The organism is Paraburkholderia sp. GAS334 (assembly GCF_050436625.1).
Taxonomy (GTDB): Bacteria; Pseudomonadota; Gammaproteobacteria; order Burkholderiales; family Burkholderiaceae; genus Paraburkholderia.
The window spans coordinates 1-56,819 of the sequence record NZ_JBNDMO010000018.1; the positions used below are offsets into that span (position 1 = coordinate 1).

The 56,819-nt window shown below is 60.1% G+C and carries 53 protein-coding genes and 7 pseudogenes; 29 read left to right on the top strand and 31 right to left on the bottom strand.

The features are described 5' to 3' along the window. Positions 1–241: 241 nt before the first annotated feature. The 4 genes and pseudogenes from P3T21_RS26520 to P3T21_RS26535 form a co-directional block, all read left to right on the top strand. A pseudogene (locus P3T21_RS26520) lies at positions 242–805 on the top strand (IS6 family transposase); the annotation flags it as partial. 220 nt (positions 806–1,025) lie between these two features. Then, positions 1,026–1,271 (top strand): hypothetical protein, encoded by a 246-nt coding sequence (locus P3T21_RS26525; protein WP_429258943.1) that lies wholly within the window; start codon positions 1,026–1,028, stop codon positions 1,269–1,271. A gap of 881 nt (positions 1,272–2,152) precedes the next feature. Further along, positions 2,153–2,608 carry an Hsp20/alpha crystallin family protein gene (locus P3T21_RS26530; RefSeq protein WP_429258944.1) on the top strand — a complete coding sequence of 152 codons (456 nt, stop codon included), beginning with the start codon at positions 2,153–2,155 and terminating at the stop codon, positions 2,606–2,608. Positions 2,609–2,620: 12 nt separating this feature from the next. After that, on the top strand, positions 2,621–3,016 hold the full coding sequence (locus P3T21_RS26535) for an Hsp20/alpha crystallin family protein (RefSeq protein WP_429258945.1): 396 nt from the start codon (positions 2,621–2,623) through the stop codon (positions 3,014–3,016). 134 nt (positions 3,017–3,150) lie between these two features. Here the strand turns inward: P3T21_RS26535 and P3T21_RS26540 are convergent, their stop codons facing one another. From P3T21_RS26540 to P3T21_RS26560, 5 genes and pseudogenes are all read right to left on the bottom strand, one after another. Continuing rightward, a complete protein-coding gene (locus P3T21_RS26540; RefSeq protein ID WP_429258946.1) occupies positions 3,151–3,303 on the bottom strand; it encodes a hypothetical protein in 153 nt (50 codons plus the stop codon). 100 nt (positions 3,304–3,403) lie between these two features. Further along, a pseudogene (locus P3T21_RS26545) lies at positions 3,404–4,390 on the bottom strand (PHA/PHB synthase family protein); the annotation flags it as partial. Between the two features lie 139 nt (positions 4,391–4,529). Next, positions 4,530–5,102: pseudogene (locus P3T21_RS26550) on the bottom strand (IS66 family transposase); the annotation flags it as partial. A gap of 451 nt (positions 5,103–5,553) precedes the next feature. Continuing rightward, complete coding sequence (locus P3T21_RS26555; RefSeq protein WP_429259069.1) at positions 5,554–5,736, bottom strand: hypothetical protein; 183 nt, start codon at positions 5,734–5,736, stop codon at positions 5,554–5,556. 3 nt (positions 5,737–5,739) lie between these two features. Continuing rightward, positions 5,740–5,796, bottom strand: a pseudogene (locus tag P3T21_RS26560) (SET domain-containing protein-lysine N-methyltransferase); the annotation flags it as partial. Positions 5,797–5,855: 59 nt separating this feature from the next. On the opposite strand from P3T21_RS26560, the gene P3T21_RS26565 reads away from it, so the two are divergent. Then, on the top strand, positions 5,856–6,005 hold the full coding sequence (locus P3T21_RS26565) for a hypothetical protein (RefSeq protein WP_429258947.1): 150 nt from the start codon (positions 5,856–5,858) through the stop codon (positions 6,003–6,005). A gap of 205 nt (positions 6,006–6,210) precedes the next feature. Here P3T21_RS26565 and P3T21_RS26570 read toward each other — a convergent pair whose 3' ends face one another. From P3T21_RS26570 to P3T21_RS26585, 4 genes are all read right to left on the bottom strand, one after another. Further along, positions 6,211–7,371: a PDDEXK nuclease domain-containing protein gene (locus P3T21_RS26570; RefSeq protein ID WP_429258948.1), complete on the bottom strand. Its 1,161-nt coding sequence runs from the start codon at positions 7,369–7,371 to the stop codon at positions 6,211–6,213. Positions 7,372–7,540: 169 nt separating this feature from the next. Then, the gene (locus tag P3T21_RS26575; RefSeq protein WP_429258949.1) at positions 7,541–8,413 is read right to left on the bottom strand and encodes a hypothetical protein; all 873 of its coding nucleotides are present in this window, start codon (positions 8,411–8,413) and stop codon (positions 7,541–7,543) included. An 11-nt stretch (positions 8,414–8,424) separates the two neighbouring features. Then, complete coding sequence (locus P3T21_RS26580) at positions 8,425–8,628, bottom strand: hypothetical protein (RefSeq protein ID WP_429258950.1); 204 nt, start codon at positions 8,626–8,628, stop codon at positions 8,425–8,427. A 4-nt stretch (positions 8,629–8,632) separates the two neighbouring features. Then, positions 8,633–9,190, bottom strand: a complete 558-nt coding sequence (locus P3T21_RS26585; RefSeq protein ID WP_429258951.1) for a hypothetical protein — start codon at positions 9,188–9,190, stop codon at positions 8,633–8,635. Between the two features lie 382 nt (positions 9,191–9,572). Here P3T21_RS26585 and P3T21_RS26590 point away from each other — a divergent pair, with 382 nt between their 5' ends. The 4 genes from P3T21_RS26590 to P3T21_RS26605 are packed head-to-tail and all read left to right on the top strand — an operon-like array spanning position 9,573 to position 11,822. Beyond that, positions 9,573–10,184 carry a dioxygenase gene (locus P3T21_RS26590; protein ID WP_429259062.1) on the top strand — a complete coding sequence of 204 codons (612 nt, stop codon included), beginning with the start codon at positions 9,573–9,575 and terminating at the stop codon, positions 10,182–10,184. After that, entirely contained in the window at positions 10,072–10,458 is a 387-nt protein-coding gene (locus P3T21_RS26595) for a hypothetical protein (protein WP_429258952.1), read from the top strand. The genes P3T21_RS26590 and P3T21_RS26595 overlap by 113 nt, the downstream gene beginning before the upstream one ends. A gap of 4 nt (positions 10,459–10,462) precedes the next feature. Then, a complete protein-coding gene (locus tag P3T21_RS26600; RefSeq protein WP_429258953.1) occupies positions 10,463–11,512 on the top strand; it encodes an HlyD family secretion protein in 1,050 nt (349 codons plus the stop codon). 49 nt (positions 11,513–11,561) lie between these two features. Then, positions 11,562–11,822, top strand: a complete 261-nt coding sequence (locus P3T21_RS26605) for a TetR family transcriptional regulator (protein WP_429258954.1) — start codon at positions 11,562–11,564, stop codon at positions 11,820–11,822. A gap of 610 nt (positions 11,823–12,432) precedes the next feature. On the opposite strand, the gene P3T21_RS26610 is transcribed toward P3T21_RS26605, so the two are convergent. Next, positions 12,433–12,795 (bottom strand): DNA-binding protein, encoded by a 363-nt coding sequence (locus P3T21_RS26610; protein ID WP_429258955.1) that lies wholly within the window; start codon positions 12,793–12,795, stop codon positions 12,433–12,435. A gap of 448 nt (positions 12,796–13,243) precedes the next feature. Here P3T21_RS26610 and P3T21_RS26615 point away from each other — a divergent pair, with 448 nt between their 5' ends. The 3 genes from P3T21_RS26615 to P3T21_RS26625 all read left to right on the top strand — a co-directional run bounded on the left by P3T21_RS26615 (position 13,244) and on the right by P3T21_RS26625 (position 22,859). Next, a complete protein-coding gene (locus tag P3T21_RS26615; protein ID WP_429258956.1) occupies positions 13,244–13,384 on the top strand; it encodes a hypothetical protein in 141 nt (46 codons plus the stop codon). Positions 13,385–13,838: 454 nt separating this feature from the next. Then, positions 13,839–22,445 carry a GH36-type glycosyl hydrolase domain-containing protein gene (locus P3T21_RS26620; protein ID WP_429258957.1) on the top strand — a complete coding sequence of 2,869 codons (8,607 nt, stop codon included), beginning with the start codon at positions 13,839–13,841 and terminating at the stop codon, positions 22,443–22,445. Between the two features lie 78 nt (positions 22,446–22,523). Then, a complete protein-coding gene (locus tag P3T21_RS26625; RefSeq protein ID WP_429258958.1) occupies positions 22,524–22,859 on the top strand; it encodes a hypothetical protein in 336 nt (111 codons plus the stop codon). A 449-nt stretch (positions 22,860–23,308) separates the two neighbouring features. Here the strand turns inward: P3T21_RS26625 and P3T21_RS26630 are convergent, their stop codons facing one another. After that, positions 23,309–23,908, bottom strand: coding sequence for an acetate uptake transporter (locus P3T21_RS26630; RefSeq protein WP_429258959.1), 600 nt, complete (start codon positions 23,906–23,908; stop codon positions 23,309–23,311). A gap of 57 nt (positions 23,909–23,965) precedes the next feature. Continuing rightward, positions 23,966–25,939, bottom strand: a complete 1,974-nt coding sequence (gene acs / locus P3T21_RS26635) for an acetate--CoA ligase (protein ID WP_429258960.1) — start codon at positions 25,937–25,939, stop codon at positions 23,966–23,968. 1,033 nt (positions 25,940–26,972) lie between these two features. Here acs and P3T21_RS26640 point away from each other — a divergent pair. From P3T21_RS26640 to P3T21_RS26670, 7 genes are all read left to right on the top strand, one after another. Next, positions 26,973–27,560, top strand: coding sequence for a BPSL1445 family SYLF domain-containing lipoprotein (locus P3T21_RS26640; RefSeq protein WP_429258961.1), 588 nt, complete (start codon positions 26,973–26,975; stop codon positions 27,558–27,560). Between the two features lie 61 nt (positions 27,561–27,621). Further along, a complete protein-coding gene (locus P3T21_RS26645) occupies positions 27,622–27,969 on the top strand; it encodes a hypothetical protein (protein ID WP_429258962.1) in 348 nt (115 codons plus the stop codon). A gap of 207 nt (positions 27,970–28,176) precedes the next feature. Next, positions 28,177–29,478: an NRAMP family divalent metal transporter gene (locus P3T21_RS26650; RefSeq protein ID WP_429259063.1), complete on the top strand. Its 1,302-nt coding sequence runs from the start codon at positions 28,177–28,179 to the stop codon at positions 29,476–29,478. Positions 29,479–29,804: 326 nt separating this feature from the next. Continuing rightward, a complete protein-coding gene (locus P3T21_RS26655; RefSeq protein ID WP_429258963.1) occupies positions 29,805–30,287 on the top strand; it encodes a Spy/CpxP family protein refolding chaperone in 483 nt (160 codons plus the stop codon). 16 nt (positions 30,288–30,303) lie between these two features. Then, the gene (locus P3T21_RS26660) at positions 30,304–30,840 is read left to right on the top strand and encodes a hypothetical protein (protein WP_429258964.1); all 537 of its coding nucleotides are present in this window, start codon (positions 30,304–30,306) and stop codon (positions 30,838–30,840) included. Positions 30,841–31,028: 188 nt separating this feature from the next. Beyond that, positions 31,029–31,349 carry an ATP-binding protein gene (locus P3T21_RS26665; RefSeq protein WP_429258965.1) on the top strand — a complete coding sequence of 107 codons (321 nt, stop codon included), beginning with the start codon at positions 31,029–31,031 and terminating at the stop codon, positions 31,347–31,349. Between the two features lie 312 nt (positions 31,350–31,661). Beyond that, a complete protein-coding gene (locus P3T21_RS26670; RefSeq protein WP_429258966.1) occupies positions 31,662–32,381 on the top strand; it encodes a Crp/Fnr family transcriptional regulator in 720 nt (239 codons plus the stop codon). 33 nt (positions 32,382–32,414) lie between these two features. On the opposite strand, the pseudogene P3T21_RS26675 reads toward P3T21_RS26670, so the two are convergent. The 4 genes and pseudogenes from P3T21_RS26675 to P3T21_RS26690 all read right to left on the bottom strand — a co-directional run. Further along, positions 32,415–32,708, bottom strand: a pseudogene (locus P3T21_RS26675) (alcohol dehydrogenase); the annotation flags it as partial. Between the two features lie 15 nt (positions 32,709–32,723). Further along, positions 32,724–33,557, bottom strand: a complete 834-nt coding sequence (locus P3T21_RS26680; RefSeq protein WP_429258967.1) for a PRC-barrel domain-containing protein — start codon at positions 33,555–33,557, stop codon at positions 32,724–32,726. 32 nt (positions 33,558–33,589) lie between these two features. Next, the gene (locus tag P3T21_RS26685; protein WP_429258968.1) at positions 33,590–33,736 is read right to left on the bottom strand and encodes a DUF3096 domain-containing protein; all 147 of its coding nucleotides are present in this window, start codon (positions 33,734–33,736) and stop codon (positions 33,590–33,592) included. A gap of 62 nt (positions 33,737–33,798) precedes the next feature. Continuing rightward, the gene (locus P3T21_RS26690) at positions 33,799–34,389 is read right to left on the bottom strand and encodes a BPSL1445 family SYLF domain-containing lipoprotein (protein WP_429258969.1); all 591 of its coding nucleotides are present in this window, start codon (positions 34,387–34,389) and stop codon (positions 33,799–33,801) included. A gap of 344 nt (positions 34,390–34,733) precedes the next feature. Between P3T21_RS26690 and P3T21_RS26695 the strand changes: the two genes are divergently transcribed. The 6 genes and pseudogenes from P3T21_RS26695 to P3T21_RS26720 all read left to right on the top strand — a co-directional run. After that, positions 34,734–34,889 carry a hypothetical protein gene (locus P3T21_RS26695; RefSeq protein WP_429258970.1) on the top strand — a complete coding sequence of 52 codons (156 nt, stop codon included), beginning with the start codon at positions 34,734–34,736 and terminating at the stop codon, positions 34,887–34,889. Positions 34,890–35,406: 517 nt separating this feature from the next. After that, complete coding sequence (locus P3T21_RS26700) at positions 35,407–35,679, top strand: hypothetical protein (RefSeq protein WP_429258971.1); 273 nt, start codon at positions 35,407–35,409, stop codon at positions 35,677–35,679. 42 nt (positions 35,680–35,721) lie between these two features. Further along, positions 35,722–36,765, top strand: a complete 1,044-nt coding sequence (locus tag P3T21_RS26705) for a rod shape-determining protein (protein WP_429258972.1) — start codon at positions 35,722–35,724, stop codon at positions 36,763–36,765. Between the two features lie 266 nt (positions 36,766–37,031). Then, positions 37,032–37,538, top strand: coding sequence for a hypothetical protein (locus tag P3T21_RS26710; RefSeq protein WP_429258973.1), 507 nt, complete (start codon positions 37,032–37,034; stop codon positions 37,536–37,538). Between the two features lie 9 nt (positions 37,539–37,547). Continuing rightward, complete coding sequence (locus P3T21_RS26715; protein ID WP_429258974.1) at positions 37,548–37,736, top strand: hypothetical protein; 189 nt, start codon at positions 37,548–37,550, stop codon at positions 37,734–37,736. A 953-nt stretch (positions 37,737–38,689) separates the two neighbouring features. Then, a pseudogene (locus P3T21_RS26720) lies at positions 38,690–38,890 on the top strand (glycosyltransferase); the annotation flags it as partial. A gap of 156 nt (positions 38,891–39,046) precedes the next feature. Here the strand turns inward: P3T21_RS26720 and P3T21_RS26725 are convergent. From P3T21_RS26725 to P3T21_RS26750, 6 genes are all read right to left on the bottom strand, one after another. Further along, the gene (locus P3T21_RS26725; RefSeq protein ID WP_429258975.1) at positions 39,047–39,766 is read right to left on the bottom strand and encodes a Crp/Fnr family transcriptional regulator; all 720 of its coding nucleotides are present in this window, start codon (positions 39,764–39,766) and stop codon (positions 39,047–39,049) included. Positions 39,767–40,451: 685 nt separating this feature from the next. Beyond that, positions 40,452–41,822: a DesA family fatty acid desaturase gene (locus tag P3T21_RS26730; protein WP_429258976.1), complete on the bottom strand. Its 1,371-nt coding sequence runs from the start codon at positions 41,820–41,822 to the stop codon at positions 40,452–40,454. 483 nt (positions 41,823–42,305) lie between these two features. Then, entirely contained in the window at positions 42,306–42,935 is a 630-nt protein-coding gene (locus P3T21_RS26735) for a BON domain-containing protein (protein ID WP_429258977.1), read from the bottom strand. Next, positions 42,862–43,974, bottom strand: a complete 1,113-nt coding sequence (locus tag P3T21_RS26740; protein WP_429258978.1) for a hypothetical protein — start codon at positions 43,972–43,974, stop codon at positions 42,862–42,864. The genes P3T21_RS26735 and P3T21_RS26740 overlap by 74 nt, the downstream gene beginning before the upstream one ends. A gap of 316 nt (positions 43,975–44,290) precedes the next feature. Then, positions 44,291–44,455 carry a glycine zipper 2TM domain-containing protein gene (locus P3T21_RS26745; protein ID WP_429259064.1) on the bottom strand — a complete coding sequence of 55 codons (165 nt, stop codon included), beginning with the start codon at positions 44,453–44,455 and terminating at the stop codon, positions 44,291–44,293. Between the two features lie 373 nt (positions 44,456–44,828). Continuing rightward, entirely contained in the window at positions 44,829–45,257 is a 429-nt protein-coding gene (locus tag P3T21_RS26750) for a carboxypeptidase-like regulatory domain-containing protein (protein ID WP_429258979.1), read from the bottom strand. Positions 45,258–45,888: 631 nt separating this feature from the next. On the opposite strand from P3T21_RS26750, the gene P3T21_RS26755 reads away from it, so the two are divergent. Then, positions 45,889–46,083, top strand: coding sequence for a hypothetical protein (locus P3T21_RS26755; protein WP_429258980.1), 195 nt, complete (start codon positions 45,889–45,891; stop codon positions 46,081–46,083). 217 nt (positions 46,084–46,300) lie between these two features. Here the strand turns inward: P3T21_RS26755 and P3T21_RS26760 are convergent, their stop codons facing one another. From P3T21_RS26760 to P3T21_RS26785, 6 genes are all read right to left on the bottom strand, one after another. Continuing rightward, a complete protein-coding gene (locus P3T21_RS26760; protein ID WP_429258981.1) occupies positions 46,301–46,483 on the bottom strand; it encodes a hypothetical protein in 183 nt (60 codons plus the stop codon). Positions 46,484–46,626: 143 nt separating this feature from the next. After that, positions 46,627–46,932, bottom strand: a complete 306-nt coding sequence (locus P3T21_RS26765; RefSeq protein WP_429258982.1) for a hypothetical protein — start codon at positions 46,930–46,932, stop codon at positions 46,627–46,629. A gap of 202 nt (positions 46,933–47,134) precedes the next feature. Beyond that, entirely contained in the window at positions 47,135–49,108 is a 1,974-nt protein-coding gene (locus P3T21_RS26770; protein ID WP_429258983.1) for an AI-2E family transporter, read from the bottom strand. 111 nt (positions 49,109–49,219) lie between these two features. After that, a complete protein-coding gene (locus P3T21_RS26775; protein WP_429258984.1) occupies positions 49,220–49,660 on the bottom strand; it encodes an ester cyclase in 441 nt (146 codons plus the stop codon). 67 nt (positions 49,661–49,727) lie between these two features. After that, positions 49,728–50,447, bottom strand: a complete 720-nt coding sequence (locus P3T21_RS26780) for a Crp/Fnr family transcriptional regulator (protein ID WP_429258985.1) — start codon at positions 50,445–50,447, stop codon at positions 49,728–49,730. 820 nt (positions 50,448–51,267) lie between these two features. Then, positions 51,268–51,654 carry a phage protein NinX family protein gene (locus P3T21_RS26785; RefSeq protein WP_429258986.1) on the bottom strand — a complete coding sequence of 129 codons (387 nt, stop codon included), beginning with the start codon at positions 51,652–51,654 and terminating at the stop codon, positions 51,268–51,270. A gap of 361 nt (positions 51,655–52,015) precedes the next feature. Between P3T21_RS26785 and P3T21_RS26790 the strand changes: the two genes are divergently transcribed. Both P3T21_RS26790 and P3T21_RS26795 read left to right on the top strand, forming a co-directional pair. Continuing rightward, positions 52,016–52,315: a hypothetical protein gene (locus P3T21_RS26790; RefSeq protein ID WP_429258987.1), complete on the top strand. Its 300-nt coding sequence runs from the start codon at positions 52,016–52,018 to the stop codon at positions 52,313–52,315. Between the two features lie 1,248 nt (positions 52,316–53,563). Next, positions 53,564–53,866, top strand: a complete 303-nt coding sequence (locus tag P3T21_RS26795) for a hypothetical protein (RefSeq protein ID WP_429258988.1) — start codon at positions 53,564–53,566, stop codon at positions 53,864–53,866. A 789-nt stretch (positions 53,867–54,655) separates the two neighbouring features. Here the strand turns inward: P3T21_RS26795 and P3T21_RS26800 are convergent. Both P3T21_RS26800 and P3T21_RS26805 read right to left on the bottom strand, forming a co-directional pair. Then, a complete protein-coding gene (locus tag P3T21_RS26800) occupies positions 54,656–54,814 on the bottom strand; it encodes a hypothetical protein (protein ID WP_429258989.1) in 159 nt (52 codons plus the stop codon). 73 nt (positions 54,815–54,887) lie between these two features. After that, entirely contained in the window at positions 54,888–55,133 is a 246-nt protein-coding gene (locus P3T21_RS26805) for a hypothetical protein (RefSeq protein ID WP_429258990.1), read from the bottom strand. A 531-nt stretch (positions 55,134–55,664) separates the two neighbouring features. On the opposite strand from P3T21_RS26805, the gene trhA reads away from it, so the two are divergent. Further along, the gene (trhA, locus tag P3T21_RS26810) at positions 55,665–56,309 is read left to right on the top strand and encodes a PAQR family membrane homeostasis protein TrhA (RefSeq protein WP_429258991.1); all 645 of its coding nucleotides are present in this window, start codon (positions 55,665–55,667) and stop codon (positions 56,307–56,309) included. A 216-nt stretch (positions 56,310–56,525) separates the two neighbouring features. Here the strand turns inward: trhA and P3T21_RS26815 are convergent. Further along, positions 56,526–56,786 (bottom strand): annotated as a pseudogene (locus tag P3T21_RS26815) (response regulator); the annotation flags it as partial. Positions 56,787–56,819: the final 33 nt, after the last annotated feature.

A 56,819-nucleotide genomic window follows, 5' to 3' on the forward strand; every position in this document is an offset into this window, starting at 1 on the left:
CGCGTCAGGTTCGCCATCGCGAACCAATCAGGGGCAGGCGCCGAGAATGAAGGAACGCAGGATCGGCACAAAGAAACAGCGCGAGATTACCGTTGAGGATCTGAACACCGCGATTGGCAAAGCGACGGCCAGCCTCCAGGACCCTGCACTCAAAACCTCGTCAAAGAGATAACAAAGGCACAAACCGCGACACTTCTACTTTGCTGCCACTACGACACTTCAGAATGGCCTCGACAAGAGGAAATTCGGTGCCGGGTTCGCGCATCGGATCAAGGCTTTCCGGCGAAAACCGGGCAATACATGGCATCTCGATGAGTTGTTCGTGACGCTGCGCGGTGAACCTTATGTGCTGTGGCGGGCCGTCGACGAGCACGGCGCCGAACTCGATATCCTGCTGCAGAAGCGGCGCGACACGGCCGCCGCCGAACGATTCTTCAGGCGCGTGCTTCGTTCGTGCCCGGTGCCGCGCAAGATCGTCACCGACCAGCTGCGCAGTTATCCAGCCGCGAAGTCCAGGATTCCCGGGCTGGCAAACGTCACGCACGTGTACGTCAAGGCTGCAGCTCGCGTGAACAATCGAGCCGAAAATAGCCATCAACCTACGCGTGAACGTGAGCGGCGCATGCGTGGTTTTCGCGATCCGGAACGAACCCAAGTATTCTTATCCAGCTTCGGTCCGATCAGGCAGCACTTTGCGCTCAAGCGACATTTGCTGCGCGCGTCGCTTTATCGCAAGCAACTCGGCGAACGCTTTGTCGCCTGGCATCAGTTCACCGAACTCACCCAAGGTCCGTCCGCTGTCTGAGAAGCTGTCGCGGTTTTGCGTTAGTGCGTCGTACCACCCTCAACGTGACAACGCCCGTCCCGGCGATGACCAGCGAAACGCACAACTCGGGCGACACCGATTCGTTCGTTGACGAGGACGGCATGTTTTCCTGTGCGAATACATGGGCCATCGAGTGGTGTGACGAAAACTGGACTGAAGTGAGCGCGGCCATTCCGTGCACATGGCGATGGAGAGCGACATGCCGCGCGAGCTTAAAACTGAGCAGGAGCTGCTTGAGATCGTGTCAAAAGCACTCGATGCCAATACAGACACGACCGGGTGGAGTCCAACGGGAATCCAGGAGCACGCTGAAGACTCGGAGGGATGCAACTGGAACATCAACTATCTGCATGGTGACAGCAAGGATGCAGATGTGAAGGAAATCGTCATGTCGGCGGCTGAGGAGATCATCAATGGGCTGCGCAAACAATACAACTTGCAGTAGCTTCATAGCGTGCCCCTCCGAGCCTCAGCAAACCTCCGAAGCGTCGAAATCGGTGAAGAAGATAGTCATGTCAGACGAACTCAGCCCCAAAGCAGCCCCGAATGCCTTCGAAGACACCTAAGGTCTGACTTAAGCGCTGGAAAAGCCCCTCGGCTTTCGCGGAGACAACACGAGAGCCGGGAACCACACAGGAGCCACGCCCCATTAGACAAGTCATCGGCCGTCTCGGCCCGCTGTTACAATTCTGTGCTGAACGTAGTTGCGTTTCCAGAGTCGAAATTTATAGGATTGCGAATTAGTTGCGCGACGACCAGCGGTCTTTGCAGTACACCGGAGTTCGTATCGAAGCAACAGCAAACCGAGAACAACCGCGAAGAGGCCAAGCATCGAGTCAGCGGCGCGCACAGCAAGTTGAGCATGGCAAAATGACGGCGCCGAGCATAAATTTTAAACGCCCAATGCGCCTCAAACCACGGGACAGCGCGTCTGATAAACGTCAGTCGCGAGACTGCTGAAAAGCAGTTAGCAAAAGCCGGCCAAGCGCCGGCTTTTTTTGTCTGGCATACGAGAAAAATGGTCGGCACCGAAGCGGAGCAGGCAGACTCCATTCGACCACCGAGCTCGGGGAAACGCTGATTTGTTCCTGATCCTGGAATTGAGTGCAAGGCGCTTTGCCCGCCTCAGTTCCGTTGTGGCGAGCGCGTTCAACAATCCGATCTCTTGTATTTTTTTTTTGCCCGCTCCCGTCTATAAATTATATAGGCCGGCCACACCCCTTCCCGCCCAACGTGAGGTTCGAGTGACTGCCCTTGGTCGCCTTTCGGCGAAGTTGCCGAAGGCCACACTCGCCTGCCAGGTGATAGATGAAAGGAGATCCAGCCATGAAGGGTTCATTCACGAGGTTATCTTCCGACGTATTTCCGGACTTCGAGCGGCTCCTCCAGGAGCAGATGGACGCCGTCGTACGAAACTTTGGCGTTGCGTCCGGCATCCGTGCCGGCGCTCGGGGTACATTTCCCCCAATCAACATCGGGAGTACGGTGGACGCCATCGAAGTGGTCGCATTTCTAGCAGGCGTCGACCCGCAGGCGCTGCAGGTATCCATCGACAAGGGCCTGCTTATCCTGAGCGGCGAAAGGCCGGCCGCCGTTGCGGACGCCGCCGAGCGGAAGATCGTCTACGCGGACGAACGGTTTTCCGGCAAGTTTCGCCGCGTCGTCAGCCTGCCTGACGATGCGGACCCGGCTCGCGTCGAGGCAAAATATGCGGACGGTTGTCTGCGCGTCACCGTGATGAAGCGCGAGTCGTCCAAGCCTCGCCTGATTCAGGTCCAGTAAAAGGAGACTGCCATGAGCGAAGAAACCCAGGTTGCCACGCGTGAACCGCAAAACGTGTCGGCCAGGAGCACGGCCGCGGCGTTGATCCCGCCCGTAGACATCGTCGAAGATGAGACGGGAATTACCATCATCGCCGACCTGCCGGGCGCCTCGAAGGACCGCCTCGCAATCAAGATGGAAGGTGAACACCTGCTGATTGAAGCAGAGGCTGCCGTCGCGGTGCCGGAAGGTCTGCAACTGCTTCACGCCGAAATTGGTGAGCCGCGCTACCGCCGAGCCTTTAGATTGAGTCGCGAACTGGATGGCTCGAAGATCGAAGCAAGCTTGAAAGACGGCGTTCTGACGCTACGCATTCCACGCATCGAACAGGCGCAGCCGCGACGCATCGAGGTGCAGGTAGCGCCATAACGACGAGGAGTACCGGGGCCGCCTTCCCAGCGCCCCGAAAACGCGGAGACAGGCCCCGTTTTTAACGGCAATTTGACGCATCGTTCTGGATCGGCCCCGTCATGCGCGGGGCCTTTCCATTTCTGAGCGCGCCATCAATGCTTGTGGTGCAGCCAACCCATGTGCGCATCAAGCCACTGAACCATCCCCTCTCCAGGGTGATCGCGCATGTAACGTCGCGCCAGCATGAACCCGACGACCAACAGGACCGCCAGGCCGACCACAAAGCTAATCATTGACTGAGTCATGGCAACCTCCTTGCTAGGTCGCGACCATGCTTACAGTGTAGGTGACGCATTGACTCAAATTATTTGTTACCGAGCCAAGGTCATTGCCTCATGTAATTTGCTACCGTGCGACACGAAGTCGCTCGCCGAAGTTGTCCCCACGGAAACGGAGGGGACCACCGGTGTCACCGGGTGAATCTATGGGCCTGACGTTTGGCCAGATCAGGTCGTTGGCGCGCAGCGTCTGGAATACGAATCCAAGCTCCGCTCCCGGATAGATGCCGCCCTTGCCGATGCTCCGCTCGCGCGCGCTGACACCCTGCTCATCAATGAATATGCCCAGTTCGCCGGGCTCGCTGAAATCGAGCATGGTGGTTAGCAAGGTCAGGCTGGCCACTGATGTATCGCTGCGTGCACGTAGCACTGCGAGCGCCGACGACAGGATCGTGCCGCCCACGCACCAGCCAAGCGCGTTCAGCTTATCTGCGCCACTGATTGCGAGCGCTACCTCGATGGCACGGATCGCGCCCTGACTCAGGTAGTCATCCCACGTAAAGTGACCACACCCGGCGTCGGGGTTGCGCCAGGACACCAAGAAGACCGTATTACCCTGTTCTGCGGCAAAGCGAACGAACGAATTTGCGGGCTGCAGGTCGAGGATGTAGAACTTGTTGATGCACGGCGGCACGATCAGCAGCGGTCGCTTCGCCACCTGATCGGTAAGCCGGGCGTACTGGATCAACTGGAACAGTTCGTTCTCAAATACGACAGCGCCTTCGGACTCCGCGACATTCCTGCCGATCTCGAATGCGGTCTGGTCGGTGATTGAAAGGGCACCCTTGTCCATGTCCTTGAGCAGGTTCTCGAAGCCGGCCCTCAAGCTTTGGCCGCCGGTTTCGAAGGCGAGTTGCATCACCTCCGGATTGGTCGCGGCGAAATTGGCCGGGCTCATCGAGTCGATGAACTGGCGCGTGTAGAAAGAAAGCCGCTGCCTGGTGGGTTCATCAAGATCAGCCGCCTCGACCATGTCACTGATCAGTCGGGAATTGAGCAGGTAACCCTGCTTTAACAAACTGTAGGCGAAGACGTCATGCCATGCAGTGGCCTTGAAACGCCGATCTCCCTTTTCGGATACACCCGTGGCGTTGTCCGGCCGGCCCGTAACGCTTCAGTGCGAAGTGGTGCCGGATCGTAAGCACTTGAACAGTACCGTCGTGGTTGACGTTGCCGCGCGAGAGGCTCGGCCGCTAGCGAATGGGATCGATGCGTGCGGCGATGGGCAGCAAAGGGGCAGCGTTCCAGGGAAACGGTTCGTCGATCCGATTCACCGAGTGATCTGCGATGCGCTCAATGACGTAGTGCAGGTAGGCTTCGGGATCAATGCCATTCGGGCGTGCAGAACCAATTAGGCTGTACATCGCGGCTGCACGTTCGCCGCCTGAGTCTGTTTCGGGCAAGTAAATGATCCCGTCGTCCGATTGCCACGACGCGCAACGCACGCTCGGCTATCAGGTTGTCAATCTCCGCCTGACCATCGCTGCAATAATAGGCCAGCGCAGGCCAGCGATTCAACGAATACTGGATCACCTTGGTGGTGTCCAATTTCACGGAGAGTGTGAGACGCGTCGCCTCGAACCACCGCTTCATGTCATCAAGCAGCGGCACAGCCTGCGCCTGCCGGATGCACCGTCGTTCTTCTGGGGGCCTGCCGCGAATGTGGTCCTCCATGCGATAGAGCGCGCAATGCGTTCCAGTGCTTCACTGGTGATCGATGACGGCCGCGCAGCATGCAGATCGTGCAGCTTTCGACGCGCATGTGCCTTATCTGGTGCTCCAGATAATGGCCATACGCGTAGGAATTATCCAGTACGACAACGTGCCAGCCGACGGCGTGATCGGCGAGGTAGCCTTTGTGCCAAACTCCCCCAGCACAGAGCGACTGCACTCCACGCCTTTTCATCTGGAACGGCTGGGAGGATTTGCAATCCGACTACGCTGATCATGCAGGGAGCCGCATGGGACCGCTCTTGTGCGCCCCTTTGCTGCTCACGTCGGCGCTAGCGTGCATATCGCGCTGCCATCGCTCATCGTCGAGATCGAGAGACAGTTGCTGTCCTATCGCGCACCGACCGCCTGTGCCACGGGTCGTTCGCCCCGGAAACGCTGGCCGCAACACATTTCGATGGAAAGCCATATCCCACTCATTCGAACCAGACTGTCGTAGGCCGGTTGAACCGGCTTTGCGTTCGGGGGCATCCGGTAGGCACAGGGTCAGGGCGTCGGGTAGCACACCCATCCGGCAGCACCTAGTATCGACTGGCGACAGGCCGTCGCGCTGCACAGGCAGGCGTACTGCCGGTGAACACGCTCGTCGAGCGGATCGTCAACCGCCAGCAGATACTCAATAAATAGTTCGTCGCCCACTTCGATGTCCCTGACGGCTTCGATGAACACGCCTCCAGCGTCCTCAACCGCCACGCAGTTGACCGCGCATACGTGGTTAATCCATCGCACACTGTTACCGCCGCGACTGCCGTCAATAAAGTATCCGTTGGAAAGTCCGAAAAAAACGTATGACTGTCAACATCGTGACGCTGATGACGACGCACCGCCTCGCGCCAGGTCGTGACCTCACCCTTGTATTCGAGAACCCGCTCGCCGCCTGCAATCCGCCGCAGCGCGAACACGCCTTTTCCCGTCAACTGGCGAACGCCAGACGATAACTCGCCACATATTCTTCGAACGAGCCATACGTGTGCAAAGTATATTCGTGAACCTTCCTGGCCAACTCGACCCGCACGACGAACTCCCGCCCAAATGTTGACGCAGCATCAGAGCTGCTGCGGGACCGGCGAGTTAACAGTGCCGTTCTCTCTCGTGCCTCGCGAATACGGTATGGCTCGTTGCGATGAGTGCGTCTGTGTTCTTTCAGGATAGCTGGTTGTCTGACTCGTCAGAACCCTCTTCGCGCCGATGCTGTGCTTCCCACACTCGTCGTGTTCTCGCAAGTTCCTCGGCGAGGAGCTTTTCGTCCGGCAGCATCATTTGGTATTCGGCCGCCAGCACTTTGTTAGGCAACCCCTCAAGGGCATAGCGTGCGACGGCGGCATTGGTACGGGCGCACAATATTAGCCCGACTGGTGGATTTTCGCCGGGCAGAGTCCAGTGCTCGCGGGCGTAATTACAGTACATATGCATCTGGCCCACGTCGGCATGGTTAAGTTCGGTGAGCGTCAGGTCGATGATAACGAGGCACCGCAGGCGGCGATGGAAAAACAGAAGGTCCACCCGAAACCAGCTCTCGCCAATGCGAAGCCGACGCTGGCGGCCTACAAACGTAAAATCGCCGCCAAGTTCAAGCAGGAAATCTTCGAGCCGGTGGACCAGCGCGTCTTCCAGTTGAGTTTCTGAATATTCGTCTTTCAGATCCAGAAACTCGAGGACATACGGATCTTTGATCGCCTCCTCCGCAGTCACAAGGTCACCTGGTTGAGCTTTGCCGGCCTTTTGCAGCATCGCCAGCTTGTTCTTCGATAGCATCGCCCGGGTATGGAACTGGCTGCCGATCTGTCGGTCCAGTTGGCGCACGCTCCATCCCCCGCGAAGCGCCTCGGCTTCATAGAACGCCCTCTCCTCGGCTGACCGGGTTCGCCGCATGAGATGAATGTAGTGAGTCCAGGAAAGCTGAAATACGTCGGCGAGTTGATCGAGATCGAAATTCCGAACCACTGCTTCGGAATTGCCCTGACGCAGCTCGCCGGTGAATTTCCGAATCAGCGATTCGGAAATCGCGGTGGGTGGCCAGGTCTGGTAGAACAGACGCATCAACTCGAGGTTGTCAACCCCAAAGCCCCGGCCGAACTGTTTTGTCAGGTCGGCTGACAGTCGCCCGAGCAGTGCCTGACCGTAGGCCGCGCGATCTTTTCCGCCCTGGTTGAACTCAACGATACGGCGGCCAATCTCCCAATAGGTCGCAGTCATCAACGCGTTGACGCTGCGTGCCGCGGCACGACGGCCGCGCTCCAGAAGCGCGACTATGTCGCTATGGATACTGCCGTACTCGGTACCACTTGATGCGATATCAGTCATTGTTCAGGCTCATGCACGGGTCCCAGGTTGCGTGTTGTACCATTATCAAATACCGGATCGCCGCTGTCCCTATCTCACGATGGGGCAGCTCGCGCTCGTCCAGTGAGGTAAAGCGGGTCGCGCTCTGGAGGTCAAAATCGGTACTGGTCTGCGCTCCACGACGCATCGCTCACCGGGTTCTCATATACGCCGCATATAGCCCGGCATGCAGATCGCGCAGCGCCTTGCGACGTTCGACCAGTTCATGCTGGTTACCCTGCCGTTCGAGGCTCAGGATCTGCAGCAACAACCGCGTCGCCCGCTCCGGCGCCGTCTGGCGCGACGGCTGCGCGTCACGCAGCAGCGGCGCCAGCCCTGGCTTTTCGATCAGCACCCACGCAGGGAACCACGCGAGGTCGGCTGTCTGGCCTGCACCCTCGAAATTCGCGTCGAACTTTCTGCGCAACGTGTCGATTGACGCGTCAGCGAGCCGGTGCAACAGACCGGCCAGGCGGCCAGGTGACAGCCAGGCGAGTTCGGTGAGCAATGGCAACGCAGACTCCAGGCCATCCGCGCGATGCCGCACCTCTGCCATCCACGTCAGCGGCGCCGGGATCCGGCGCCACGACTCGATCCGCTCGACGGCCCGTCTTGCCTCATCCCAGTCGCCCGAGCGCAGCCAGAGCGGCGCCGCGTGAAGGTCACTGACGTCAGCGCGAAACGGCAGGGCCACGGCCTGCTGCGCAACCGTCCGCCAGCATGACGCCACCCACGCCCGTCCGGGCGCGTCGCCCAGTAACCGCCGCGCCGCCGGTTCAACCTCATCGTTGAGGCGGCCACAGGCGGCAGCCAGCGCCGGATGATCAGCGAACGGCGTGGCGACATCGCTGTCGAGCACATCGATCAATGTCGCCAGCCCAGCCACGGTGTCGTCATCGGGGAATTCGCCTGCCAGTCTCTTCAAGGCCTGCCGGGCAGAGACTGCATCGCGCCGGTGGAGGGCATCCACCACATCGTTGCGGAGCATGACGTCGCGGCTGTCGGCGAAGATGTCGAGCTGCATGATGGTCAGCGTCAGAAGAGTTGATCGTTCAGACCGGCCAGATTAGCCCATTTCACCACGCTGCGGAACGACCGGCCATTGACGTCGACCGATTCAATCACCGCGCGTTGACCGCTCACTTCAGCGATCATGCGCACGATCCGCTCGCCATACCGCATCAGCGCGCCGATCGGTGGACAGACGGCCTTCTTCCTTTTCCGGGCGGTCGGGTTCATGCGCTTATCCCGGTTTCTTCGCCGATGCCGCCTTGCGGGTCGCACGAGGCTGCTTGCGGGCGGGTACCGTGACAGACCCACCCTTGCGACCTGAGCTGCGCGGGGCGACCGCCCCCGTCATCTGCTGTCGCAGCAACCCGAGCTCACGCGCATAGCCGTCGTTTGCGTCTCGCACGGCCACCAGGCTGCCCTCGAGGACACCAGCCTGGTGCCGCGCATCGGCAAGTTGCGCCTGCACGGCCTGCAGTTCGCTGCGGTGGCGTGCCTCGCCCTGTTCCGTGCGGCGCATCGCGGCGTCGAGTTCCTTCTGGAGTCGCGCGCTGGCAACCCGCTCACGCTCGATCTCGAGCAGCGCCCGCTTCTCGGTCGCCCGCAAACGCTCTTCCGCGAACTCCGCGCTGCCCCGCAGTTTGTCGAGCTCACCCGAGAAATCCGCCCTCACCTGCACCAGTGACCGGTCGCGCGCGCCGATCTCGTCCTGCTGTCGCGCGATTTCCGCCTCGAGCGCCTGACGCGTCGCTTCACCCGCGGCCTGCGCCTGTTCGAGCTCCTGAGTCCGCACCTGCGCCGCCAGCAGCGCGCTGGTGCGCTGCTCCAGCGCGGTTTCGGTCCGTGCGAGCTCGGCCTGCAGTGCCGTAACCGCGTCCTACCACCGGTGACACACAAAATGCCCGAAGAAGGTGTAGACAAGGCCGTCGAGCTGGTGCTTGCCAATCCGTATTGGAATCCGCGTCCCCTTGAAAGGAGCGGCCTGCGAGACCTGATCGGCCGCGCATATGCGGGTATGCCCCCCAATACACCCCCCATGTCCGATACGGCCTGCTGACCAAGGATGAACGATGAACACAATCCCCAAGCCTAGTTTTCCCCTTTTTCGCGAATAGGATTCAGCCGCAATCGTCAACGCGCGCATTGGCTCAGACGTCGATCCGCGCACTCGTCTCATTGCCGAGACAGTAGTCCGTCATCTACATGCGGCAGTTAAAGAGATCGAACCCACTCACGACGAATGGCTCGCTGCCATCAAGTTCCTTACCGATACCGGTCATTTGTGCACCGACTGGCGACAGGAGTTCATTCTCCTGTCGGATGTACTTGGCGTATCGATGCTGGTCGACGCCATCAATCACCGACGGCCTGGCCAGGCAACGGAAAATACCATTCTCGGGCCGTTTTTCGTCGAAGGAGTGGAGACATCGCCGCACGGAGTCAACATTTGCAAAGACGGCAAGGGAGAGCCGCTCGTGGTTCTTGCTTCGGTCCACGACACTGACGGAAACCCTATTGAGGGCGCGGTCATCGACGTATGGCAGACGAATGATGACGGTTTCTACGATGTTCAGCAGAAGGGTATTCAGCCGGAGGGTAGGCGCGCATGCAACTTCGGCATGGATGGCGCACGAGTTTCTAATCGTTCAGGCGTTGCAGGCAGTCGGTCAGCCAATGGCAGTCATCTCCGTGCTGTTCCTCGCAACGAGCGTCGTACAACCGATGGAAGGGCCGGTCGTCTCCGGCATCGTGAATGTGCTGCGGGCACTTGGCACGCTTTCGGGTGACGCAATTCTGGAGCGCCTGCTCACGGTTCGCGAACGGACGCACGGCAACATCATCCTGGATTCCGCGCTCAATGCCGGCACGCTTTCCCCGCATCCAGCCGTCAGTGCCATGGGTCAACTTCCCGAACTCGCAGAGCGTATCTCTCAGCAAGCGTTCGTACTGTCGATTGCCGACGGATATCTGGTACTCGGCGCAATCGCGCTTGTGCTCATTCCACTCGTGCTCAATCTGCAGTACATCAAGCCGCCCGTATTGAACATCACATCAAAGTAAAGCCATGTCTCTTCCACACCCACCAAAAATTGCCATCCTCATTGTGCTTGCCGGCGGTGCCGCTGCAGGTGCCTACCTCTCCTTTCAAGACGAAGGTAGTGCCACAAAGCAGACTACGACAGACGCCTATGTGACGACGGACTCGACGTTCGTCGCGCCAAAGATTGCAGGCAACATCTCACAGGTATTGGTCGACGATAACCAATTCGTGAAAAAGGGCGAACTGCTTGCGACCATCGACGACCGCGACTTCGTCGTAGCGGTCGCGAGTGCGAAAGCCGACGTCGAAAATGCCCAAGCCGACGTCCAGCGCCTGCAGGCGGGCATCGTCCAGCAAAACAGCGTAATCGCACAGGCGAACGCTGCGATTGCTGCCGACAATGCGTCGGTTACGTTCACTCAGGCCAACTTCAAACGATACGCTAACCTGTCTGCGGACGGCTCGGGCACGGTTCAGGAACAGCAGCAGGCAGACTCCCAATTGCGCATTGCACTTGCGAGCCGTGACCAGCATACAGCCGCACACGACGCAGCACAGCATCAAACCGTCGTGCTGCTCGCACAGGAGAAGCAGGCGGAAGCAAGTGTGAACAAGGCACAAGCAGCGCTGGACGCCGCGCAGTTGAACCTGTCGTACACGAAGATTACGGCGCCCATCGACGGCACAATCGGTCAGCGAACGGTGCGGGTCGGTGCATATGTGCATACTGGAGCACCATTGCTCGCCGTCGTACCTTTGCAGCAGGCGTACGTCGAGGCAAATTTCCGCGAGACGCAACTCGCTCGAATGCGTCCTGGGCAAGCCGTTAAAATAAAAGTCGACATGCTTTCGGGCACGACCCTGCGCGGTCACGTCAACAGCGTGGCGCCTGCTAGTGGCATCGCGTTCTCGCCGATTGCACCTGACAACGCGACTGGGAATTTTACGAAGGTCGTGCAACGTCTGCCCGTCAAAATCACGAGAGACCCTGGCCAGCCTCCCGCTCGCCGACTGCGCGTCGGCATGTCTGTCGTGCCGACCGTGGATGTCGCATCGACTCCCACGAACGAATAGCGCTAGCAACACACCCGGGATTCGGGAATCAGGAAAAGGAACGGCACAGATGCCACGTTTGACCAGAGAGGAGAGTCGTGCACTGACGCGGCAAAAGTTGTTTGCAGCAGCGGCCAAGGTGTTTGCTCGTGACGGATTCGGAGCCGCATCAATCGACCGCATCGTGGACGAAGCGGGCTTTACTAAGGGCGCGTTCTATTCCAACTTTGCATCGAAGGAAGACATTTTTCTGCAGCTGGTCGAGACCACCGCGGAAGACAGTGCGCACGATCTGGGAACGAAACTCCTTGGGATACAGCAGAGCCGTTGACCACCTCATTCATCGCAGCGCACCTGATAGCCAAGTGGCGGCCGTGCAGCGTGTCAACTTCGGGGAAGCCCAGTTCTGGCATGTCATGTCGAGGCCATTCTTAAATGTCGTAGTGGCAGCAAAGTAGAAGTGTCGTGGTTTGTGCCTGATGCTCGATATCCAGATGCCCCGTATGCACGGTTGGGCTGTGGCGAGAGAAATCCGGCGTATGAGGGTCATCCCCCGGCCGTTGCTGCTGGCGCTGACGGCACTTTTCCCCTCAAGCCGCTTGACCGATTGCCTCAGGGCATGAAGCCGCCATTCGGGATGTCACAGAAACTCCCTGTATCGAATGGCAGCTTTCGAAAAAATTGCACAGCGAGATCCACCCGATAGCGACACGTAGACGAAATTCTTGAGCGTTCGCTCCCGCCACGGGCACCGGATGATTACAGTGGACGGGCGCGGCCCGCTCCCGGTAAGCACCACCAGGTAGCTGCTGATGAGCAGCGAGACGGAGGCGGCGATCTCATTGCGAGTTCCCCTGAGTCCGGTCGACCTGGTCGCCAGGTTTAGACGGGGCGTTTGCACCCGATGGCGTCGTGCATGCGTGGCAACCCGCAGCCAGTTGTCATCGAGCACCGAAGAACATCGACATTCCCGCGTCGCCCGGCGAACAAACTCCTGGAGTGGCATCCTGTTGCCGGACAGCAAAGAAATCGACATCTACACCAAGCTGCTGGACATGTTTAAGCCAGTCCGGCATATCGCCCTCACCGTTCCATTCGTTGCCTTTGTGGTCTCGATAACGGGGCGTCAGCGGTTTATCCGCTTCGATCGCAGCGGCAAGATTCTCGGGGCTTATTCCATATTCGTCCATGCGCCGGCGAATCCAGACAATCAGGCGATCGCGGGCTTCCCCATCAAAACTGCGATGCGGATTTCGTAGAGCAGGTGGCGGGCTCACCACATGGCTTTGTATGCGTAAAAGCATGGTTATCTCAAACGTAATGCTATGGGGCCCCCGGCGAGGCAGCAGTTCAGGGGACAACCCGATTCATTGCGCCAGTCGTGTTGGCCGGTTGGAGCAGAAGGAAATATTCTGGAATGCAGAAAATCGGGTAAACAAACTACGTCCGTCGTGAACAAGAAACGGTACGACAACAGCATACGCCATATTCGTCGCGGCTGAGCCGGCGGTCGGCACTCTGTCCATGCATTCTTCGCCAACCTTCCTGACTGCTGCCAGCCAGGAATGGGCATGCTATCTCGACTGGGGTCGCCGCTGACGGGTTTGCGAGCACGCCGCGACCCGTTGGCTGGCATTCTCCGGAAGGCGCGCAACGGACATCTAAAAGAAAAATCGCGACAGATTTACCAGATGCGCCCAAACTGCGCGATATGCCTGTCGCTTTCGCGATCGGCAAATCAGGAGAAACATATTGGCAAAGAGCACGATGCGCGGTAATCGCGAGGCCAAAAAGCCGAAACAACCCAAAAAGGTGATCTCTCCTGCGGTGGGCGTGTCCCCGGCGATTGCGCCGAAGACCGCCGCGGCCAGCGCACCGGCCAAAAAGAAATAGCAGGCACCCGGGGCACGGATCCGTGTCCTCTCTGCTTCATCCTTTCCGGGTGCTCAGCCAGGAACTGCGTCTACAGGGCTGCGCAGGTGCCCTGTCTCTCAGTCATTGCCGCATCGGCCTGATCGAAGTTCATCCGACGTTTCAGCGCGCCGCTAAACGGCATTAACGGATTGTGCATGGGAGTGTACTGACGCATTCCCGCTACGCGCATCGTTCCGGCGAAAATTTTTCGATGCGCCGGCAATCCGCACCGTGGAATCAAGCCACAGCCCGGAAGCTTGCACCCACGCGACACGCGTGGTCCGGCCTCCCCGAAGGAAGATCCGATCATGTCCCAACTCAATGAGCAGTCCGCCGATACAACTGTGCCGAACGATAGGCGCGCCTCTAACACGACAAGCCACAGCGACCGGTCCACCCCATCGAACTCACCGACATCGCAGGAAGTGGCCCTGTGAAAGCGATCATTCGATATGTCGCGGGACATCGCTCGCCGTCGCCGCCATGGACTGACATCGCGCCGGTGCGCGAAGAACTGTTCGGCGTCGAACGGCTCGAGCAGCACGCGGAGAGCCTCGCTGCCGCGCAAACGGTAACGAAGACACCACCTGCCGTTTTATCGCTGCACACGAGACTGAACGATAATGCCGCAGTCCTGCTAGCGGCCTACCGTGCGAGCGCCAAAGAACTGGAGAACGGCCGGGGCGTGGTGCCTGCCGCGGAATGGCTGCTCGACAACTATCACCTCGTCGAGGAACAGATCCGTGAGATTCGCGACGACTTGCCCCCCGGCTACTACCGTCAGTTGCCCAAGCTTGCCGTCGGCCCGTTCGCCGGCTATCCGCGCGTATTTGGTCTTGCGTGGGCGTTCGTTGCGCATACCGACAGTCACTTCGACCCGCAGATCCTGCGGTGCTTCATCAGCGCGTATCAGCGGGTTCAGCCGCTGACGATCGGCGAATTGTGGGCCGTGGCGATCACGTTGCGCATCGTGCTTATCGAGAACCTGCGACGCCTGACTGACCAGATCACCGCAGGCCGCAGCGCACGCGCCGACGCCGATGCACTCACCGACCGTCTGCTCGAAGTGGGCAGGGCCCGCTCGGCGCTCGAAGCGGACATTTCCACGCGCTCCTCGGGCCTGTTGTCCGAGCTGTTCGCCGCACAGCTCGCGAAACGGCTGCGTGACCAGGATCCGCGCACCACGCCGGCACTTGGCTGGCTGGAAGAGCGGCTCAAGCTTCAGGGCGCATCCATCGACGAAGTCGTGCAACACGCGCAGCAGCGGCAGGGCGCGTCGAACGTCACCGTGCGCAATGTGATCACCAGCATGAGGCTGATTTCCGACATCGACTGGGCGGAACTGTTCGAGGGAGTGAGTCTTGTCGACGCCCGGTTGCGCGCGGACAGCAGCTTTGCCGCGATGGATTTTCCGACACGGAATCTTTATCGCAGCGCGATCGAGCAACTGGCGCGTGGCTCGTCCTACACCGAACTCGAAGTCGCCGGGCTGGCGCTGGAATCGGCGCAGGCGGCGGTGCTGGAGGCAGGCGATGCGGCGCATGCGGAACGCGCCGGCGACCCCGGCTATCACCTGATAGCCGAAGGCCGGCGCGCACTGGAGCAGGCGATCGAATTCCGTCCGCCGCCGCGTCTGCGGGTCACGCGGTTCAACGTCCGCCTCGGCATTGGCGGCTACGTCGGCACGATTCTGACGGTCGCCGCGACGTTACTGGCGCTCGTGTCGTGGGCAATGTGGACACTCGCACCGCGAGGTCTCGAACCAGTGGTACTCGCGCTGTTTGCCGTATGCGGATTTCTGCCCGTCACTGAGATCGCGACCGCGCTCGTCAATCGTGCGGTGACATGGAGTTTCGGCCCGATCACGTTGCCGGGTCTCGAACTGACTGCCGGTGTGCCGTCGTCGTTGCGCACACTGGTTGCGGTGCCGACGCTCCTGACGAGCGAAGCCGATCTGCGCGAGCAGGTCGAACGGCTTGAGGTGCATCACCTCGCGGGAGCCGGTGGCGACCTGTCCTTCGCGTTGCTGGCGGACGGGCTCGATGCGGATCAGGAAGTGCTGCCCGACAATGCGTATCTGCTTGCCGTGGCCGCCGACGCCATAGAAGCACTGAACCGCCGTTACGAGCCAGGCCCGAGCGGCAGCCGCTTCCTACTGCTACACCGCCGCCGCGTGTTCAACGCGAGCGAGAACAAATGGATGGGCTGGGAACGCAAGCGCGGCAAGCTGCACGAACTCAACCGTCTGCTGCGCGGCGCGACGGATACGACCTTCATGCCGATCGCAGGCCGCGCGCCGCAGGTGCCGTCCGACGTGCGCTACGTCATCACACTCGATGCCGATACGCGTCTGCCACGAGACGCCGCACTGCGGCTGATCGGCAAGATGGCGCATCCGTTGAACCGGCCCACGTTCAACGACGCCGATCAACGCATCGTCAACGGATACGCGATTCTGCAGCCGCGTGTCACACCGTCGCTGCCCGTCGGCCAGGAAGGGTCGCTGCATCAACACGTCTTTTCCGGCCCAGGCGGGATGGACCCGTACGCGGCGGCTGTGTCCGATGTCTATCAGGACCTGTTCGGCGAAGGATCGTATACCGGCAAGGGAATCTATGACGTCGATGCGTTTGAAGCGGCTCTGCATGGACGTGTGCCGGAAAACGCGCTGCTCAGTCACGATCTGTTCGAAGGGATTTTTGCGCGCGCCGGACTGGCGTCGGATGTCGAGGTGGTCGAGGAAGTGCCGTCGCGTTACGACGTGATTGGCAAGCGGCAGCATCGCTGGACGCGTGGCGACTGGCAATTGCTGCCGTGGATCGTCGGCTATCGCGGCCGGGACCGACACGCGATGCCGTCGATCGGCCGCTTCAAGATGCTCGACAATTTGCGCCGCTCGCTGCTCGCCCCCTTTATGGTCGCCGCGCTCGGCCTATGCTGGCTGATGCCGATCCGCGCCGGGATTGCAGGCGCGCTGCTGGTGCTAGGTGCGCTCGCGATTCCCGCTTTCCTGCCGACGTTGTTCGCGATCCTGCCGCGCCGCAGCGGCATCCATCTGCGCAATCATCTGGACGTGCTGGCCGCCGACGTGCGGCTCGCCGCCTTGCAGACAGTTCTGTCGGCCGCGTTCCTCGCTGACCAGGCGTGGCGTATGGGCGATGCGATCGTCCGGACGCTGATACGGCTGTTCGTGACGCATCGCCGGCTGCTCGAATGGACCACCGCTGCGCAGTCGAAGGGCAGCCCCCGTCTCGATCTGCGCGGCTTTTATCGGAAGATGACAGGCGGTGTCGCGCTCGGGCTTGTGCTGCCGGCTGGTGCGATCGCGTTCGCACCGCCGCACTGGCCGCTCGTGCTGCCGTTTGCGCTGTTATGGCTCGCCGCGCCGGCGCTGGCGCTGTGGTCGAGTCGGTCGCCGACCGTCGCGCGGCGTTTCGCGATGGCGGACCCGGACGCGCGCAGCCTTCGCCTCATCGCGCGACGCACGTGGCGTTTCTTCGAGACCTTCGTTACGCCGGCAGAGAATATGCTGCCGCCCGACAACTTCCAGGAAGATCCGAAGCCGGTCGTCGCACACCGCACCTCGCCGACCAACCTTGGGCTCTATCTGCTGTCGGCGATTGCTGCGCGGGATTTTGGCTGGGCGGGGACGACGGAAACTGTCGAACGGCTCGAAGCGGCGTTCGCTTCGATGCACAAGCTCACGCGTTTCAAGGGGCATTTCTATAACTGGTACGGGACGCTCGATCTCCAGGTGCTGGCACCGGCGTATGTTTCGTCGGTCGATAGCGGCAATCTGGCCGGTCATTTGATCGTGCTCGCCAACGCGTGCGAAGAGTGGCCGCATGAATTGCTCGCGCCGGCTGCGCGGCCCGGATTGATGGATAACCTGCAACTCGCGCGTGAAGCCATCGACACGCTGCCCGCCGCAGGCGGTGAACGTGGCAGGCAGCTGGTTGCGATCCTCGACGAGATCAGCAAGCAGTTGCACGGCCCGCAGACGTTCGAAGCGCTGTCGCCGTCGCTCACGCGGCTGACCGAAAAGGCCGCGAAGGCAACGCGTGAACTCGTGCCCGCCGGCGGCGACGATAGTTCTGCCGACCTGATGTTCTGGATCGACGCGTTGAGCAAAAGCGTGGTCGAACATGCCCGCGACCGGCAACAACTCGCCGAGGCACCGGATCTTCTGCAGGCACGCTTGAAGTCGCTCGCCGATGCGTCGCGGGCGATGGCGCTCGACATGGACTTCGCGTTCCTGCTCGATCCGGAACGCAAGCTGCTATCGATCGGCTATTCGCAATCCGATAACAGTCTCGACCTGAACTGCTACGACCTGCTGGCGTCCGAAGCGCGCCTCGCGAGCCTGTTCGCCATCGCGAAAGGCGATGTGACGACGCGCCACTGGTTCCGCCTCGGTCGCGCTGCGACGCCGGTCGGTAACGGCTCGGCGCTGATCTCGTGGTCGGGGTCGATGTTCGAATACCTGATGCCGTCGCTGGTGATGCGTGCACCGGTCGGCAGCCTGCTCGAACAGACGAGTCGTCTGGTGGTGGAACGGCAAGCCTCGTATGGGCGTTCGCTCGGCATTCCGTGGGGAATTTCGGAATCGGCGTACAACGCGCGCGACATCGAATTTACCTACCAGTATTCGAATTTCGGCGTGCCCGGTCTTGGCCTCAAGCGGGGGCTTTCAGAGAACCGCGTGATCGCGCCGTATGCGACGGGGCTAGCCGCGATGGTGGACCCGCAGGCCGCGCGAGAGAACTACGCACAACTCGCCGCGCTGGGCGCGCTGGGCCGCTATGGTTTCTACGAAGCACTCGATTTCACCCGCTCGCGGCTGCCGGATGACGAGGATGTGGCGATCGTGCGCAATTTCATGGCGCATCACCAGGGCATGACGATCGTGTCGATCGCGAACACGTTGCTCGACGCGCAGATGCGTGCGCGTTTCCATCGCGAACCCATGATCCAGGCGTGCGAACTGTTGTTGCAGGAGCGCATGCCGCGCAATGTCGCCGTGGCGCACCCCCGTGCCGAGGAAGTGAACACGTCAGCAGCCGTCGCCGGCGTTGTGCCACCGACCGTACGGCGCCTCGCCGCGTCGGCTGTGGCTGGCGCAGCTCCGGTGACACACCTGTTGTCGAACGGACGCTACGCGGTCATGCTGACTGCAACCGGCGGCGGTTACAGCCGTTGGCGCGATATTGCGGTGACGCGCTGGCGCGAAGACGCAACCCGCGACGACTGTGGCTCCTTTATCTTCCTGCGCGATGCGCAGAGCGGCCACGTGTGGTCGGCAGGCGCACAGCCGGTGGGCAGCGAAGCCGAGTACGAAGAGGTTGTGTTCGGCGAGGACCATGCGGAATTCATCCGCCGCGACGGCTCGTTGACAACGACGATGGATGTGCTGGTTTCCGGCGAAGCAGACAGCGAAGTGCGCCGCGTGTCGTTGGCGAACAGCGGACGCCGGGCGCGCGAGATTGAATTGACTTCCTATGCCGAAATCGTGCTCGCGACGCCCGCTGCCGACAACGCGCATCCGGCCTTCTCGCGGATGTTTGTCCAGACCGAGCACCTTGCGGAATTCGGCGCACTGGTGGCCACGCGCCGTCCGCGTTCGCACGACGAAAGCCAGATGTGGGCTGCGCATTTCGCGGTTGTCGACGGCGAGATCGTTGCCGATCCGCAATACGAATCGGATCGCGCGCGCTTTCTGGGGCGCGGGCGTAACGCTGGCACGGCGGCAGCGATCTTCGACGATCAGCCCCTGACCAACACCGCCGGGACCGTACTCGATCCGGTCTTTGCGCTCAGGTATCGCGTGCTGGTGCCACCGGGCAAGGTCGCGCGCGTGACGTTCTGGACAGTAGTCGCCGAGTCGCGAGCGTTGCTGCTCGATCTGGTCGACAAACACCATGACCGCAACGCGTTCGATCGCGCCAAAACGCTAGCCTGGACGCAGGCTCAGGTGCAGTTGCGCCATCTCGATGTCGAAGCCGAAGAGGCGGCGGATTTTCAGCGCCTCGCCGCGCCCGTCATTTACGCCGATGCGCGTTTCAGGGCGCCGTCGGACACGATCGTTCGCGGGGCTGGCCCTCAGTCGGGACTCTGGCCGCACGCGATCTCCGGCGACCTGCCGATCGTGCTGCTGCGTATCGATGACGTCGAGGATATCGCACAAGTCCGGCAATTATTGAGGGCACACGAGTACTGGCGGATGAAGCGGCTGGGCGTCGATCTCGTCATCATCAACGAACGGGCTTCGTCGTATATCCAGGAGTTGCAGGGCGCGATCGAAACAGCCGTGCGCAGCAGCCAGTTGCGGCCGCGTTTCGGCGAAGAGCTCGCGCAAGGGGCGGTCTCTACGCTGCGCGCCGATTTGATGAGCGTGGAGGCGCGTGCGCTGCTGCAATCGGTCGCGCGTGTCGCGTTGATCGCGCGTCGCGGTCCGATCGCCGACCAGCTCGCCCGGTTGCCGCAGTCGCAGGGCCAGCCGTTGGCGCTGCACCGGCAGAAGTCGCCGATGTCGTCGCCATGGCCCGCGGCGCCTCATCCGCCTCGCGCGCTTTCTTCGGTTCCGTCGAGGCTCGAGTTCTTCAACGGTCTGGGTGGCTTCGATAAAGACGGCCGGGAATATGTGACCGTGCTCGTGGCGGGTGCGACGACGCCCGCGCCTTGGATCAACGTGATCGCGAACCCCGGCTTCGGCTTTCAGGTCGCGGCGGAAGGCAGCGGCTACACGTGGGCCGAAAACAGCCGTGAGAATCAACTCACGCCGTGGTCGAACGATCCGGTCGAAGACCCCGCCGGCGAAGCCATCTATGTGCGCGACGAAGTCACTGGCGATGTATGGGGCGCCACCGCGCTGCCGGTCCGCGATGGCGGGACGTATATCGCGCGTCACGGGCATGGCTACAGCCGCTTCGAACACGAGGCGAATGGCATCGCGCTCGACTTGCTGCAATACGTGCCGCTCGCCGACCCGGTGAAGATCTCCCGGCTGACGTTGCGCAATCTGTCCGGTATGCCGCGCCGTCTGTCCGTGACGACGTGGATGGAATGGGTGCTTGGCACATCGCGCAGTGCGTCGGGACCCTTCATCGTGACGGAAATCGACTCCACTACCGGCGCGATGCTGGCGCGCAATCCGTGGAACATGGAGTTCGCGGGGCGCGTGGCGTTCGCCGACCTGGGTGGCCAGCAGACCGCGTGGACGGCGGATCGCACCGAATTTTTCGGCCGCAACGGTCGGACTGCGGCACCCGCCGCGCTGACCGGCAACGCGCCGCTGTCTGGCGCGACCGGCGCGGGCCTCGATCCATGCGCGGCGTTGCAGGGCATGATTGAGCTGGGCGTGGACGAGATCGTCGAGGTGGTGTCGTTCGTCGGGCAATGCGCGTCTGTCGAAGCGGTACGCGCGTTGATCGAGCACTATCGCAAAGCCGATCTCGACGCTGTCCTCGCCGAAGTGACGAGCCACTGGCAGAACGTGCTCGGTACTGTCCAGGTGAAGACCCCCGACCGCGCAATGGACCTGATGCTAAACGGCTGGCTGCTGTATCAGACTCTCGCGTGCCGTACCTGGGCGCGTTCGGCGTTCTATCAGGCGAGCGGTGCGTATGGGTTCCGTGACCAATTGCAGGACGGCATGGCGCTGACCCATGCGCAGCCGGACGAGACACGGCGGCATTTGCTGCGCGCCGCGGCGCGGCAGTTCGTCGAAGGCGATTTCCAGCATTGGTGGTTGCCCCAGTCGGGGCAAGGCGTGCGCACGCGGATTTCCGATGACCGAGTGTGGCTCGCGTTCGCGACGGCGACGTACATCGGCTGCGCGAGCGATTTCGCGATTCTCGACGAGATCGTGCCGTTCCTCGATGGACCGCCACTGCGGCCCGGCGAGCACGATGCGTTCTTCCAGCCGATGGTTGCAGATGAATCAGCGTCGCTGTTCGAACATTGCGCGCGCGGCCTGGATCAATGCATCGAACTGACCGGCGAGCATGGCTTACCCCTGATCGGTACGGGTGACTGGAACGACGGGATGAACCGCGTCGGCGCGGACGGCAAGGGAGAAAGCGTTTGGCTCGGCTGGCTGCTGTTGCGGACTATTGAGCTGTTCGCCCCCCTGGCTGAATCGCGCGATGTGGTTTCGGTTGGGCGCGCTGCGCGCTGGCGCGCTCATGCGGCGTCGGTGCGCGAGGCGCTGGAGCGCGATGCGTGGGACGGCGAATGGTATCGCCGCGCGACTTTTGACGACGGCACGTGGCTTGGCTCTTCGCGAAGCGACGAGTGCCAGATCGATTCGATCGCACAGTCGTGGGCTGTGCTATCAGGCGCGGCAGATCCAGCGCGCGCGGCGCTGGCGATGATGTCGCTGGAAAAGCACCTTATCCGTCGCGACGACGGGCTTGCTTTGCTGTTCACGCCGCCGTTCGATAAAACGTCGCACGATCCCGGCTATATCAAGGGCTATCCGCCGGGGCTGCGTGAAAACGGCGGGCAGTATAGCCACGCGGCGATGTGGGCGATCCTCGCGTTGACGAAAATGCGTGATGGCAACAGGGCCGCCGCGCTGTTTTCACTGCTTAATCCGGTCAATCATGCGCGCACACCGATGGAAGTCGACCGCTACAAGGTCGAACCCTATGTCGTTGCGGCCGATGTCTATTCCGTGGCGCCGCATACCGGGCGGGGTGGCTGGACCTGGTACACAGGATCCGCTGGATGGATGTACCGGGCAGGCGTCGAGGGCATTCTTGGAATTTGTCGGGAGGGGGATTTTCTGGTGGTCGATCCTTGTATTCCGGACAAGTGGCCGGGGTTTGAAGCAACAGTGACGATGCATTCGACGCGGTATGAGGTCCGCGTCGAATCCGCTGACGAGCGCGGTGTGATGCGTGCGGTGCTCGACGGCGCGAGTGTCGAATGTGGTGATGGACGGGTGCGCGTGCCGCTTGATGCGGGGTCGCATAAGCTTGTAATTTCGCTTTGCTTCGGCGTGAGGGAAGACGTGAACTCGGGCGCGCAGGTCGCGTGACGAATCACGCATCGGTCATCGAGAGTAAAACAGGAGACGGAAAATGGCAGTAGCTGGCAATTCCGATCGGAGCAAACGATGTTGGCATGGCACTACACCACGGGACGAAAAGCTCAGCAGATCACCTCAAGCGGGATGCTGATCCCAGGCGGCATCGGGGTCGAACCCACCGGGACGCCTGTGCTGTGGTTTTCGCGAAATCAGCATTGGGAGCAAACCGCTGGCGACGAGTGCCATGAGGCTGGGCAACCGCTGCGCCGCCTGACGATGCGTGAAACTTACATGGCGAGCGGCGGACTCGTGCGGTATGGATGCGATCTTAAACGCCTGTACGTCGGCGAAGTGCTGCGGCGAAAAGCACGGATGCCCCACGAGCTCTGGGCGGCCTTGTATGCCGCGGGGAAGCTGCAGTAGGCGTATCCCGCCGCGTGGTGCGGCTCGGTCGAGTCAATTCCGGTTGATGGCCTGGTCGTGCATGTCATGAGCGAATCCTTCAAATGGCAGCGCTTCGAGGCATGCTAGCGGATTGTCGGTCATTGAATGAATGGGTTTCTGGATAACGACCTGGACGTCTGCGATGCAATGAGGGATTGCTTGCGACGGGGACGTTTTGGCGGTCGACAGGACCCATCAGGCCGCAAGGCGTAGCGGCGCTCGGTGAGCGAATCAAGGTCCGGGGTGGCCAGTTTTCCCGTCGCTGGGCCTACCTTGTTGCGGAGATCGCCGGCCAGGCCGCTATCGATGTAATCCTCGGTCCCCTCGCATAGACGAAGACTGCGGGCGCGTTGTACCTCACCGTGCGGGTCTTGCATGTTCTGCATGTACTTCCTTCGACATGCCAACCGCCTTTACGGCTCGCATGATCAAAGAACAACAGCATGACGCCTGAAGACTCTTGGGTCACCGACCGGCAAGACGGCGCGCTGATAGACCTCGTTAAGCAGATCCGCCGCCGACAGATAGAACGCCAGCGCCGCCGTCACGAGACCCATGTAGCCTCCAGCGATACGCAAAACACCTCCGCCAGTCCATTCCCCTGCGGCGAGCAGGACGAACGTGATCCAGAGCGCCAGAAAAATGAACTGCAATGCGCGCGGCGAACGGAACGTCGCGAGCCACATATAGAATGTGAACACGCCCCAAAGGAACAGATACCAGCCGACAAACGCGGCGGGCACCTTGTCGTGCAGAAAGAGCACGAACAGAGCAAACGACCACCAGAACGCTCCGTAACTCAGGAACGCTGTCGCGCCGAATGTATTGCCGCGCGGCAGTTCCATCAGCCCGGCGATCGCCTGCGCGGTACCACCGTAGGCCAGTGCACAGGCGAGGACCATTCCCATCGAATCGCCGGAGAACCATCCGACGTTGATCATACTCAGCAGCCACGTTGTCAACGCAAAGCCTGCGAGACCCAACGGCGCCGGATTCGACAGTTTCAATTGAAGAGGCACATTGCTCATTTCCTGCTCCTGACATCTATAAAAAGCGCCGCAACGATCTCGCGATCGTCGGAACGATCAACCGAGTTGATCGAGAATGGCCGGATTTTCGAGCGTCGAAACGTCCTGCGTAATCTCTTCGCCTGCCGCAAGCGAGCGCAGAAGGCGACGCATGATCTTGCCCGAACGCGTCTTCGGCAGGTTCTCACCGAAGCGGATCTCCTTCGGCTTCGCGATGGGGCCAATTTCCTTGCCGACCCATGCCCTCAGTTCGTTTGCGATCTTCGCCGCTTCCTCGCCTTCAGGGCGCACGCCCTTCAGCACCACGAAAGCGATGACGACCTCGCCTGTTGTCTCGTCCGCTCGCCCCACTACTGCTGCCTCAGCGACCAGCGGATTGGCGACCAGTGCCGACTCAATCTCCATCGTTCCGAGGCGGTGTCCGGACACATTCAACACGTCGTCGATGCGACCCGTAATGGTGAAATAACCGGTCTCGCTGTCGCGAATCGCGCCGTCACCGGCGAGGTAAAGCTTGCCCCCGAGTTCTTCCGGGAAGTAGCCTTGTTTGAAGCGCTCCGGATCGCCCCACACTGTGCGCAGCATCGAAGGCCATGGGCGCTTTATTACCAGAATTCCGCCCTGCCCGTTTGGCACGTCCTGCCCCGTTTCATCGACGACCGCCGCCATGATGCCGGGCAGCGGCAACGTGCAGGAGCCTGGAACAAGCGGTGTCGCGCCTGGCATCGGTGCGATCATGTGGCCACCGGTTTCGGTCTGCCACCAGGTGTCGATCACCGGACAACGTCCACCACCGACGTGCTCGTAGTACCATAACCAGGCGGCCGGATTGATCGGCTCGCCGACCGTGCCGAGCACGCGCAGCGTCGACAGATCGAAACTGTCCGGATGCACTTTCGCATTGCCTTCTGCCAGCTTGATCAGGGAACGGATCGCCGTCGGCGCCGTGTAGAAGATCGTGACCTTGTGCCGGGCGATCATGTCCCAGAAGCGGCCGGCGTCCGGATACGTCGGCACGCCTTCGAACACGACCTGGGTCGCGCCCAGTGCGAGCGGACCGTATGCGATATAGCTGTGCCCCGTGATCCACCCGATGTCCGCCGTGCACCAGAACACGTCGGTGGATTTCCAGTCGAAGGTCCACTTCATCGTCTGCGCGGCCCATAGCAGAAAACCGCCCGTGCTGTGCTGCACGCCCTTCGGCGTGCCGGTCGAGCCCGACGTATAGAGGATGAAGAGCGGATGCTCCGCGCCAACCCCTTCGGGCGCACATTGACCGGATTCGGCCTGCATGAGTTCGTGCATCCACAGGTCGCGGCCTTCGTTCCATGCCACCTTGCCGCCGGTACGCCGGTAGACAATCACGCTCCTCACTGCTTCGCAGCCGCCCATTGTGAGCGCTTCGTCGGCGATGCTTTTCAGAGGCAACGCCTTGCCGCCGCGCATCTGTTCGTCGCAGGTGATGAGCGCTATTGCGCCGACATTGACCAGCCTCTCATTGAGCGACTTCGATGAGAAGCCGCCGAACACGACCGAATGCGTCGCGCCGATCCGCGCGCAGGCCTGCATCGCGACGATACCTTCTACCGACATCGGCATATAGATCACGACACGATCGCCTTTCTTCACGCCGCGCTTTTTCAATGCGTTGGCAAGGCGACACACGCGTTGCAGCAGATCCTCGTAGGTAACCTGAGTGACGGTGCCGTCGTCGGCTTCGAAAATCACCGCGATGCGCTGGCCGTGGCCCGCTTCGACGTGGCGGTCGAGGCAGTTGTATGACGCGTTCAGCTCGCCGTCTTCGAACCACGTGTAGAACGGTGCATTCGTTTCGTCCAGCACCGTGGAGAAAGGCTTGTTCCAGCTGAGCGTCTCGCGCGCCAGACGCCCCCAGAAGCCGTCGTAGTCACGCTGCGCTTCAGCGACGAGCGCCCGGTAGGCGTCCATGCCGGAGATCGCCGCGTGCGCCGACAAGGCCGGAGGGGGGAGGAACACTTGCGGGTCCTCGCGTATCGAATCGGTAACTAGCATTTTTCAATCCTCTGCGGGTTATGGCGTGGAGCCGCGACGATGTCGCCGCAATTCAGTTCGGGCATGGCGTACATGTCTGCGTGGGTGGGAAACGCGGATCGCACAGCGAAACCGGAATCACAAGGATCGAACTGTCTGGTGGCGCACTTGCATCGCAATGACGCTCGCCGCCATGCGCGTGGCGGAAAGCAATAGCGTGATCGGATCGAGGTCATGATGGCCACTCCTTGCTGGTTGAGCGGCCTGGACGGTCAATCGGAAAGAATCAGGTTGCACGGGGCTGTCTCAAGCGCCTAACGTGAAGACGCAGGGCGCCTGCGGATACGATGCTCGCACCTTTACAGGAAGTCGGTACGGTGCCGTACCGGGCCCGGCAATCATCGCCAGGCTGGGTTGCATCACCCCGTGCCGTCACTTATCTCTTGATATTCGTGACGCTATTCGTGGGTCGATAGCGCCACTTGGCTGCCGTCGGGTCGATTCCGGCTGCACCCTGCGTGCGCTTCCTGGCGCGTTCCTCGTCGGCATGGCCGTATTCCACCCGCCTATCCCGGGTGGGGTTATTAGCATCGGGCAGCAATGACATAAGTTCTCCGTATGTCGACTATATGACGGTTCGAAGTGATCGGGTCGTCGGCGCAATAGCGAGTCGCACAAACGCGCTCCCCGGACCGGATCGCTTCCAGTGACTACAGCCCGTAGCGCTCACGCAAGCTGCATCTCAGACAATGCCTGATCGGCCCGAGGATACGCTTCCCATACTCGATCTGGTGTCCCTATCGGTAAAAAAAGACCGGGAATCAGCGCCATACCGATCAGGATTCCACGCCTTGCCATGGCATCGCGTGCCCTCGCCGGAGTTGGAGACGACTTGCAGCAAACATCGCACCGGCCTCATACGGTGTGCAAAACAACATGGAAGCTAGAACAGATCGTACAGTCAATAAAGCCGTACGTCGGTACGCTGTCGTACCGCATTGCCACGCCCTCCGGCGTAGGGTCATAGACATCATTGGAAACCCAGGAGAGCATCATGCTTAGACGAACATTCATATGGACTACGCCAGGCTCGATCATGGCACTAGGCCTCGCGATCTCCGGTTGCACCACAACCGGTCAATCAAACGCCAGCGGTCAGCAGATAGACAAGCGCCACGCGATCGATGCAGGCGTCGACTCGACCCTTACGCGCCTTTATGGCGCGGCGAATGGCTCGCGTGAGCTGGTTGGCAAAGCTCATGGTGTGCTGATATTTCCGTCAGTCATCGATGCTGCCCTCGTGGTCGGCGGCCAGTATGGCGAAGGATCGTTGCGCGTGGGTGGCCATACGGTCGGGTACTACAGCACGGCAACGGGTTCGGTTGGCTGGCAGGCCGGCGCCCAATCGCGCGCTATCGTGTTCCTCTTCATGACCCAGGAGTCGCTCGACAAGTTCCGTAGCAGGGACGGCTGGTCGGCCGGCGGAGACGCGTCGGTGGCCGTGCTGAAACTCGGCGCGAACGGCGCCGTCGACACCACCACGGCCACGGGCCAGGTGGATGCGTTCGTTCTGGCAAATGGCGGGTTGATGGCGGGCGCGTCGCTTCAAGGCACCAAGGTCACACGGCTCACGACGCTCTAAGGCGCAAGGCAGACAGGACATCGCATGCGCGGTGTCCTCGTTTCCAGATTGCGGAGAAATCATGCTGCGAAGCGTAAGGAGCCTGCACGGATGCGTCATTCGTGCGTTTGACGGCGATATAGGCTCTGTCAACCAGGTCTACTTCGACGACGAAGCCTGGGCCATTCGTTACCCGATTGTCGATACGCACAACTGGTGGCCTGGCGGCAAGGAAGTGTTGATCGCGACCGACTGGATCCACACGGTCGACTGGTTCGCGTCCACCGTGTCAACGTCGCTTACCCGCGAGGTCATCCAGCATAGCCCGTTATACGACAAGTCGGTTCCAATCCATCGTAGCTACGAAGTGGCGCTGCACCAGTTTTACGGCAAACACGGGTACTGGTCGAACGCGCGTATTCGCCGATAAGCGCCGTCACACCTGACAGCGCGCGACGCAAACGCAGCTTCGACCATCGTGTGAGCCTTGTCGACGATACGGATTACCTGTGTTTCACCGGGGAACTTTCCGCCCTGTTGCCGCGCAATGGCAGCGCGATTGCCGGGCGCACGATCGAGCATCCGATTACCCTTTTTGTCCGGGACGTCCGAAACAGCAGCCACGGAGCAGCACAAAATGGATACCCTTCCGCAGGTCCAACCCCAAGCCAGCATCAAGCAGCCGGATCATCCAAAGATTCTGCAGATCATGGGGCCTGGCTTGATCACGGGAGCCTCCGACGACGACCCCAGCGGCATCGCGACCTATTCGCAGGTCGGTGCGCAGTTCGGGTACAGCCTCGCGTGGACCTTGCTGTTCAGCTATCCACTCATGGCAGCCATTCAGGAAATCAGCGCGCGCATCGGGCGCGTCACCGGCTATGGCATCGCCGGAAATCTACGCCGTCACTACACACCGTGGCTCTCGAGCGCGATCGTCGGCATGCTGCTGGTTGCGAATGTCATCAATCTTGGCGCGGATCTTGGTGCAATGGGGGCTGCGCTGAAACTGTTGATCCCCGGCCCCGCCCTGCTGTACGTGTGTCTCTTCGGTCTGATTTCTGCCGCTCTGGAGATCTTCACCCAATATTCGCGCTACGTGTCGGTCCTGAAATGGCTGTGCCTGTCGCTGTTCAGCTACGTCATCTGTGCGTTCGTGGTGAAGGTGCCGTGGGCCGAGGTGGGTCGGGCCGTGGTCTGGCCGCAGTTTTCACTCAAACCCGACTATCTGGTAGCGATCGTGGCTGTCATGGGGACGACCATCAGCCCGTACCTGTTCTTCTGGCAGGCTGAACAGGAAGTCGAAGACGAGAAGGAACGCCCTGGCGCACTGGCCCTCACCCGCGCTCCCGAACAGGCGCGCTCCGAGTTCAGCCGCATCCGTATCGATACGTATCTTGGCATGGCGATATCGAACGTCATCGCATTCTTTATTGTCGTCACCACCGCGACGACGCTGCACGCCCACGGCATCACTAACATTCAAACCTCGGCCGAGGCCGCTGAAGCCCTGCGCGCGGTCGCGGGCCAGTTCACTTTTGTCGTATTCGCCGCGGGCATTATCGGCACGGGGATGCTGACGCTTCCCGTCCTCGCCGGATCGGCCGCTTACGCCGTGGGCGAACTGTTTTCATGGCGTGTCGGACTCGCGCGCCGGCCGTTCCAGGCCAAGGCGTTTTATGCGGTCGTCGCCGCGGCAACGTTGATTGGTGTCGGCCTGAACTTCACCGCCATCGATCCCGTCAAGGCGCTTTACTGGAGCGCGGTGCTCAATGGGATTGTCGCCGTGCCGGTGATGGTCGCCATGATGTTTCTGTCGATGCGACCGGACATCATGGCCGGATTTACCTTGCCGCGGACGTTGAGGATACTGGGATGGATCGCGACGATCGTCATGGCAACCACGGTTTTCGCCATGGCAATTACATGGCTCGGATGAGCATCGCTTCGAAGGAGTGCAGGAGAGGGCCGGTTCAGGCAAGCCGCGTGGATCGCGCACACGCCGCTATCCGTTGTCCGGTAGATGCCATTGCGCCGCCCGGGAGCGGATAGTGTGGCGCGACGTGCGCACAGCCAACACCCTGCACGTAAAGGTATAAGGGATCGGTGCAGTGACCTCCCTGTTCAAGAGCCCTGAGCGTTTGCGTCCGGCACCGGACAGACGCCGACCGGAAACAGGCGCACACATGAACTGTTCGATCACCGCCCGCCCGCAACGAAAAGTATGCAGTGGCGAGCATTTACCAGGTTGCCTCGGAGACCACGATGAAATTCACCACCGTTACCGCCCAGCGAGCACGTTCGCCTGCTCTCATGGCAGCGTTCGTTCTCGCGGTAACTGCGTTCGCCAGTCCTGCAGGCGCTGCGACGACGGCGCAAAATCGAGCGCCCGCACATGTCATGACCGTCGCAGCCCATGAATCCGTGGATACACGCATCAGCAGCCTTCACAACAGGCTTCAGATCACGGCTGACCAGGAAGCACTCTGGCAAAAAGTCGCGCAGGTCATGCGCGACAACGCGACAACCATGGATGCGCTCAAAGACGCACGCAGGAGTCACGCAAACAGCATGAGCGCGATGGATGATCTCAAGGCCTACGGTCTGGCCGCCGATGCGCACGCTGACGGCATCCGAAAGCTGACGCCGGCGTTTCAGACGCTATACGACAGCATGTCCGACGTCCAGAAAAAGAACGCCGATCTGATTTTCCGGACCGATCGCCACCATGCGACGAAGAAGAGCTAAACGCGGGATCCCCGTAATGGGCAGCGACCTGATGCCGCCAGAAGCGTTGCCGGCATCGGATCGCAAACAGGAGTACATGATGAGAAGCACTGAACTGCGAACCGCCTGCAAAGGTTCGATTAAGGCCCGGATCGTAACCGCATCGGCCGTCACGCTGGCCATCGGCTGTCTGTCGATGGCGCCCGCGCTTGGCGAAGACTACAACCACCAGGAGAACCAGCAACATACGACAAATGGCGAGAACCACTATAACCAGGGAAATCGACAAGATCACAGGAATCAACACGAGCAACAGGCCCAACGTTATCAACGCGAGCAACAGACCCAACGTTATCAGCACGAGCAACAGGCCCAGCGTTATCAACACGAGCAACAGACCCAACGTTATCAACACGAGCAGCAGACCCAACACTATCAACACGATCAATACGATGCCCAGCGCTACGGTGACTATTATCGTGGTCAGGACTATGTCTACGCTCCGCCGCCCGTTGTATATGCCCCTGAGCCGTCGCCAGGCATCAGTCTGTTCATACCGCTTCAGTTTCGTTAGCAGGAAACATGAGACCGTAGAAGTCCACCCTGGGCGCACCAGCGGCCCTCGGGCCGCTCTCGCGAGGCAGGCATAAGCGGGAATCCGGCAACTGGCACGAAAGGAACCTTTCGACAATCACTCGCGCCCGTTACCGCAGCGCGGTTCGCCATTGCATGAGATTCACGCGCTGCAATCCGGGGATCAACATGTCAGTCCATCCAGCGTTCTTCCGGTTTTCCGTGAGCCAGCTTCCCGTTTATCCGGCAAATCCGTCAGACGAAATCGTGGCATGCCCGCCCCGGTCAGCTGTCGCGACTCCGCCTCACATTTTCGATCTCTTCGCCCAATCGAGCAGAACGATTGCCGCCAGTGCCGGTGGCCTGGGGATTGGACTCGCCGTCGTGAAGGCGATTGCCGCCGCCCATGGCGGAACCGCTTCGGCCAGCAGCGCCGGCGCCGGATCTGGCAGTCAATTTCTGGTCCGTCTGCCCACTATTGCGGTGCGGCAAGACGTTCGCTACGCGTGAAGTTCTGAACGCAGCCGGCGCCATGGCGCAGGCGCGTTGCCGCTCATTTGAAAGCGCAGCGGCCGTGCACAGAAGGCGTTTTCCGGAGCGGGTTACACAGGATCGTCATCTGTCTGCGCGTCCCGGCGGACTATAATCCACAGCAGACACGCCAGATCGGAATCAGGAGGGCGCCGCTGCGCGGGACCATGCAGCGGCGCCCTTTCGGTTCGACTGACGCGACTGCGCACCGCTTTTTTAAGCCTGATACTATGAAGAGCGATGCCGCGACACCGTTGCACAGTGTTCAGGCAGGACCTCCAGGAGCAGCACATGACAAACGGGCAGGATCCGAAAAAAAATCATCTGCTTGCGGTTGTGCAAGAGGCAGAGTGGCTGCGTCTTGGACCTCATCTGGTCCGGGTCGACATGCCTCTCGGGCAGGTCGTATATGAATCTGGCGACCGGCTCGATCACGTGTATTTCCCAACTACGTCGATCGTCTCACTGCTCTATGTCATGGAAGACGGCGCGTCCGCTGAAATCGCGATCGTCGGCAATGAAGGGCTGATCGGCATTGCACTCTTCATGGGCGGCGAAACCACGCCAAGTCGGGCAATCGTGCAAAGCGCGGGTGAAGCGTACCGGCTCGATGCCCGGATCCTGAAAGAGGAATTTCACCGAGCAGGCCCGGTTCAGCGCCTGTTGTTGCGCTATACCCAGGCACTCATCACGCAGATGGCCCAGACCGCCGTTTGCAACCGTCATCACTCCATTGACCAGCAACTCTGTCGCTGGCTGCTGCTGAGCATCGATCGCCTGCCGTCAAATGAACTAAAGATGACGCAGGAACTGATCGCCAACATGCTTGGCGTGCGTCGATCCGGGGTCACCGAAGCGGCATTGAAACTGCAGGACGCGGGGTTGATCCGCTACAGTCATGGTCATATCGAAGTGCTGGATCGCCCGGGGCTCGAAAAGCGTGTCTGCGAGTGCTACGGCGTGGTGAGACGGGAATTCGACCGTCTGTTGCCGGCCCTGAAGGCGCTGTAGGCAGCGCGGCATTCCGCGCCAGACGGCCCCCGACTAAAGCTCGATGATCACCTTGAGCGCCTGTGTTTCTGCTGCGTGCGCAAAGGTTTCGTAGGCATCCAGGATGTCGTCGAGCCTGAAGCGATGTGTAATCAGCAGCGCGGCGTCGAGCCGGTCAGCGCGCAAGCTTCTGAGCAGCATGGGTGTGCTGACCGTGTCGACCAGTCGTGTGGTGATGGTGATGTTTCGATCCCACGGACGCTCCAGATGCAGATCCACCTTCGTTCAGTGCACGCCAACGTTGGCAATCGTGCCGCCCGGGGCGACCAGCTCCGCACATGGTTCAAAGTAGCTTCGCGCGCTTTACGGACCAGGAACGTGTACCGGCGATTCAGGCCGCGATGCCGCTACGTTCTCCGACTTCTCTGCCCAGTACCCTTTCTTGCCATAAAACGCGTAGAGTTCCGTCTCGTAGTCCCGGACTACCGGGACTCTGCTGTCATAGGCCGGACTATCCTTGATGGCGTCGCAGGTAAGCTCTGTAGAGACGGTGGTTTCGTACCAGTCGATCAGGAAAATCCAGTCGGTTGAGATCAGCACTTCCTTTGCCGCTGGCCACCAGTTTCGCGTATCCACGACCAGATAGCGCATGGTCCAGGTCTCGTCGTCGAAAATGAATCCGGACACGTGACCGAAAACGCCATCAGCAGCCTCGATGTGATAGCCGTCCACGGCGTCAGTACTGCGCAGATGGCTATCCCCTGGGGGCTTGTCCGCGTACAGCGCAAGCTGCTCGCGCGTATCTGTTGAAACATCCGGCAGCAACCCGGGACCGAATGCGGGGTAGCTGCTCATCCCCCACACTCCCAGGCCACCCCAGTAGTTCGGGTACCCGTAGTAGCGAAGGTATTCCGCTTCATGCTGGCGTGACACAGGTTTGTGCGTGTCGATGGCCGGACTGTCGCTGACCTGCTGACGCGTCAGATCGACGTGCACGCTCGTCGCGCCCGGATCCGAGTGCCTGACTGAGTACGGTGAGATCAACACGCGCCGCTCACTGATCCAGTTTCCCGTCTTGACGACGAGATAGCGAATACCCCACGCTTCATCATCGAAGTAGACTTCCTCGATGCTGCCTATTTCGCCATCGCTGGCGGCGACGGTGCATCCCTTGAGACTCTCGATGGTTCGCAACATGGTTCAATACTCCTGCCGCTGGCAACACGGCATCAATGAAGATGGCCTCCGAACAGCCCCAGCAGCCCGATGACAATCAGATAGATTGCAACGATATAGTTCAACAGGCGCGGCACCACCAGAATCAGAATGCCAGCGATCAGTGAAACCAGTGGGCCTGCGCTCGTCAGATAGTGCATGATGTTTCTCGTCAAAACCAAAACGATAAGTGAGCGCGTTCGAGGCGCGGCGGCCCTGTCCGCTAGAGCGCGTTGAGCCGGGTCACCTTCGTGCCGTCAACTGTCGCTCCCGCCATCAAGCCACCGTTCGTCAGCACGAAAGCGTCAACCTGCCCCGTCGCGGTGCCCGTGTCGACATTGCCGTTCGCACCGATTTTCAGTACCGCCACCGATGCGTCGCCACCGGCTGACCAGCCCTCGCTATTGCGGAATCGATCGAGTGCGCTCTCAGTCATGAACAGAAAGACGATTGCCCTGGATTGCGCGCCGACCTGTAGCCCGACGGACGCCGTTACGGTGCTGTAGTACTCCACCGACCGTCCGCCGACGCGCAGCGCGCCTTCGCCATACTGTCCGCCCAGACCGAAGCCCGCATCGAGGACCGATGGGAAGATCAGCATGCCGCGAGATTTGCCGACCAGTTCGCGCGAGCCGGGAGCAATGTTGTAAAGGCGTGCGAGGGTTGAGTCGGCACCTGCATCGATGATGTGGCGCTTTTCCGTCTGACGGGCCATCGTATCTGGCGCATTGCCGGTCGTCGTGCAGCCGGATAGCGCAACGCCGATCGCGAGGATCGAGCCCGGCGCGCCCCACATGAACGTTCGTCGTTGCACCGCCGTCTCCCGTTTTTTTCCGATGTTTCCAACGCTACGCCCAATCCGGTCCCGATGCGGTACGACAGCGTACAGACAGGCGATCGCATTGTTCGTAATCTGGAGCCTGATGACCGGCAAAGTGATTTGCCGGGCTACTGGCTTCGCGGCTGTGCAGATGGAAGTCAATCAGGCCGGGGATTGCGGAGTGATTCGAGCGCGTTTGCACGAACGCTCAACCCGAGCAGCATGATCGGCGTGATCGTGATAGCCGTACTTGTCATGGTCCTGATGGGGAAGATGTAGAGCCCGTCTTTGGCCGCCAACGCAGCCAGTGGCCAGCGCAACAACTTGAAAGGAACGACATGATCTACGCGATGTGGGGTATTTCGACCGCGATGGCGTTGATGTTCACCATCGCGTTCTACAGGTATCGACAGAGTCTCGTGCGAAAGCAGGAGATCCGCTGGCTGGGTGAACATCACGTATTGGACAGGCTGCGTGAGCGGCTTGGACTGTAGCCACAGGCGCACTCTCCGGTGGGAAACGGGAGGTGCCTTAGGTTTTCGCGAAGTTTTTACAGGGAGGAAACTGTGTCGTGTCAAGCGTTCGAAAAGGACCTCGCTCACCTTGAGCGCATTGTCCCGCAACTCGTTGCGACAAGCCCCCTTGGCCTCGAGTATTGGCGCGATCGGATTATTTCCCTGAAATCAATGCAGGAGCTAAATCCCCACTGTATCAAGCGGGTAACGCGCCTGCTCAGACTGGTCGACCAGATCGAAGGCCGGTCGGAATCGCGTGCAAACGCCGTTCGAGGCGGCGTTTGAGTCGCGTACCTGCCCGAACAAACACGCGCAGCTGCGGGTCTGACTACCCGCTATATGTTCCGCCCGTCTGGTGTTCTCGTTGAAGACTTCAAAGACTTGTATGTTCGCCGGGATCGCGTATGGGCGGGTCGCTAGTAACCATCAACGGAGCTGTGTGGATACCAGCGTTTGTGTGCCTTGAACGGCGCCATCTTTCTCGGAGTACAAGATCATGACCATCCCCACCATCGAGTACAAGGGCTACGTATTGAGTGCCTATTCAACCCAGGTATTTCCGCCGCACCGCGATCCATACGCCAAAGGGCCGCGCCGCTTCTCATCAGTCGTCAGGATTGACGCGCCGCCCTCTTCTGGCGTCGAACCACAGCGCTATGCAACGCAGTATGTCGACGCTGATCCCACGCAATCCGTCGATGCACTCAACCTCGCGATGCAATTTGGCAAGGACATTATTGACGACAAGATCCACGTGAACGAACTTTGAGGCGCCTCCCAGAGCCTGACATCAAGCGAGACAGGATTTCGAATGCTCGGATTTCTGCGCAGCTACTTTTCCAACGGCCTGGCGATTGATCTCAGCACTTCGAACACACTGATCTACATGCGCGGCAAAGGCATCGTCCTGGACGAATCTTCGGTCGTGTCGATTCGTCAGGAAGGCGGCCCGAGCGGAAAAAAGACCATTCTGGCAGTTGGCAAGGAAGCCAAGGAGATGCTCGGCAAGGTGCCGGGCAACATTGAAGCCATCCGCCCGATGAAGGACGGTGTGATCGCCGACTTTAACATCACCCAGCAGATGATCAAGCAGTTCATCCGGATGGTGCACGCACCGCGTATATTTGCGCCGTCGCCGCGCATCATTATCTGCGTGCCGTGCGGGTCCACTCAGGTCGAAAGGCGTGCAATCAAGGAAGCCGCGCATAGCGCGGGCGCGTCGCAGGTCTACCTGATCGAAGAGCCCATGGCCGCCGCAACCGGCGCAGGCCTGCCCGTGTCCGAAGCGATTGGCTCGATGATCGTCGATATCGGCGGTGGGACCACCGAAGTGGGTGTCATTTCGCTCGGCGGCATCGTGTACAAAGGCTCCGTGCGCGTCGGCGGCGACAAGTTCGACGAAGCCATTGTCAACTATATCCGCCGCAACTATGGGATGCTGATCGGCGAACAAACCGCCGAATCCGTCAAGAAGGAAATCGGCTCTGCTTTCCCGGGCTCGGAAGTCAAGGAAATGGAAGTGAAAGGTCGCAATATGTCAGAAGGGATACCACGCAGCTTCACGGTCTCCAGCAATGAGATCCTGGAAGCCCTCACCGATCCGCTGAACCAGATCGTATCGGCGGTCAAGATCGCGCTCGAGCAAACGCCTCCAGAGCTCGGCGCCGATATCGCCGAGCGCGGCATCACGCTCGCGGGCGGCGGAGCACTGCTACGCGACCTTGATCGGCTGCTCGCCGAGGAGACCGGTCTGCCGGTGTTCGTTGCCGAAGACCCGCTGACCTGTGTCGTGCGCGGATCGGGCATGGCACTCGAACGCATGGACAAATTCGGTAGCGCCTTCGCCTACGAATGAGCGTGGCGGCGCTGTCGCGAGGTAAGGTCTCTGCGGTGGCCAGACCTGGTCAATTTATATTTCCACTTATCCAGCCTTCCTGGAGATGCTCTGGACCGGTGGTGCAGCGCGGAGCGCAGGTCGCGCAGTCGTTTTTGCCGATCTCCGGCGAGGGACCTTGCCGCGATGATGGGCGCTATCTGCGGTAATCGAAGACCGCTACCGTACAGACTTTTCCTGTAGTACGTGGGAACGTGTAGTGCGAAAGAATCTTTTTCACCGCTACCATGACAAACGCCGTTCTCAACACGCTGCTAACCGTGCTTACCGCCATCAGTGCTGGACTCGCTCCCGCACCGTCCTACGCCTACGCACTCGATCCGCAACTCGACTGTAAATCGAGTGCGCACGCTTTCATCGCCCCACTCCTGAACGACCAGTACATCGATCCGAGTCCGATGCGCGTCGAAGCGAACTCGGTCAACGCTTTTCGACCGACGCACAGCAGCACCCTGACGGCATTTGGCTTTCGCGTCTACGCGGTTCTTGGGTATGAACACGACGATGCGATCTTCAAAAGCGGCGGCGGCCAGGCCATCCCCGACTCGTCCTATGGCGCGATAGTAGTCGGCCCAGCGGAGTCGGTCGAAGCGCGCGTACGCGAGGCCGGCAGCGACGCGGTCGTCCACCAGGTAGTCCCCCTGTTGCTCACGGCCATTTTCTGCGAGGGGCCGCACCCCGCAACACAACCGGACAACGCGCAGGCGTCTGCGCTGAACGACAGAAAGAAGTAAAGGAAAGTCATGAAGAAGCGAAACCTCACATGGACGCTGATCGTCCTGTCTCTGATTTCCGGCCTGGGCGCGTGCATCCTGGTTCCTGTCGGCGGCTATGGCTATAGCGGCGACAACCACCAGCGTGGCGACTACCACCAGGGCGGCGAATATCACCAAAGCGGCAACTACGATCATGAAGGCCGCAACCATTACTAGACCACGCACCGAATGACCCCGCATTGCGCAGGCGCGGGGGAGGAAAGACAGTTCGTGGTCCGCTCACGGTGCATGGCCCGCTGATCGTTCGTGGCAACCTTGAAGTAAGCGGCCCGCTCACTGTCGATGGACCTGCCGGTGCCGTGGGGAGTATCGATGCCGGCGGCCCGATTGTCGAGCGTCACCAGGCGCCTTAGGTTGCACGGCGCGTCGACGCCAACCCAATGTCCGACAAATCCGCGCAGCCCCCGCGCGGATAGAAGGACGATTGTCCGATACCGTACCGGCTGCATCGACCGGATACGAGAAAGTAAGATTTATTAGCGCGCACGCAGGCGGCTCGACATGTCCCTTCCAGGGAGCATGTGCAGCGAGAGCCTCCGGTCCCGTGCGCCGTCATGATCAAAGTGGCAATCGCAGATGCCCATCCCGTCTTGCCCGACGGCGTGCGCACAGCGCTCGAAAGCACCAACGATTTCGAAGTCGTGGGCGAAGCCGGGGACGGCTCAAGTAGTACACGTGCACTTGCGCTCCCGACTGACGCGCGTGACACCTGGACAGCAAACGCTTCTTCCGAATGCATTGCTGGCAGGAACGGTCACAAAGAATCCAGTCACGTAGCCTGAGACCCCAGGACCGCTACCGTACAGACACCTCGGTGTCGTATGTGCGAATGTGAACTTACACCCTGTGCGTACCGATTGTTCATGGGCAGCTCTCGTGCGGCACGCATTCGCGGACGGCCGGTAACTGGCGCGACGATGCAAATCGTCGTTGTGACAGAACGTTGGAGTCACGAGACCTGCCGCTGGTTGGTCATGACCTGCGCGCTACGCGATGTCACCGTTTATCGGGGTGAATTCAAGGAGCGTGTCATGTACAACATCGTCTGGCTCGTAGGGGCCGTGGTTATCGTTCTGTTTGTGCTCGGCTACGTTGGATTGAGGTAAGCCGTGAGCCCACGGTGGAGAACGTCGTCATCGGGATCCCGTCATTTACAGATGATGGCCTGCGCCACCCCGGTGATTGCATTCAATCGTGGTTCTGTGCCTGAAGTGATCGACCACGGTGTGACCGGCTACATCTGCGAGGACGCCCAGGGCGCGGTGGCTGCATTGCGACGCCTGAATGAACTGTCGCGCACTGAAATCCGAACTTTCATATGAATACTTCCGGGAAGATTGCAGCGAACGTATCACTGTGGGCAGATTGTAGCCCTCACGAAAAGCGCCTCTCCGTGAAGCCGTCCCATCCAACTCCGCTTTGGCACGCTAATGCCGTTCAGGCAGGGGATAGCACCCATGCGATTTCTATAGCGCTTTCAAATCGGGCAACAACCGGTCGAATTCGCGCTTCACCACGCCGTAACACTCGCACACGCGCTGTTCGAGCCCCGGTCGATCCAGTACTTCGATATGACCGTGACTGTAGCGAATCAGCCCCGCATCCTGCAGTTTCAACGCCGCTTCGGTGACACCGGATCGGCGTACGCCCAGCATGTTGGCGATCAGCTCCTGGGTCATTCCCAGTTCGTTCGACAACAGGCGGTCGATGCTGAGCAGCAGCCATCGGCACAACTGCTGGTCGATCGAATGGTGCCGGTTGCAAACGGCGGTCTGTGCCATCTGTGTGATCAAGGCCTGTGTATAGCGCAGTAGCAGGCGTTGTACCGGACCCGCACGGTGGAATTCCTCTTTCAGGATGTGGGCATCCAGCCGGTAGGCCTTGCCTGCACTTTGCACGACCGCCCGGCTCGGCGTGCTTTCGCCGCCCATGAAGAGGGCAATGCCGATCAGCCCTTCATTACCGACGATCGCGATTTCGGCGGACGCACCGTCCTCCAGGACATACAGCAGCGACACGATGCAGGTCGTCGGGAAATAGATGTGATCAAGGCGGTCCCCCGATTCGTAGATGACGCGACCGAGCGGCATATCCACCAATACCAGATGCGGAGCCAGGCGCGCCCACTCCGCTGCAGGCAGCACCGAGAGCAGGTGATTTTCGTTTTGAGGATACTCGTACGACATTTGCCACTCTCTGCAGCCTGTCCAGAACCGCCCCGGTTTCGCCGACGATTTCCTGACGGGTGAAGATGGATAAAGGGATCAATGCCCCTAACGGCCCGGCGGGCGCGCGGCGGCGTCGCCGCCATACGCCAATCTTCGCCGGGCGCTGCGTCTACACCGTTAAATTATAGGTCGCGCGCGAATGACGGCCAGTGACGCAATCCCCCAATGACCTCCAACCGGGCGCCAGCGCTTCCTCGTTGACGAGCGGCGAAAGCAGCACAAGATGCGTCTCCGGCCTGCGGGACTCGACCGCACGCGACCGCTCATGTGCGGTCGCAAACACCACAGTGGTTCGTGACAATCGGCAGCCGGAGCGCAAACTCGCTGCCTGCACCCTGCCCGGCGCTCGTCGCCGAGGCGAGCCGAAATCGCGGATACACAGAGATTGAAGCCGTAGGGTCTCAGATGCAATGCGGTAAGTCCGCACGGTGACGGTCAGATCGGTAAAACAGCCGGATCGCGGGGATTGGGGCTGCGGCTGAGCTACAACTCTGTCCCGAATGCGTTGCCGCGGGAGCGGCCTTTCATTCCCGCCTCCTGACTCGATTCCTGACCGCTCACCGGCCCCCTCACGTGACAGACCACGTCATTGGTTTGTACACCGCCCCGCAACGGAAAGAGGCCGCGGGCGCCGAGCCGGATGTCACCCGTACTGGCGAAGTCGCAGCGAGAACTCTTCGAGCGCGTTGATGCCACTTTGCTCGGCACGACGACACCAGTCCTGCAACTGCAGGAGCAACTGTTCGCGGGACGCATTCGACCGTTTCCAGATCGCGGACAGTTCCTCGCGCAGTTCGACGTAGGTGCGCAGCTTCCGATCGTGCTCGTACATTTCCGTCAACGGCGGATGTCGCGGCTTGCCGTGAGTCACCGGCTCCTCGCGTAGCCAGTTCCTTACGCCGCGTATAAGAAGGAACTTCTCATGGCGGCTGAAGTGCTCCGTGCTTGCCAGTTCGTGCCGGTAGGCACGCTCGGCCGCCCGGGCGTAGCTCGCCATAATCTCGTAGCGGTTTCGCAGTACAGCTTGCAGCGTGTCGTCGTCGAGCTCCAACTTGCCTTTGACCAGACGCGGCGCCGTCGCCACTTTCCTGACCTTTGCCAGTCCCAGCGTAGACAGGATGCAAATGTACATCCAGCCGATATCGAGCTCGTACCATCTGTTCGATAGCTTTGCAGATGTTGCATAGGCGTGGTGGTTGTTGTGAAGTTCTTCGCCGCCGATCAGGATGCCAAGGGGAATAACGTTCGCGCTGTCATCTGGAGTACCGAATTTGCGGTAACCCACGAAATGGCCCAGACCGTTGACCACGCCCGCTGCCCAGAACGGTATCCATATCATCTGGACGGCCCACACCGACACGCCGACGACACCGAATAGAGCAACATCGATGACCATCAGCAAGCTTATTCCGAGGTTCGGGTACTTCGCGTAGATGTTCCGTTCGATCCAGTCGGCCGGCGTACCATAGCCAAATCTGCGCAGTGTTTCCTCGTTCCTTGTTTCGGCTCGGTAGAGTTCAGCACCTCCGAACAGCACCCTCCAGATTCCGCTGATCCGCGGGCTGTGCGGGTCCTCATTAGTCTCGCACTTCGCATGGTGCTTGCGGTGGACCGCTGCCCATTCACCCGTCACCATGCCCGTCGTCATCCACAGCCAGAACCGGAAGAAATGGCTGACAAGCGGATGCAGCTCAAGTGCCCTATGCGCCTGGCAACGGTGGAGGTACACCGTCACGCTGATGATCGTGACATGTGTCGATATCAGTGTGGCTAGCAAGATCTGCCACCAGAAAAGGGAAAGCAGACCGTCGGAGAGGAACGCGATTGAATTGCTGACCAAGTGGACCTTCTTTCTACGGGCAACGTAGCGGCTTGCAGTTGCCTCTACATTCCACGCGGGTAGTGAATGGAATGCGTCCGATCCTCTGCGCAGCGACGGACGCAGGCCAAACCCACAGGCCAAACCGATTGCCAGAAATGAAGCGACGCGAAATCGGTCACGGCTATTTCGCATCCGTCTAGACCGCCTCGCGCCCGAACGTCACTCACACGATGAACGCAACTGTGGAGAATATCGGTACGGTGTCGTACCGGGGGCGCGTTCCGTGGCGGCATCTGATGCGTCGTTTGCTCGAAGCGACGCGTTGGCCACCACCAGCAACGTCGCGCCCTGGTCGCAAAGCGTTGCATCAAGGTCTTCAAACTTCTTCAGCAACTTTGTTCGTAGTATGTGGTAACTGATAGCGAGACATAGGGAAATCGCGCTCACCAGCCTGTTTGGCTGGCGAGCGATAAGGACGCCGCCGCGAACCGGGTATTGCAGTCCGATATGTCGGCGCGGTGATCGAAAGCGTCTTTAAACACGCTGCATGCAAGGGCATCCGAAGTCGATACGGTGGCGTACGCGAGAGGAAGGCATGAGGGTGCGCGTTGCGACGCCGAGTCTTTAGTGCTCCCCCTTGTGTGCAGTCGCCCGCGGCAACCCATTCTCAACCGGCTATCCGCCTGCGACGGTGAGGGCGGACGTGTCAACGCTCTTCACGCCTTTCACTTTCTCAGCGATGTCCTTCACGTGATCGACGGCGTCCTGGTTTGACAGAGCCCCCTTCAGAACCACCACGCCGTGAATCGTCTCCACGCTCACATCGAAACCCTTGCTGACGCTGTCCGCAAGGATCCCGGACTTCACCTTGGTGGTGATCCAGCTATCAGATGCGACCCGCTCTGTCTTTGTGACCGCCTCGTGCGTCCGGGCCGATGCCTTGCTGCTCGCGGGTGTTTTCAGGTTGTTGTCGACGCTCTTGACGCCATCGACTGACTTTGTCGCCGCCTCAGCCACGGTCTTCGCGTTTGAGTTGCTTGCCGAGCCGTCGAGCGTGACCACGCCGTTGGTCGTGGTCACGCTGATGTCAGATTTTTTGAGGCTGTCATCACCCATCAGCCTGGCCTTCACCCTGGTCGTGATGACGGTATCGGTGAGCATCGCGCTTACGCTGTCGCTGTGGGGCTGCGGGATGGTTTCATCCCCCGAGGCTGCGCCAGCCGTCCCGATGCTAACCCCGGTAATCAGACCGACTGCAATCAACGTGTTGAGAACTGCGGTTCTGCAAAAATAGGTCCTGCTCATGATGCTTCTCCGATTTGCTTTCTGTACGACTTGATTCACGAAAGGTGACTCGCCAGTGTCCAAAAGAGCCGTTATCGTGAAGATGTCCAACTACTGGTGGTTCTGACTGCGGCCTTCGTCCTGGTTCTCGCCCCCTCTCTTGAGGCGCCGTTTGGGCGCGTTGCATCTGTGACGGCGGCTGCATCGATTGCGCCTGATGCATCGGCTGTGAGGGTGGTGCCTGCTGTGCGACATGCTCTGGCTGCCGTTTTTGTCGCTGCTGTAGCTGTTGTTGATCCGGCTGCGAATGCAGTTGCTGCCGCTGCTCCAGCTGTTGTTGATCCGGCTGCGGATGCGGTTGCTGCCGCTGCTCTAGCTGTTGTTGATTCGGCTGCGAACGCAGTTCCTGAGTCGACGATCGTTGCATAGGCGCTTGCTGCTGAGGCCCGGCGCGTGAGCTGCCCGGGTTGCCCTGCTGTCGATAATCCTGCCGCGTTACGGCATCACCTGGCTGATAGCGGTAGTTCGCGGATCGAATCGCATATTGTTGTTCTCCCGTACGTGGATAGCGGTCCCCTGAGTACTGTCGCTGGTAGTCTGGCGGCGGGGCTGCACGTGGGACGGCGCGCCGGTCCCAATGGTCCCATCCGGTTCGACGAGCCTCCCAGTCGCGGCCCCAGCGCTCACTCCAGTGTGGCGGAGCGTTGGCGCTCCAGTCACGAAAATACGCAGGAGGCTCGCGGTAGTAGCGCACAGGAATGCGCAGCACAAACGGTGGCACATCCATTGGCCCCACCGACTGCCACGGACCGTTGTACCAACTGCTCGAATACCAGTTGTCCTGCTGGTACACCCAGTACAGGCCGTCGTAGAAGAAGTAATTCGAATTCGCTTGAGGCGCGTAGTAAACGGGGTAGCCCGGCACTGGAACGAGTTCGGGATATGACTGCATGTTGGTACCGATGTTGACGCCCGGCACTCCGACATCGACGCTGATCTGGCCGTGGACTGAGATTGCCGGGCACAACAACATCGATAGCGCAATAATCAGGTAACGCATTTTTGCCCCCGATAAGGAGTACTTTATCAGCGCAAGCGCCGGGTACTGTGCATTGATCCCGGTCAACAGAATGCGCGCGGTTTCGGCGGACGGATGCCGATAGATGCAATGAGTCCCCGAAGTTGTAGCAGTGAGATCTCTTGAAGGGATCTACGCGCGCCGCTTTCGACGGGCGGTACATGTCAAGAATGCCCTCGCCGGGGCGAAGCCAGCACTCGACGTCATCCTGAACGGTCACCATCTTCTATTCACACCGTGGCGTCACCTCACCGGGAAGATATCCACGGATGATGCTGCTCCGTCCAGGCTCGCCCGGCTATTTACCGATCTGGTTGCCGACCACGCCACCTACGACCGCGCCGCCGACTGTGCCCACCGCGCTACCGCCTGTAAGCACAGCACCACCGACGGCGCCTATCCCGGCACCAGCAGCCGTGTCGACGCCTCGCTGGGACATGCCAGAGCAACCCAGGCCTCCCATTGCGACAAGGAGCGTTAGCGTACCTATTGAAAATAAGCGAGTGCAGTTCATTTTGATACCACCTATATACGTAAGTGACGCAATCCGACGCGTCTGCCATCAAGGGCCACCGATACAGGTTTCACTCGCCCGCCAGTAGACACTCTCTTGATACACGAATTGCCGGTTCCCGTCGGTCCGGCAGCGTACACGTCCGGCCGCTCCCATCTTTGAGATGCCCGATGGTGGAGGAAGCCGCTAAAAATAAATCGCAGGCGCGTGCGGATACGATTTAGTCGAATCCCAATGCAATCAATCTCTACGGGCGAAATCGTTTTAATATCGACGAACCGGCGGCGGCATCTGCTTGAGCTAACCATTCACGTCGCGGCAACTACATCGCCCAGACAAATGTCAGGCGCGCGTGAGCGTCATTTGTAATATTCATCGTACGATGTTCGGCTTGCCCCTTATAGCTAACGCTGACCGTGTAATGTCCACTGGGGAGAGAAACCAGCATGAATGGGCCATCCGAACTCGTCTCCAGAACCGTGTTCCCTTTGCCATCCGTGATCGTGACGGGGACATCCGAGAGATATTGATTCTGATTGCTCGTCTTGCCGACGAACGTCAACACCATGGGGTAGTTGTGCATGACGTCTTTGATCGCTCGTGCCTGGTCGCTCCCGATCCCCCCCGTTAGATAGGTCACGTCCCCGGCATGCTGTATCGCCGGAAGGTCCATCTCCGCCGCAATCGCGAGATTCACGCCGAAAGCCGCACCTAGAATCAATACCCATTGCAAGACGTTGCGCTTTTTCATGTCAGACTCCAATGAACACATCCATCCCACGGTGCATCGGCCTGCTCATGCCTCGGGTAGTGTGATCATCGCGACATCAGATTGAATGCGCACATTGCGCTGTGCTTCAACTTTTAACGAGTATGGTGTTCACGATTGCCGGCATTGCCTTGATGCATCGCATCCGCAGAGCCCAAATCAGCTCTCTTTGAATTTCGCCGTAATGGCAGCAGCGGCCATTGCAGACGATCGAAGATTACCGTTCTGTGTGCGGCGTGTCATGGGAAGTCCACGACACTCACATAGACAGTGCGCGCAATACGAACAGTAGTCGGTACGGTGGCGTACTGGTTCCGGAGCGACATTGCCAACCTGCGCCGACGCAGCCTCAAAATGGAAAATACACAGGTATCTACGTCAATGAGTAACCGCGGGTTTTTGACAAACTGGCTGACACGCTTTGATATGGATTGGTTGATTCGCCCGTTCAGGCAACTGTGCAAACCAGTAACATATTCGTCGAAACAGCTTCCACAGTATGCCTTTGTGAGATCTGCTCAAGCCACTCTCAAAGGGGGAGTCGAGTAGACGCTACCGTACAGACGAAAGAACTTCGTCCGGATCAAGATGATCTCAATAACAGGAGGCCATCATGTACATCCAACTTTCACCCGAGGCCATCCAGATTCTCAAATCGCTTGACCGAATTCCAGATCCACAAGCGCAGACACTGCGCCCGGTGGCGGTGGAGCTATTGACGCTCGGGCTTGCATACGAGTCGCACAGCTATGGTGACATCAATATGACCGCTGCGGGCCGGCTCTGGCTGAACCAGCATGCGGTGTAGCTCGCAATTGCGCGCCGAACCCATTGCGCTACCTGCAGTGGATGCTCAGCCGCCTGGCGAACCTGTCCCGGGTTCAGCCAATGGCGTAGTTGCAGTCGGGCCTCCGAGACAGTGGAGGCCCACGCGCGTCATGCCGGCAGCGAAGCGACCGCTCATCGGGTTATCCTCCCTGGGCTTGCTGCCATCCTTGCAACGCGCAATAAGTGAGCGGTTGCCGTTATCCGGCCTTGACTCGCAAGTGCTTCCCGTGTGATTTCTTTTGATCGGATTCGGAGCGGATTTTCGTCACGCCACCGATCGAGGGCGGGTCGCTAGCAGGAAAAGTGTCCTCGACAGCTTCGTCAACGTTGAGTTCGGTCTTGTCGCCGTTTGGATGTTGCTCTCGACTCTGGGTGCGCATAGTCGCCTCCGGTAGTGAGTACGTGGGACGATGACGTCCCGGATTGATGAGCATGGCGCGATTCAATGGCAGAACCGGGCAATGCGGTGGGCGGGCGCGGCACATGCTCAGCTGCGAGTACCGGCGCACGCACATGCAAACGCCTAACGTTTGCGCGTGGCACGGAGTTTGGGAGTCTGCGTGTTGGCATTCGCATTATTCTGTGTGCGTTGCTGATACGCATCGCCACCGCGCCGGTCGGTATCGGTCAGGCCGCGCGACAGGTCCTTATGCGCCTGCCGTCCAACATCGCGCGTACCTTCTTCATGTTGTGATTCCACAGACTGGTCGGTCTCGTGCGGCAGCGGTGCAACGTCCTCGTAGTCGCCATCCACCGGGGTGGCGGCGATGCACCGGCTTACTGCATCACTGGGGGCGGCGTTGGCGGACCTCTGTTCGGCAGGTTTCATCACAGGCTCCTTTCCGCAACGAAGATCCGGATCGTCTGATCCAGATATCGTGTACGGCTAGCGGGCGACATCATCGAAGCCGGGACGTTTTCATCCCGGCAGTGAATCGCAGTCGCGTCTTCGCATAGCGACCGTCCAGACATGACGGGACCCTGGTGAACAGGTTCTCACGTACACAATACGTATGTCTGTACGGTACCGGTCAACACTCTTCATTCAAAGCCTCGGAACACGCGTCCTCCGTGGCCGGATTGTCGAGGCACGCGTCAACCATCTCCCGAACCGAAGTGGCATAGCAGTCAGCGCCGATCGCGCTCTGGAGATCTTCGCTCCACTGATCCGTATCGCCTGTCGGCCAGAGCCCCACGACGATGGCTGCTTCCGGCAAGCGCTGGCGCACCCGTCGCAGAAGATAGCGCAGGTGCGACGGGATGCCATCAATGTTCAGATAAAAGATACACACCGTCGTCGCGGCGGCGACATCCAGGCTGCCGATCCGGGCGCGTGACGCCTCATCATGGGAGATCACGCGGCAATCGAGCGCATGCTTTCCGAGCAGTTGGACGAGAATGCTCGACGCCAACTCGTCGAGCGGTCCCCTTCCCGCTATGCAAAGGACCTGATTCGCCGCGCGCCGCGCCAAGAGGGTTTCCACACCCGGAGATAGAACAAACGGAGCCGGTTGCGGCAATACCTTTTGTTCGGCGCCGGCGAACGCCAACGCGCCCCAGTTGCCGCCCGATTCTGCCGCAGTGGGGTCAACGTCCTCAAAGCCCTCCAGACCTTCGACCAGGTCGCTCACTGTGGTCCCGATTCGCGCCAGTTGCGTGGCGGTTACGCCGCCTCGCAATACATCAATGGCTGCAAGCTGCAATGCCTTGAGGGCGACTTCATCGTAGTAAGAGGAGAGCGAGCGGTCGCGTAGCAGTACCTCGGCTTGCTCGAGCGCTTCATCCGGATCGCCGGCCAGCGCCCGCTGGTAAAAGTTTTCGACCGGAGTAAGCGCAGGCTGGTCACCCAGCAATACGTCAAGAAATTCGAGGCGCGCAACGTGGCGGCCGAGGACAAGGAGACAGAGCGTCAGCGGCGTGGAGAGGATGAGTCCGATTGGCCCCCATATCCAGCTCCAGAAAATCGCGGATACGACAACCGAGAACGGTGAAAGGCCGGTACTGTGGCCATATAACATCGGTTCGACGACCTGACCGACCAGAAGTTCGACGGTCGCGAAAAGGATCACTGACCAGATCGCCATCGACCACTCCGGACTGACTGCCGCAGCGAGTGTGGTAGCCAGAAGAGCGGAAATCCATATTCCAACGTAGGGGACGAGTCGCAACAGAGCAGCCAGAATGCCCCACAGCATCGGGCTGGGTACCCCAATGAAGAACAGGCCCGTCCCGATAGCGACGCCCACGCCCGCGTTTACGCCGAGTTGCGAAACAAAATACCGGCTGAGGCGCCGCGCGGCTTCGTCCATCGCGGTGGTGGTCCGATGCAGATCTCTCGAACCAAACAATCGAATTGCCCGGTCCCGAAGATCGTCACGCTGCAGCAGAATGACAATGGTCACGATGAATACGACGAACGTCGTCGCGAGTGGGCTAATGACAGGAGACACCACCCGCCGCGCCAGCTGAAACGGTGTCAGCACTGGCTCTCGCACTTCGACTGGAATTGCTGCGGACGGTTGAGCGTCGGAGTGGCCAGAAGTGCTCCCGCGAGTCGCTTTCGGCTCTTCACCGGTGGCTCCCCGGAACGCGTGGCCGGCTGCTTCCGCCAGACGATTCAGTGTTCCGATCGTCATGCCATGCACGACGTCGACCTTCTTTTCGATGGTCGCCTGATAGCGAGGGATGCCGGCTGCGAGATCCGTCATCTGGGTAGCGATTACGCCTCCCAGCAGGACGATCACCGAGAGCGACATCATTACCGCAACGAGAACCGAAGCCACGTGGCCGAGTCTGAAGCGACCCAGAAAATCGGCCAGAGGGGCAACCAGGAAGCTGAGCAGAATGGCAAGCGTGATCGGTATAAGGACCTCTCGCCCAAAATAGAGGGCTACGACGATCGTCACGCCGACGGCGAGCGTAATCAAACCCTGCAGGCTGGGAGTCTCAGGGGGCTCGACATGCGCCGCAGATCTCGCGGGGCGCCGTTCCATGGATTCGGACATCGTGGACTCGTGGTCTCAATACCGTCGGTTCTCGTGGGTGGTGTCGGATCAGTGGAGAGGCCGAGCCGTGCGTTAAGCATCCGTACCCGCCCCCGTCGCCATTGCGCCGTCTCAGGACAGCCTTGGAGGCAATTCCCCTAGCTGGCGAAAAACACTTAACCAGTCCTCCAGGTGCCACGTTTTCGCGATCCGCCCATCGCGGAACTCGTGGAACGAGTGAATCGCGAAATGGAGCGGCTTTGACGTCGCAGCAATGCCCATGAGCGGCCCGGACTGCGTGCCAGTGACCTCCGCGCGCACTGCTACCTTGGGGTCGTGGATCAGGACATCCAGAATCTTGATCTCCATGTCAGGCAGCGCCGACGACAGATCCGCAAACACTGGAATCATCTTGTCCGGACCCGGCAACTGTCCAGGAGACTCCGGGATGTACTGCCAGTCAGGCGTCACAACCTTGCGAAGAAGGGAAATATCCTTATGCGCGAAAGCCCGGTACAACAGGTCAACGGTTTCCCGCATCGCAGCGTGTGCGGCGTTGTTCGTCGTTTCCATAATGCCCCCTTTTCCGACGGCGTCGGATAGAAAAGACTGCACTCACTCTATTGCAAGTCCGTTCTCTCTATGGCGCAGCCAGATCGGGGAGCAATCGGTCGAGTTCGCGTTTCACAACCCGATAGCACTCGCACGCACGGTTTTCCAGACTCCGCCTGTCCAGCACCTCGATATAACTGTCGCCGCACCGGATCACACCGGCGTCCTCCAGTTGCCCGAGGGCTTTCCTGGTGCTGGCTCGTCGGAGGCAAAGCGCGTTGGCCAGCAGTTCCGGCGATACCTTTGGCTCGTTCGAGGGCAGGCGGTCAATACCGAGCAGCAACCACCGGCACAGTCGCTGGTCTGTCGAGTGGTACTGGTTGCAAACAACCGTCTGGGCGATCTGCGCGAACAGCGCCAGCGTGTAGCGTAGCAACAGCCACTGCATCACGCCTGCCTGACGAAACTCTTCCTTCAGGATCGGTGCGCTCAGTCGGTATGCCTCGCCCGGGGTTTGCACGACCGCTGTATTCGTCGTTGTTTCGTCACCCATAAAAAGCTCGGTGCCAACCAGGCCATCGTTGCCAACGACCGCTATTTCTGCTGATTTGCCGTCCGGCATCGTCTGCCGTAGTGAAACTATTGATGTCGTCGGAAAATAAACGTGGTCGAGGTGTTCCCCAGCCTCGTACACGACAAATCCCGGCGTCATCTCGACCGGAACCAGCTGCGTTTTCAGACGCGCCAACTCCGTTTCGGGAAGAAGGCCCAGTAGCCGATTCTCCGTGGGATGAAGATCATTTTCCATTTGCCACTCCTCTTCAACCTGTCAACCGCAGCGGACACCTGATTCATCGAAAGTGACACCTGAATTACGGGTGTACGAGGATGTTGAAAAGCCTCTCACGTCCGGCAGGGGGTGTCTGTACGGTATCGGTCCGACGTCAGTCCGTTAGATAAACGAGCCGCTATCCGATGAACATCTGTGAGCTTGCTGGACAGGGGCTTCGAAGCGTGGTCTGCTCGCGTCAGGATCCAGAGCGCCAAAGAAGTGTTCGTCGTTTTCATCGGCAATCGTGGCGAGTTAGGGTAGAACCCGTCTTCCCTGTGGCGTCAGAGAAAGGAACTGGACGCGGTTGTCCTCCTCACTCGTCCAGGCGAAAGCAGTCGCCCATACGTCCGACTGCCGGCAGAGCCGATTGGCAGTTCATGGCCGAACCCGGTCCGATGGCGAACTTCCGTAATCGACATACTTCTGCTGGTGGACGCCTCATTGTGTGAAGGTTCGCTTTCTCAGTAATGGTGCCGTTGGCTATCGCGGCGCTGTTCGTTTTCGCCTACTTCGTTGACCGCCGACACGGGCACTTTAGGCGGCCTCAGTTCCCGCCAAGGGGCTCGACGCAATCTTTGGCGTGCCCGTTTGCCTGGCCGGCTTTTCATCATCACCTCCGGTCGCCCGAACGCAGAAAAATCGTGCTACACGAAGGACGGCGTGACAATCGTGCGCGGGCCGACGGGGTATGCCAGCTCTCTCGATCGCAACATGCCGATCGAGATCCGGCAGCGGTTGTTCAGTGACGGGTACGCAAGCACCAAGGCGGCTCTGGAGAAGATTGTGGCGGGGCAGACTATTCCGGCTTAGTCCCGGTCGTCGCCTCGTCAGGCACTTCCTCGCCGAACTTGTCTGCAACGCAGGCACGCATGGCGGCGATCAGCGGCGTTTTTCCATAGAAGCAAAAACCAGCCGGTGTGGATGCTGCGTAACCGCCGTGGTGCAGTGTGCCGACATTTGTGTTGACGCGGGGTAGGCAGTAGTCTTCACGCTCGATGATCGGGCCGCCAACGGCCCAATCGCTCGCAGGAGAGAACGCTGTGTCTAAGGCGCCCGCTGGGTCACCATCGCAAGCAGGCTCTTCCACCCAACATAGCCCATCGTCGATATGCGGATGAAGTAGATCTTCCGCTCGTGCTACCCAGTAGTCCAATAGGACTCCCTCCAGCTCAGCAACCTTCATGGTCCCTCCTAGCCTGCCTTCCGGCGGCGCGTCAATTCCCCGTTAGCCCGTCATCGTCGATCTGCAGCTTCCTGGTCTGCGGAATCCCTCGTTTCAGCCAATATAGGCACTTCAAAACCGGCACTTCAAACTCGTCGTCTTCAGCGTTTACCCTACAGTCGCACTCGCCGCACAGCCAGTATGCCTGCCAATCGGCGGTAGCCGGACGGAACTCGTCGCGCTCGAGCGGATGTGGCGCGGTAGCGGTAGGTTGAGTGTGTCTGTTGCCGCCCCTTTCGTCTGGCGGTGCCCCAATAACCTCACCGTAGCCCCGTTTCCACATCCCGCTCATCGAACCGGACGTGCGCTACTAACGCATCAAATGGGCTCGATCACAACGTCGCATATCGGTGACGCCCGCGGCGATCCAGATGCGCGTGCCTGCCGGGAGGGAAATCACGAGCGCAGACTACCCAGCACGATTCGCAACATGTCGGCATCGACCGAGCCGTACGGTGTATTGATTGCGGACATAGAAGTACCTGTCTCTGGCATTCGTGGTGCGGTGCCGATCATTCACAACAGCGCGCAGGCGTTTCTGGATGCCCGGGACGGTCGTCGTCAATCCCTCCGCTCCTGCATTTTGCGAAACGTTGGCATCCACTTTTTCCAGCCGGTCTGAACCTGGGGACGAAGGCTCGCCCTGATTGGTCGTCGCTTTAGTGACGCGCGTCGCCGCGAGGCAGAGCCGGTCTTAGCCAGAAAGCGCGCCAGAAGGGTTCGTTTTCGTGCTGCCTTGCTGTACAAAAATGTCGCTCATCGAAGCGTTGATGGCGGCCTGAACGCACGTCTCGAGAGCCGCTGTCGGCTCTGAAAACAATCATGCTGCCAGTGCAACAAAGCTGTTTGTACGGTGGGTAGTGGGCGCGTTCATCGGCCAGATTTAAGCGCCACCTCAATCCCTCCACCGCATAGACAACGGCGGCATATTGCCCGTGGCGCGAGATGGCGCACAAATCTCTCGCGGCGTCACTCCTTCGCGGAGGCACCGGAGATCCGCTTAACGTGCGGTGCGGTGAGCCTATCGAAGCAGTTCAGAATTACGATGATGAGAAGCAGGGCTAATACGACAAGCTGCCCAACCAGGAAAACCGGCACGGCAAATATGGCCCACAGCACCAACCTGAGCATCTCGCCTCCCTGGACTATGCGATAGGTCGCCGGAAGCTGGCGGCGACCTTAGCGGCTCGTTCCGAGGGCTTGCTGTCAACCCTCGAAAGCATCATATCGCGACCCGTCAACTCTGTTTGTACGATAGTGGACGCAGTCCGCCGACGGGCTGAGAGACGCGTCAACTGCAGCGCTGCCCCCTGAGAGCGACCAATGACGGCCGCCAAGCCGTTGCAAAGCGGGAGGGTTGAGCGCGAAGTGTTGTCGGGTCAGGCGAAGGCTCGAAGAAACGCCAAAGAATGGATGGCGAGCCCCCTTCTTTTTATTCTGCGAAGCAAAACCGTTGACGCTGACCGGCCGTGCTGCTTGACGTTGTCTAGTAAGCTGTCGTAAATGCGGTTCGTACGGTGTAGTTCCCGCACGGCGCTTATGTAGTCCGTCCCGATGGCGGGCTTTTGTTCGGCGCAGTTCTGCTTCGGGAGGATTCGCGCGTTCATTCAAACGTCTGCCAACAAAAACGGAGACGTCTCCAATATCGAATGGATTCAACCACCGGGGCTTGCTTGCGGAATGCCATCAAGCAGCAGTGAATCAGGAAGGCGTCCCTGCCCAAAGCCCGTCCGGGTGGCGGGGATTCCCAATGCCGCATGGGCCTGCCGGTTTCCGGGCGGAGTTATCTTGCCTGGCGCACACATCAATGCAACATTTCGCCAGAAAATGTACTACAAATACACATGCGCGAAGACCAGAAAGGACGGTTATGTATGAGGATCATTACCAGAGAATTGATTTCCTGCATGGGGTGTTGCTCGCCCGTGGTCAGGGTGGTCAGCTGACCTCGGCATTCACCGTGGTCAACGAGGTCGAGGCGAGTCTGAAGGCGGACGGGCTGCTTGGACCGCTCGAGTGCCTGCGTGTGAATGCCGCGAGAGGCGCGCTGCATCGGCGCTCGCTGCGCGCGGCCCTGGTCTCGGCGCGTGGCGCGCTTGACGCGGCGCAATACCCACCGTCGAAATACGATGCCGAACTGGCCGCCGCCCGCGCGAAGGCCACCTACTGCTGACAGCCTTTCCGGAAAGCAACCTGGAATTTCACCTCAATGACCCGCTTGCCCAATTCGTAAGCCAGCAGATCGCTGCACGATCAGGAAAGGAACATCACCCATCTGGCCTGCGGTCGTCCACAATTTCTGCGGGCAACCAATGTCTGGCCGAAACCGGCAGCGTCAGACCTCCTACGGCCCGCTAGTGGCGCCGCAGGTCTGATCATCAGGTCCAAGCGGACCCGATAACGGTAAACATCAATTTAACGGACAACAAAACCGCATTAGTCTGTAATCGGCTGCGGCGCTCTCAGGCGCAGTGGCCGCCCCCGGCTTCTGCTGGTCCTTGCGACCGGCTGAAGCCGCTCAGCCAGAGCTTCCTCCGCCCTGGCTTTTATGCGCGTGCAGATCTAGCCGTCACCGCGTGGCGGAGATGTTGGTGCGGTGTGCAGGGAGGCCGCGACAACCCATCGCTGGGCGCTCAACCGCCGGGTGATGTCGGTCAGTGCCGTGGGCGACACTGACTCGGACGTGACCGTCATTTCGTCGAAGTCGTGCTTCCTGCTGCAATGAACCGGGATGCGTTTCGCGTGCGCGGCGTGCTGACCCAGAGCCTGCCAGACCCGATTGATCCTTAGCTGGCCTGCCGCAGCCCGCACCGTGAGGCTCGACGGGGCGGCCCTGATTGGGTCCTGGTCTTGAGAGGTCATTTCAGTGGTTGTCAGCTCAACAGGTGCCCGTCGCCGAGCCTGTGGAAAATGCAGGTCAACATGGCGACCGAGACGAACGGGCAGGAGACGAATAGCGGTGTCAATGCCGGCGCCGCGTCACCTCCCATCTGTGACGATGGTCCATCCGCCTGAGCAGGCGTTCCCGTAGATGCTCGCGCCGATAGTGCCCCACGACCAGCGTGGCGGCGATTGCGAGCGCGAACGACCCAACGATCACGCCGATCCAGGATTCGATCATGGCAAACGCCCTGCCGACTTCGACTGTCTGTTACAGCTTCAGTGTAGGTGCTGATTATCCAGCATCGTATCAATTACCCGCTTTTCTTCAGCGCATCCGCAATCCGATCCAGTTGCACGAGTAACGCCGCAGTCCGCGCCGCGATGGACTCGGAAAGCGCCGGTGTAGCGAGCAACGCATCGATCCGCTTTCGCCAGTAATCGGGTTGCGCTACTGGATTTTTCCGATCCTTAATATCACCGTTCTGGATTAACCGATCGAGTTCAAGCACCATTTTCCGGATATGAAAAAACTCTTCCTGGTCGTGATCATCCGCCATGGTCCTTCACCTCCAGCCCTTATTGGTGTTTTGCGTTCGGCGTATTTTACAGAAATATTACATTGGCTTGACATGAAGGACGCCTGAATCGGCCTGAACTGTCGATATTGTGGCGGAAAAAAAGGAATATCGCTGTCCCGACGTCAACAATATCGACCCGTCCTTGCTGATTGATTATCTTGATTACCCGGCGCAGTTCATACCGCTTTATTGCCAATGAGAATCAATAACCAGCCCCGCGCAATGCGGGGGCGAAGCGATATACGAGTGATCTGATTCACAGTATTTTAACTTTCTTATTATGCGGCAATGGGAATCCTGGAACAGCTTCACTGATTGATGCAGCGGAAAGAGACCTGGGACTGGACGACAGGCTGATGAACCTGAACAGTTACGCGTCAGCCCAGACCTCTCCAAAGTAGTTCCTCCCGCACCGATGACGGGATGCGGGTGGCCTTCCCGCGACACGCCGCATTGCCACGCCTGCCCTCCTGCGGATAATACGAAGCAGATTTCTTTACCCGGTGGGCCATGAGACGGGACGACGTTCGGATGCAGACGCTGGGCGAAGAAGTGGCGAACACGCTCATTCACGCAACCGGACTGATACTCGTCGTCGTCATGGCGTTCATCGTCTGGCCGCTGCCACGCACCGCTTCGAACCGGGTGCCAATGCCGGCCGCCGCGGTCTATCTGTCGACGATGGTACTGCTGTACGCAACATCGGCCGTGTACCACGGGCTGCCGCCCGGTCGGGCCAAGCGACTCTGCATGAAGCTTGACTACTGCACGATCTATCTGTTTATCGCCGGTAGCTATACCCCTTTTGCGCTCGGCGTCCTGTCCGGACACGGAGGCACGGCACTGCTGCTCGTCATCTGGGCCCTGGCGGTAGCCGGCATCGCATTACAGGTCTTCGGCAAGCTCGCGCATCCGCTTCTGTCGACGGGGTTCTATCTCGCGATGGGATGGGCGGTGCTCGCCGTCGCATGGCCGTTATTCGCATTGCTGCCCACAGTGGGTCTGGTCTGGTTGCTGGCAGGCGCTGCCTGTTACACCGGCGGGGTCGCTTTTTTCCTGATGGATAGCCGGCTGAAGTTCGCCCATTCGATCTGGCATCTGTTCGTGCTGGCGGGTTCGGCCTGCCATTTCATCGCAATCGTTTGGTACGCCTAGAGCCGGTCGGAGTAGTGGGCGCCGGCTGGCGACCACTATGGGCATCGCTCGAAGCCGTTCATCCGGCCTTGCATCATCTGCTTGCGATGTGTCAGCTGCGACAGCCACAGCCGCAAGCGCGGATACCGCGGTCAACAGTGCGACGGCATCGACCGGTTTCTGGAGGAACAGATTGTGTAAATCAGGGGGGCCGGCAGGCGGCAGGCTCAAGGAAGAAGCCAGAATGATCGGCACGCTGGCCAGCACCGGATCCTTTCGGAAAATCCGGCATAGCTCGGGGCCGTCGATACCAGGCATGTCCCAGTCGGTCAGCAGCAGATCCGGCCGGCCGATGCGCGCCAGGGCCCAGGCCGAGCCACCGTCAGGTGCCCAGACGACCTCGAACCCGTTCATGCGAAGGACGGTGGTCCATGCCGCCGCCGTCAGCCTGTCATCGTCGACGAGGAGGATCAGAGGCCGTTGCTCCTGTTGGTCCACTTTTCCCGCCCCCGGTTTGTCTTGAACAGGAAG

Bases quoted from the DNA above. Each gene is read 5' to 3' on its own strand.
- P3T21_RS26525 (WP_429258943.1), top strand. From the start codon at position 1,026: ATGCCGCGCGAGCTTAAAACTGAGCAGGAGCTGCTTGAGATCGTGTCA.
- P3T21_RS26530 (WP_429258944.1), top strand. From the start codon at position 2,153: ATGAAGGGTTCATTCACGAGGTTATCTTCCGACGTATTTCCGGACTTC.
- P3T21_RS26535 (WP_429258945.1), top strand. From the start codon at position 2,621: ATGAGCGAAGAAACCCAGGTTGCCACGCGTGAACCGCAAAACGTGTCG.
- P3T21_RS26540 (WP_429258946.1), bottom strand. From the start codon at position 3,303: ATGACTCAGTCAATGATTAGCTTTGTGGTCGGCCTGGCGGTCCTGTTG.
- P3T21_RS26565 (WP_429258947.1), top strand. From the start codon at position 5,856: ATGACTGTCAACATCGTGACGCTGATGACGACGCACCGCCTCGCGCCA.
- P3T21_RS26570 (WP_429258948.1), bottom strand. From the start codon at position 7,371: ATGACTGATATCGCATCAAGTGGTACCGAGTACGGCAGTATCCATAGC.
- P3T21_RS26575 (WP_429258949.1), bottom strand. From the start codon at position 8,413: ATGCAGCTCGACATCTTCGCCGACAGCCGCGACGTCATGCTCCGCAAC.
- P3T21_RS26580 (WP_429258950.1), bottom strand. From the start codon at position 8,628: ATGAACCCGACCGCCCGGAAAAGGAAGAAGGCCGTCTGTCCACCGATC.
- P3T21_RS26595 (WP_429258952.1), top strand. From the start codon at position 10,072: ATGGCAGTCATCTCCGTGCTGTTCCTCGCAACGAGCGTCGTACAACCG.
- P3T21_RS26600 (WP_429258953.1), top strand. From the start codon at position 10,463: ATGTCTCTTCCACACCCACCAAAAATTGCCATCCTCATTGTGCTTGCC.
- P3T21_RS26605 (WP_429258954.1), top strand. From the start codon at position 11,562: ATGCCACGTTTGACCAGAGAGGAGAGTCGTGCACTGACGCGGCAAAAG.
- P3T21_RS26610 (WP_429258955.1), bottom strand. From the start codon at position 12,795: ATGCTTTTACGCATACAAAGCCATGTGGTGAGCCCGCCACCTGCTCTA.
- P3T21_RS26625 (WP_429258958.1), top strand. From the start codon at position 22,524: ATGTTGGCATGGCACTACACCACGGGACGAAAAGCTCAGCAGATCACC.
- P3T21_RS26630 (WP_429258959.1), bottom strand. From the start codon at position 23,908: ATGAGCAATGTGCCTCTTCAATTGAAACTGTCGAATCCGGCGCCGTTG.
- acs (WP_429258960.1), bottom strand. From the start codon at position 25,939: ATGCTAGTTACCGATTCGATACGCGAGGACCCGCAAGTGTTCCTCCCC.
- P3T21_RS26640 (WP_429258961.1), top strand. From the start codon at position 26,973: ATGCTTAGACGAACATTCATATGGACTACGCCAGGCTCGATCATGGCA.
- P3T21_RS26645 (WP_429258962.1), top strand. From the start codon at position 27,622: ATGCTGCGAAGCGTAAGGAGCCTGCACGGATGCGTCATTCGTGCGTTT.
- P3T21_RS26650 (WP_429259063.1), top strand. From the start codon at position 28,177: ATGGATACCCTTCCGCAGGTCCAACCCCAAGCCAGCATCAAGCAGCCG.
- P3T21_RS26655 (WP_429258963.1), top strand. From the start codon at position 29,805: ATGAAATTCACCACCGTTACCGCCCAGCGAGCACGTTCGCCTGCTCTC.
- P3T21_RS26660 (WP_429258964.1), top strand. From the start codon at position 30,304: ATGGGCAGCGACCTGATGCCGCCAGAAGCGTTGCCGGCATCGGATCGC.
- P3T21_RS26665 (WP_429258965.1), top strand. From the start codon at position 31,029: ATGTCAGTCCATCCAGCGTTCTTCCGGTTTTCCGTGAGCCAGCTTCCC.
- P3T21_RS26670 (WP_429258966.1), top strand. From the start codon at position 31,662: ATGACAAACGGGCAGGATCCGAAAAAAAATCATCTGCTTGCGGTTGTG.
- P3T21_RS26680 (WP_429258967.1), bottom strand. From the start codon at position 33,557: ATGTTGCGAACCATCGAGAGTCTCAAGGGATGCACCGTCGCCGCCAGC.
- P3T21_RS26685 (WP_429258968.1), bottom strand. From the start codon at position 33,736: ATGCACTATCTGACGAGCGCAGGCCCACTGGTTTCACTGATCGCTGGC.
- P3T21_RS26695 (WP_429258970.1), top strand. From the start codon at position 34,734: ATGATCTACGCGATGTGGGGTATTTCGACCGCGATGGCGTTGATGTTC.
- P3T21_RS26700 (WP_429258971.1), top strand. From the start codon at position 35,407: ATGACCATCCCCACCATCGAGTACAAGGGCTACGTATTGAGTGCCTAT.
- P3T21_RS26705 (WP_429258972.1), top strand. From the start codon at position 35,722: ATGCTCGGATTTCTGCGCAGCTACTTTTCCAACGGCCTGGCGATTGAT.
- P3T21_RS26710 (WP_429258973.1), top strand. From the start codon at position 37,032: ATGACAAACGCCGTTCTCAACACGCTGCTAACCGTGCTTACCGCCATC.
- P3T21_RS26715 (WP_429258974.1), top strand. From the start codon at position 37,548: ATGAAGAAGCGAAACCTCACATGGACGCTGATCGTCCTGTCTCTGATT.
- P3T21_RS26725 (WP_429258975.1), bottom strand. From the start codon at position 39,766: ATGTCGTACGAGTATCCTCAAAACGAAAATCACCTGCTCTCGGTGCTG.
- P3T21_RS26730 (WP_429258976.1), bottom strand. From the start codon at position 41,822: ATGCGAAATAGCCGTGACCGATTTCGCGTCGCTTCATTTCTGGCAATC.
- P3T21_RS26735 (WP_429258977.1), bottom strand. From the start codon at position 42,935: ATGAGCAGGACCTATTTTTGCAGAACCGCAGTTCTCAACACGTTGATT.
- P3T21_RS26740 (WP_429258978.1), bottom strand. From the start codon at position 43,974: ATGCGTTACCTGATTATTGCGCTATCGATGTTGTTGTGCCCGGCAATC.
- P3T21_RS26745 (WP_429259064.1), bottom strand. From the start codon at position 44,455: ATGGGAGGCCTGGGTTGCTCTGGCATGTCCCAGCGAGGCGTCGACACG.
- P3T21_RS26750 (WP_429258979.1), bottom strand. From the start codon at position 45,257: ATGAAAAAGCGCAACGTCTTGCAATGGGTATTGATTCTAGGTGCGGCT.
- P3T21_RS26755 (WP_429258980.1), top strand. From the start codon at position 45,889: ATGTACATCCAACTTTCACCCGAGGCCATCCAGATTCTCAAATCGCTT.
- P3T21_RS26760 (WP_429258981.1), bottom strand. From the start codon at position 46,483: ATGCGCACCCAGAGTCGAGAGCAACATCCAAACGGCGACAAGACCGAA.
- P3T21_RS26765 (WP_429258982.1), bottom strand. From the start codon at position 46,932: ATGAAACCTGCCGAACAGAGGTCCGCCAACGCCGCCCCCAGTGATGCA.
- P3T21_RS26770 (WP_429258983.1), bottom strand. From the start codon at position 49,108: ATGTCCGAATCCATGGAACGGCGCCCCGCGAGATCTGCGGCGCATGTC.
- P3T21_RS26775 (WP_429258984.1), bottom strand. From the start codon at position 49,660: ATGGAAACGACGAACAACGCCGCACACGCTGCGATGCGGGAAACCGTT.
- P3T21_RS26780 (WP_429258985.1), bottom strand. From the start codon at position 50,447: ATGGAAAATGATCTTCATCCCACGGAGAATCGGCTACTGGGCCTTCTT.
- P3T21_RS26785 (WP_429258986.1), bottom strand. From the start codon at position 51,654: ATGAAGGTTGCTGAGCTGGAGGGAGTCCTATTGGACTACTGGGTAGCA.
- P3T21_RS26790 (WP_429258987.1), top strand. From the start codon at position 52,016: ATGGGCTCGATCACAACGTCGCATATCGGTGACGCCCGCGGCGATCCA.
- P3T21_RS26795 (WP_429258988.1), top strand. From the start codon at position 53,564: ATGTATGAGGATCATTACCAGAGAATTGATTTCCTGCATGGGGTGTTG.
- P3T21_RS26800 (WP_429258989.1), bottom strand. From the start codon at position 54,814: ATGATCGAATCCTGGATCGGCGTGATCGTTGGGTCGTTCGCGCTCGCA.
- P3T21_RS26805 (WP_429258990.1), bottom strand. From the start codon at position 55,133: ATGGCGGATGATCACGACCAGGAAGAGTTTTTTCATATCCGGAAAATG.
- trhA (WP_429258991.1), top strand. From the start codon at position 55,665: ATGAGACGGGACGACGTTCGGATGCAGACGCTGGGCGAAGAAGTGGCG.